The organism is Pseudomonas sp. NFIX28 (assembly GCF_900107395.1).
In the GTDB taxonomy this organism is placed as follows: Bacteria; Pseudomonadota; Gammaproteobacteria; order Pseudomonadales; family Pseudomonadaceae; genus Aquipseudomonas.
Genome location: NZ_FNPW01000002.1, coordinates 514044 through 570114, shown reverse-complemented (window position 1 = coordinate 570114; position 56071 = coordinate 514044). Strand labels below are relative to the sequence as shown.

The 56071-nt window shown below is 64.2% G+C and carries 51 protein-coding genes (1 of these 51 running past the window's edge); 23 read left to right on the top strand and 28 right to left on the bottom strand.

All coding sequences use genetic code 11. The features are described 5' to 3' along the window. From BLV20_RS06085 to BLV20_RS06065, 5 genes are all read left to right on the top strand, one after another. Nucleotides 1-1155 carry the 3' portion of a M16 family metallopeptidase gene (locus BLV20_RS06085; protein WP_092298348.1) on the top strand. The gene continues 201 nt to the left of window position 1, outside the view, so only the last 1155 of its 1356 coding nucleotides appear in the window; the start codon falls outside the window, past its left edge; its stop codon occupies nucleotides 1153-1155. After that, the gene (locus tag BLV20_RS06080) at nucleotides 1148-2638 is read left to right on the top strand and encodes a M16 family metallopeptidase (RefSeq protein ID WP_092298344.1); all 1491 of its coding nucleotides are present in this window, start codon (nucleotides 1148-1150) and stop codon (nucleotides 2636-2638) included. The genes BLV20_RS06085 and BLV20_RS06080 overlap by 8 nt, the downstream gene beginning before the upstream one ends. Beyond that, complete coding sequence (rsmD, locus tag BLV20_RS06075) at nucleotides 2638-3258, top strand: 16S rRNA (guanine(966)-N(2))-methyltransferase RsmD (RefSeq protein WP_092298341.1); 621 nt, start codon at nucleotides 2638-2640, stop codon at nucleotides 3256-3258. The genes BLV20_RS06080 and rsmD overlap by 1 nt, the downstream gene beginning before the upstream one ends. 64 nt (nucleotides 3259-3322) lie before the next feature. Beyond that, nucleotides 3323-4327: a hydrolase gene (locus tag BLV20_RS06070; RefSeq protein ID WP_092298338.1), complete on the top strand. Its 1005-nt coding sequence runs from the start codon at nucleotides 3323-3325 to the stop codon at nucleotides 4325-4327. After that, nucleotides 4324-5157 (top strand): AraC family transcriptional regulator, encoded by an 834-nt coding sequence (locus tag BLV20_RS06065; protein ID WP_092298335.1) that lies wholly within the window; start codon nucleotides 4324-4326, stop codon nucleotides 5155-5157. The genes BLV20_RS06070 and BLV20_RS06065 overlap by 4 nt, the downstream gene beginning before the upstream one ends. Nucleotides 5158-5285: 128 nt before the next feature. On the opposite strand, the gene BLV20_RS06060 is transcribed toward BLV20_RS06065, so the two are convergent. Together BLV20_RS06060 and BLV20_RS06055 are read right to left on the bottom strand one after the other, a co-directional pair. Further along, nucleotides 5286-6140, bottom strand: coding sequence for a sulfurtransferase (locus BLV20_RS06060; RefSeq protein ID WP_092298332.1), 855 nt, complete (start codon nucleotides 6138-6140; stop codon nucleotides 5286-5288). Between the two features lie 72 nt (nucleotides 6141-6212). After that, nucleotides 6213-6884 carry a TetR/AcrR family transcriptional regulator gene (locus BLV20_RS06055; RefSeq protein ID WP_092298329.1) on the bottom strand — a complete coding sequence of 224 codons (672 nt, stop codon included), beginning with the start codon at nucleotides 6882-6884 and terminating at the stop codon, nucleotides 6213-6215. Between the two features lie 145 nt (nucleotides 6885-7029). On the opposite strand from BLV20_RS06055, the gene BLV20_RS06050 reads away from it, so the two are divergent. From BLV20_RS06050 to BLV20_RS06030, 5 genes are all read left to right on the top strand, one after another. After that, entirely contained in the window at nucleotides 7030-8460 is a 1431-nt protein-coding gene (locus tag BLV20_RS06050; protein WP_092298326.1) for a coniferyl aldehyde dehydrogenase, read from the top strand. A 27-nt stretch (nucleotides 8461-8487) separates the two neighbouring features. Continuing rightward, nucleotides 8488-9033, top strand: coding sequence for a twin-arginine translocation pathway signal protein (locus BLV20_RS06045; RefSeq protein ID WP_092298323.1), 546 nt, complete (start codon nucleotides 8488-8490; stop codon nucleotides 9031-9033). Nucleotides 9034-9188: 155 nt separating this feature from the next. Next, entirely contained in the window at nucleotides 9189-10784 is a 1596-nt protein-coding gene (locus BLV20_RS06040) for a GMC family oxidoreductase (protein WP_092298320.1), read from the top strand. Nucleotides 10785-10899: 115 nt separating this feature from the next. Continuing rightward, nucleotides 10900-11379 carry a pantetheine-phosphate adenylyltransferase gene (gene coaD / locus BLV20_RS06035; protein ID WP_003229157.1) on the top strand — a complete coding sequence of 160 codons (480 nt, stop codon included), beginning with the start codon at nucleotides 10900-10902 and terminating at the stop codon, nucleotides 11377-11379. 157 nt (nucleotides 11380-11536) lie between these two features. Further along, nucleotides 11537-11788, top strand: a complete 252-nt coding sequence (locus tag BLV20_RS06030; RefSeq protein ID WP_007921257.1) for a YfhL family 4Fe-4S dicluster ferredoxin — start codon at nucleotides 11537-11539, stop codon at nucleotides 11786-11788. Between the two features lie 88 nt (nucleotides 11789-11876). Here the strand turns inward: BLV20_RS06030 and mutM are convergent, their stop codons facing one another. Beyond that, the gene (gene mutM, locus BLV20_RS06025) at nucleotides 11877-12689 is read right to left on the bottom strand and encodes a bifunctional DNA-formamidopyrimidine glycosylase/DNA-(apurinic or apyrimidinic site) lyase (protein ID WP_009046050.1); all 813 of its coding nucleotides are present in this window, start codon (nucleotides 12687-12689) and stop codon (nucleotides 11877-11879) included. 33 nt (nucleotides 12690-12722) lie between these two features. Beyond that, nucleotides 12723-13535 (bottom strand): HDOD domain-containing protein, encoded by an 813-nt coding sequence (locus tag BLV20_RS06020; RefSeq protein ID WP_175540147.1) that lies wholly within the window; start codon nucleotides 13533-13535, stop codon nucleotides 12723-12725. A gap of 242 nt (nucleotides 13536-13777) precedes the next feature. Between BLV20_RS06020 and BLV20_RS06015 the strand changes: the two genes are divergently transcribed. Next, nucleotides 13778-14974: a class I SAM-dependent rRNA methyltransferase gene (locus BLV20_RS06015; protein ID WP_007921262.1), complete on the top strand. Its 1197-nt coding sequence runs from the start codon at nucleotides 13778-13780 to the stop codon at nucleotides 14972-14974. Between the two features lie 78 nt (nucleotides 14975-15052). Here BLV20_RS06015 and BLV20_RS06010 read toward each other — a convergent pair whose 3' ends face one another. Then, entirely contained in the window at nucleotides 15053-15616 is a 564-nt protein-coding gene (locus BLV20_RS06010) for a hypothetical protein (protein ID WP_092298317.1), read from the bottom strand. 308 nt (nucleotides 15617-15924) lie between these two features. On the opposite strand from BLV20_RS06010, the gene ilvD reads away from it, so the two are divergent. Further along, nucleotides 15925-17766 carry a dihydroxy-acid dehydratase gene (gene ilvD, locus BLV20_RS06005; RefSeq protein WP_092298314.1) on the top strand — a complete coding sequence of 614 codons (1842 nt, stop codon included), beginning with the start codon at nucleotides 15925-15927 and terminating at the stop codon, nucleotides 17764-17766. A gap of 141 nt (nucleotides 17767-17907) precedes the next feature. Here the strand turns inward: ilvD and BLV20_RS06000 are convergent, their stop codons facing one another. Beyond that, on the bottom strand, nucleotides 17908-18963 hold the full coding sequence (locus BLV20_RS06000; protein ID WP_092298311.1) for an HAD family hydrolase: 1056 nt from the start codon (nucleotides 18961-18963) through the stop codon (nucleotides 17908-17910). Nucleotides 18964-19203: 240 nt separating this feature from the next. On the opposite strand from BLV20_RS06000, the gene BLV20_RS05995 reads away from it, so the two are divergent. Further along, nucleotides 19204-20595, top strand: a complete 1392-nt coding sequence (locus BLV20_RS05995; RefSeq protein ID WP_092298308.1) for an L-cystine transporter — start codon at nucleotides 19204-19206, stop codon at nucleotides 20593-20595. Between the two features lie 116 nt (nucleotides 20596-20711). Here BLV20_RS05995 and BLV20_RS05990 read toward each other — a convergent pair whose 3' ends face one another. Next, the gene (locus BLV20_RS05990; RefSeq protein WP_092298305.1) at nucleotides 20712-21224 is read right to left on the bottom strand and encodes a dihydrofolate reductase; all 513 of its coding nucleotides are present in this window, start codon (nucleotides 21222-21224) and stop codon (nucleotides 20712-20714) included. A gap of 96 nt (nucleotides 21225-21320) precedes the next feature. On the opposite strand from BLV20_RS05990, the gene BLV20_RS05985 reads away from it, so the two are divergent. Further along, a complete protein-coding gene (locus BLV20_RS05985) occupies nucleotides 21321-22700 on the top strand; it encodes a DUF2868 domain-containing protein (RefSeq protein ID WP_092298302.1) in 1380 nt (459 codons plus the stop codon). Then, nucleotides 22693-24081, top strand: coding sequence for a GTPase/DUF3482 domain-containing protein (locus BLV20_RS05980; protein WP_092298299.1), 1389 nt, complete (start codon nucleotides 22693-22695; stop codon nucleotides 24079-24081). Before BLV20_RS05985 ends, BLV20_RS05980 begins: the two co-directional genes overlap by 8 nt. Nucleotides 24082-24206: 125 nt before the next feature. Here BLV20_RS05980 and BLV20_RS05975 read toward each other — a convergent pair whose 3' ends face one another. From BLV20_RS05975 to BLV20_RS05945, 7 genes are all read right to left on the bottom strand, one after another. Then, the gene (locus BLV20_RS05975; RefSeq protein ID WP_092298296.1) at nucleotides 24207-24761 is read right to left on the bottom strand and encodes a phosphonate degradation HD-domain oxygenase; all 555 of its coding nucleotides are present in this window, start codon (nucleotides 24759-24761) and stop codon (nucleotides 24207-24209) included. Continuing rightward, nucleotides 24761-25894: a TIGR03364 family FAD-dependent oxidoreductase gene (locus BLV20_RS05970; protein WP_092298293.1), complete on the bottom strand. Its 1134-nt coding sequence runs from the start codon at nucleotides 25892-25894 to the stop codon at nucleotides 24761-24763. The genes BLV20_RS05975 and BLV20_RS05970 overlap by 1 nt, the downstream gene beginning before the upstream one ends. A gap of 120 nt (nucleotides 25895-26014) precedes the next feature. Then, nucleotides 26015-27040: a putative 2-aminoethylphosphonate ABC transporter substrate-binding protein gene (locus BLV20_RS05965; RefSeq protein ID WP_092298290.1), complete on the bottom strand. Its 1026-nt coding sequence runs from the start codon at nucleotides 27038-27040 to the stop codon at nucleotides 26015-26017. 44 nt (nucleotides 27041-27084) lie between these two features. After that, entirely contained in the window at nucleotides 27085-28809 is a 1725-nt protein-coding gene (locus BLV20_RS05960) for a putative 2-aminoethylphosphonate ABC transporter permease subunit (RefSeq protein WP_092298287.1), read from the bottom strand. A gap of 1 nt (nucleotide 28810) precedes the next feature. Then, complete coding sequence (locus BLV20_RS05955) at nucleotides 28811-29887, bottom strand: putative 2-aminoethylphosphonate ABC transporter ATP-binding protein (RefSeq protein ID WP_092298283.1); 1077 nt, start codon at nucleotides 29885-29887, stop codon at nucleotides 28811-28813. A 221-nt stretch (nucleotides 29888-30108) separates the two neighbouring features. Continuing rightward, nucleotides 30109-30972, bottom strand: coding sequence for a LysR family transcriptional regulator (locus BLV20_RS05950; protein WP_092298280.1), 864 nt, complete (start codon nucleotides 30970-30972; stop codon nucleotides 30109-30111). A gap of 16 nt (nucleotides 30973-30988) precedes the next feature. After that, nucleotides 30989-33352, bottom strand: coding sequence for a heavy metal translocating P-type ATPase (locus tag BLV20_RS05945; RefSeq protein WP_092298277.1), 2364 nt, complete (start codon nucleotides 33350-33352; stop codon nucleotides 30989-30991). A gap of 85 nt (nucleotides 33353-33437) precedes the next feature. On the opposite strand from BLV20_RS05945, the gene cadR reads away from it, so the two are divergent. Further along, complete coding sequence (cadR, locus tag BLV20_RS05940; protein ID WP_092298274.1) at nucleotides 33438-33887, top strand: Cd(II)/Pb(II)-responsive transcriptional regulator; 450 nt, start codon at nucleotides 33438-33440, stop codon at nucleotides 33885-33887. Nucleotides 33888-34032: 145 nt separating this feature from the next. Here cadR and BLV20_RS05935 read toward each other — a convergent pair whose 3' ends face one another. The 3 genes from BLV20_RS05935 to BLV20_RS05925 all read right to left on the bottom strand — a co-directional run bounded on the left by BLV20_RS05935 (nucleotide 34033) and on the right by BLV20_RS05925 (nucleotide 36736). Next, on the bottom strand, nucleotides 34033-35004 hold the full coding sequence (locus tag BLV20_RS05935; RefSeq protein WP_092298271.1) for a thymidylate synthase: 972 nt from the start codon (nucleotides 35002-35004) through the stop codon (nucleotides 34033-34035). Between the two features lie 48 nt (nucleotides 35005-35052). Continuing rightward, entirely contained in the window at nucleotides 35053-35874 is an 822-nt protein-coding gene (gene lgt / locus BLV20_RS05930) for a prolipoprotein diacylglyceryl transferase (RefSeq protein ID WP_092298268.1), read from the bottom strand. Between the two features lie 79 nt (nucleotides 35875-35953). After that, nucleotides 35954-36736: a sulfite exporter TauE/SafE family protein gene (locus BLV20_RS05925; RefSeq protein ID WP_092298265.1), complete on the bottom strand. Its 783-nt coding sequence runs from the start codon at nucleotides 36734-36736 to the stop codon at nucleotides 35954-35956. Nucleotides 36737-36858: 122 nt separating this feature from the next. Between BLV20_RS05925 and BLV20_RS05920 the strand changes: the two genes are divergently transcribed. After that, on the top strand, nucleotides 36859-37605 hold the full coding sequence (locus BLV20_RS05920; protein WP_092298262.1) for an NRDE family protein: 747 nt from the start codon (nucleotides 36859-36861) through the stop codon (nucleotides 37603-37605). 97 nt (nucleotides 37606-37702) lie between these two features. On the opposite strand, the gene ptsP is transcribed toward BLV20_RS05920, so the two are convergent. Together ptsP and BLV20_RS05910 are read right to left on the bottom strand one after the other, a co-directional pair. Further along, nucleotides 37703-39982, bottom strand: a complete 2280-nt coding sequence (ptsP, locus tag BLV20_RS05915; RefSeq protein WP_092298259.1) for a phosphoenolpyruvate--protein phosphotransferase — start codon at nucleotides 39980-39982, stop codon at nucleotides 37703-37705. A gap of 22 nt (nucleotides 39983-40004) precedes the next feature. Then, nucleotides 40005-40484, bottom strand: a complete 480-nt coding sequence (locus BLV20_RS05910) for an RNA pyrophosphohydrolase (protein ID WP_007927344.1) — start codon at nucleotides 40482-40484, stop codon at nucleotides 40005-40007. A 143-nt stretch (nucleotides 40485-40627) separates the two neighbouring features. Here BLV20_RS05910 and BLV20_RS05905 point away from each other — a divergent pair, with 143 nt between their 5' ends. Further along, nucleotides 40628-41284: a histidinol-phosphatase gene (locus BLV20_RS05905; RefSeq protein WP_092298256.1), complete on the top strand. Its 657-nt coding sequence runs from the start codon at nucleotides 40628-40630 to the stop codon at nucleotides 41282-41284. Between the two features lie 80 nt (nucleotides 41285-41364). Here the strand turns inward: BLV20_RS05905 and BLV20_RS05900 are convergent, their stop codons facing one another. Next, a complete protein-coding gene (locus BLV20_RS05900; protein WP_092298253.1) occupies nucleotides 41365-41793 on the bottom strand; it encodes a DUF2269 family protein in 429 nt (142 codons plus the stop codon). Nucleotides 41794-41833: 40 nt separating this feature from the next. After that, a complete protein-coding gene (gene ilvA, locus BLV20_RS05895) occupies nucleotides 41834-43348 on the bottom strand; it encodes a threonine ammonia-lyase, biosynthetic (RefSeq protein WP_092298250.1) in 1515 nt (504 codons plus the stop codon). A 279-nt stretch (nucleotides 43349-43627) separates the two neighbouring features. Here ilvA and rpiA point away from each other — a divergent pair, with 279 nt between their 5' ends. Together rpiA and BLV20_RS05885 are read left to right on the top strand one after the other, a co-directional pair. Beyond that, nucleotides 43628-44299: a ribose-5-phosphate isomerase RpiA gene (gene rpiA / locus BLV20_RS05890; protein ID WP_092298247.1), complete on the top strand. Its 672-nt coding sequence runs from the start codon at nucleotides 43628-43630 to the stop codon at nucleotides 44297-44299. Nucleotides 44300-44599: 300 nt separating this feature from the next. After that, entirely contained in the window at nucleotides 44600-46552 is a 1953-nt protein-coding gene (locus BLV20_RS05885; RefSeq protein ID WP_092298244.1) for an autotransporter domain-containing protein, read from the top strand. Nucleotides 46553-46733: 181 nt separating this feature from the next. Here BLV20_RS05885 and BLV20_RS05880 read toward each other — a convergent pair whose 3' ends face one another. The 4 genes from BLV20_RS05880 to BLV20_RS05865 form a co-directional block, all read right to left on the bottom strand. Further along, a complete protein-coding gene (locus BLV20_RS05880) occupies nucleotides 46734-47645 on the bottom strand; it encodes an SdiA-regulated domain-containing protein (RefSeq protein ID WP_092298241.1) in 912 nt (303 codons plus the stop codon). A gap of 118 nt (nucleotides 47646-47763) precedes the next feature. Then, nucleotides 47764-48693: an SdiA-regulated domain-containing protein gene (locus BLV20_RS05875; protein WP_092298238.1), complete on the bottom strand. Its 930-nt coding sequence runs from the start codon at nucleotides 48691-48693 to the stop codon at nucleotides 47764-47766. 175 nt (nucleotides 48694-48868) lie between these two features. After that, nucleotides 48869-49534 carry a fumarylacetoacetate hydrolase family protein gene (locus tag BLV20_RS05870; protein ID WP_092298235.1) on the bottom strand — a complete coding sequence of 222 codons (666 nt, stop codon included), beginning with the start codon at nucleotides 49532-49534 and terminating at the stop codon, nucleotides 48869-48871. Nucleotides 49535-49589: 55 nt separating this feature from the next. After that, nucleotides 49590-50984, bottom strand: coding sequence for an FAD-binding oxidoreductase (locus BLV20_RS05865; RefSeq protein ID WP_092298233.1), 1395 nt, complete (start codon nucleotides 50982-50984; stop codon nucleotides 49590-49592). Nucleotides 50985-51187: 203 nt separating this feature from the next. Here BLV20_RS05865 and serA point away from each other — a divergent pair, with 203 nt between their 5' ends. Beyond that, entirely contained in the window at nucleotides 51188-52417 is a 1230-nt protein-coding gene (gene serA / locus BLV20_RS05860; RefSeq protein WP_092298230.1) for a phosphoglycerate dehydrogenase, read from the top strand. 62 nt (nucleotides 52418-52479) lie between these two features. Here serA and BLV20_RS05855 read toward each other — a convergent pair whose 3' ends face one another. Continuing rightward, complete coding sequence (locus BLV20_RS05855) at nucleotides 52480-52914, bottom strand: DUF4399 domain-containing protein (protein ID WP_092298227.1); 435 nt, start codon at nucleotides 52912-52914, stop codon at nucleotides 52480-52482. Between the two features lie 133 nt (nucleotides 52915-53047). On the opposite strand from BLV20_RS05855, the gene BLV20_RS05850 reads away from it, so the two are divergent. Next, nucleotides 53048-53821: a transporter substrate-binding domain-containing protein gene (locus tag BLV20_RS05850; RefSeq protein ID WP_092298224.1), complete on the top strand. Its 774-nt coding sequence runs from the start codon at nucleotides 53048-53050 to the stop codon at nucleotides 53819-53821. A 109-nt stretch (nucleotides 53822-53930) separates the two neighbouring features. Here BLV20_RS05850 and BLV20_RS05845 read toward each other — a convergent pair whose 3' ends face one another. Together BLV20_RS05845 and BLV20_RS05840 are read right to left on the bottom strand one after the other, a co-directional pair. Then, the gene (locus BLV20_RS05845; protein ID WP_092298221.1) at nucleotides 53931-54413 is read right to left on the bottom strand and encodes a 2-thiouracil desulfurase family protein; all 483 of its coding nucleotides are present in this window, start codon (nucleotides 54411-54413) and stop codon (nucleotides 53931-53933) included. 2 nt (nucleotides 54414-54415) lie between these two features. Then, the gene (locus BLV20_RS05840) at nucleotides 54416-55048 is read right to left on the bottom strand and encodes a 2OG-Fe(II) oxygenase (protein WP_092298218.1); all 633 of its coding nucleotides are present in this window, start codon (nucleotides 55046-55048) and stop codon (nucleotides 54416-54418) included. A gap of 171 nt (nucleotides 55049-55219) precedes the next feature. Between BLV20_RS05840 and BLV20_RS05835 the strand changes: the two genes are divergently transcribed. After that, nucleotides 55220-55972 (top strand): DUF2059 domain-containing protein, encoded by a 753-nt coding sequence (locus BLV20_RS05835; RefSeq protein ID WP_092298215.1) that lies wholly within the window; start codon nucleotides 55220-55222, stop codon nucleotides 55970-55972. The last annotated feature ends 99 nt before the right edge of the window (nucleotides 55973-56071 follow it).

The following is a 56071-nucleotide window of genomic DNA, read 5'->3' as shown; positions in this document are numbered from 1 at the left end:
GGCCAGACCGGTTTGTCCCACGCCCTGGAACACATGATGTTCAAAGGCAGCGAAAAGGTCGGCCCCGGCGAAGCCTCGCTGATCCTGCGCGACCTGGGCGCCGAAGAGAACGCATTCACCAGCGACGATTTCACCGCTTATTACCAAGTGCTGGCCCGTGACCGCCTGGGCGTGGCCTTCGAGCTGGAGGCCGATCGCATGGCCAGCCTGCGCCTGCCGCCCGACGAGTTCAGCCGCGAAATCGAGGTAATCAAGGAAGAGCGCCGCCTGCGCACCGACGACAAGCCGATGTCCAAGGCCTTCGAACGCTTCAAGGCGATGGCCTACCCGGCCAGCGGCTACCACACGCCGACCATCGGCTGGATGGCCGACCTCAACCGAATGAAGGTCGAGGAGCTGCGCCACTGGTATGAATCCTGGTACGCACCGAACAACGCCACCCTGGTGGTGGTCGGCGACGTGACCCCGGACGAGGTCAAGACCCTGGCCCAGCGTTATTTCGGCGCCATTGCCAAGCGCGCCGTGCCCGCGGCGAAGATCCCCCTGGAACTGGCCGAGCCCGGCGAGCGGCAGATCACCCTGCGGGTGAAGACCCAGTTGCCGAGCGTGATGCTGGCCTTCAACGTGCCGAGCATCGCCACCGCCGCAGACAAGCACTCGGTGCATGCCCTGCGCCTGATCGCCGCGCTGCTCGACGGCGGCTACAGCGCCCGCATCCCGACCCGCCTGGAGCGTGGCGAAGAGCTGGTGTCCGGCGGCTCGTCGAGCTTCGACGCCTACACCCGCGGCGACAGCCTGTTCCTGCTTTCGGCCATGCCCAACAGCCAGAAGAAAAAAACCGTCGCCCAGGCCGAAGCCGGCCTGTGGCGTTTGCTCGAAGAGCTGAAGAGCACCCCGCCGACCGCCGAAGAACTGGAGCGCGTGCGCGCCCAGGTCATCGCCGGCCTGGTCTACGAGCGTGACTCCATCACCAGCCAGGCCACCGCCATCGGCCAGCTGGAAACCGTCGGCCTGTCCTGGAAGCTCATGGACACTGAACTTGCCGAACTGCAAAGCGTGACCCCTGAGGACATCCAGAAGGCCGCCCGCACCTATTTCACCCGCGAACGCCTGAGCGTTGCCCACGTATTGCCTGAGGAGTCCGCTCATGAGTAATCGCAAAAGCGCCAGTCCGGTCCTGCTTGGCCTGGCACTTGTGGCCCTGATCGTTGCCGCCGGCCTTTATCTGCTGCGTGGCAACGAATCCCGCGCCAGCCAGGCGCTGGACAAGGCCAAGAGCAGCCAGAAGCTGCAATCTCTGACCGAGCTCGACGGCAAGGCGCCAAGCCATCGCCGCCTCGATATCAAGACCTGGAACACCCCAGAAGGCGCCAAGGTGCTGTTCGTCGAGGCCCATGAGCTGCCGATGTTCGACCTGCGCCTGACCTTCGCCGCCGGCAGTAGCCAGGACGGCGACGCGCCGGGCGTGGCGATGCTGACCAACGCCATGCTCAACGAAGGCGTGGCCGGCAAGGATGTCGGCGCGATCGCCCAGGGCTTCGAAGGCCTGGGCGCCGATTTCGGCAACGGTGCCTACAAGGACATGGCCATCGCGTCCCTGCGCAGCCTCAGCGCGCCGGACAAGCGCACGCCGGCCCTGCAACTGTTTGCCGAGGTAGTGGGCAAGCCGACCTTCCCCGCCGACTCCCTGGCGCGCATCAAGAACCAGATGCTCGCTGGCTTCGAGTACCAGAAGCAGAACCCCGGCAAGCTGGCGAGCCTGGAACTGATGAACCGCCTGTATGGCAGCCATCCGTATGCCCATTCCAGCGACGGCACCGCGCAGAGCGTGCCGCCCATCAGCCTGGCCCAGTTGCGGGCGTTCCATGCCAAGGCCTATGCCGCCGGCAACGTGGTGATCGCGCTGGTGGGCGACCTGTCGCGCAGCGAAGCCGAGGCGATTGCCGCACAGATCTCCAGCGCCCTGCCCCAAGGCCCGGCACTGGCGAAAATCGCGCAACCGACCGAACCACAGGCCAGCATCGGCCATATCGAATACCCGTCCAGCCAGACCAGCCTGCTGCTGGCGCAACTGGGCATCGATCGCGACGACCCGGACTACGCGGCGCTGGCCCTGGGCAACCAGATCCTGGGCGGCGGCGGTTTTGGCACCCGGCTGATGAGTGAAGTGCGCGAAAAACGCGGCCTGACCTACGGCGTCTATTCCGGCTTCAGCCCGATGCAGGCCCGTGGCCCGTTCATGATCAACCTGCAGACCCGTGCCGAAATGAGCCAGGGCACCCTCAAGCTGGTGCAGGACGTGCTCGCCGATTACCTCAAGACCGGCCCGACCCAGAAGGAACTCGACGACGCCAAGCGCGAACTGGCCGGCAGCTTCCCGCTGTCCACCGCCAGCAATGCGGATATCGTCGGCCAACTGGGCGCCATCGGCTTCTATAGCCTGCCGCTGAGCTATCTTGAAGACTTCATGCAGCAGTCCCAGAGCCTGACCGTGGAACAGGTCCGGGACGTCATGAACAAACACCTGAAAGCGGACAAGATGGTCATCGTCACCGCCGGTCCGACCGTCCCGCAAAAGCCGTTGCCGGCCCCTACTGACAAACCCGCCGAGCAGCCGCTCGGGGTTCCGGAGCATTAATGGCCAGCCCATCGCGTCCCAGCAAGAAACCCATCCATAACCAGCACAACGGTGTAGGCCAACTACGCATCATCGGCGGCGAATGGCGCAGCCGCCGCCTGAGCTTCCCCGATGTGCCGGGCTTGCGCCCGACACCGGACCGGGTGCGCGAAACCCTGTTCAACTGGCTGGCGCCGTATGTCGCCGGAGCCAAGGTGCTCGACCTGTTCGCCGGCAGCGGCGCGCTGTTTCTCGAGGCCCTGTCCCGTGGCGCCGCCATGGGCCAGGCGCTGGATGCCAGCAACCTGGCCGTGTCGCGCCTGCGCGAACACCTGGGCACCCTGCGCTGTACCGTTGGTCAGGTGCAGACCGCCGACGCCCTGCGCTACCTGGAAACCCAGCCGGCCAGCCGTTTCGACCTGGTATTCCTCGATCCGCCGTTCCATCAGAACCTGTTGCCGACCGCCTGTGCCCTGTTGGAGGAACGGGACTGGCTGGCTGACGATTCCTGGGTCTATACCGAAAGTGAAACCGCGCCTTCGACCCTCGGCCTTCCGGCGAACTGGCGCCTGCACCGCGAGCAGAAATCCGGGCAGGTGTATTACGCCTTGTGGCAACGCATGGCGAAGATCGCCGGTTAACCCACCGGACTGAAAAAGCTGCGCGGCCCTGCCGGGTCGCGCATCGCTGTTACAGAGAATCGCCGTGCCTACTCCGTCAGATCGCTTCATTCCCGCCTTCGGCCTCGGCAACCCGCACCTGCAAACCTTGTGGGGCCCGCTGTGGCGCAAGACCACTCACCTTGACCGCCAGCGCGAACGCCTATGGCTCGACGACGGCGACTTTCTCGATCTCGACTGGCACGGCCCGCACACCGCCAGCGCGCCCCTGGTATTGGTGCTGCATGGTCTGACCGGCTCTTCCAACTCGCCTTACGTGGCCGGCCTGCAAAAGGCCCTGGCCAGCCAGGGCTGGGCCAGCGTGGCGCTGAACTGGCGCGGCTGCTCGGGCGAACCCAACCTGCTGCCGCGCAGCTACCACTCGGGGGCCAGCGAAGACCTGGCCGCCGCCATCGACCACCTGCGCAGCAAACGCCCGCTGGCCCCGCTGTTCGCGGTGGGCTATTCGCTGGGCGGCAATGTGCTGCTCAAGCACCTGGGGGAAAGCGGCAGCGCCAGCCAGCTGCAAGGCGCCGTCGCGGTATCGGTGCCGTTTCGCCTGGACCAATGCGCCGACCGCATCGGCCAGGGGTTTTCCAAGGTCTACCAGGCGCATTTCATGCGCGAGATGCTGGCCTACATCAAGGACAAGCAGCGCCAGTTCCAGCATGACGGGCGCCATGAGGGCCTGGCGGTGCTGGAGCGGCTCGGCTCGCTGGAAAAGATGCGCACCTTCTGGGATTTCGACGGCCGGGTCACCGCGCCGCTGAATGGCTTTGCCGATGCCGAGGATTACTACCGACGCGCCTCCAGCCGCTATTTCCTTGGGGAAATCCGCACGCAAACCCTGATTATCCAGGCCGCGGACGACCCTTTCGTATTTCCCCACAGCCTGCCGGAAGCCGGCGAGCTGTCCAGCAGCACCCACTTCGAACTGCAGGCCAAGGGCGGGCACGTCGGCTTTGTCGATGGTTCGGTGAAGACCCCGGGTTATTACCTGGAACGACGCATCCCGCAATGGCTGTCCGACCTGGGGCGCGAGCCGCGATGAACAGCGACCAGGGCGAATCGATCCGTTTCTGGCAAACCGCGCCCCTGGCCGGCGTGGAACTGCTGGCTGCGCGCTACATCGAGCATCGCTTCGTGCCCCATGTGCACGACGGCTATGTGATCGGCATGATCATGGACGGCGCCCAGCGCTACCGTTATCGCGGCGCCGAACACCTGGCGGGGCGCGGCACCCTGGTGCTGATCAACCCGGACGAGCTGCACACCGGCCACAAAGGCACCGAGGACGGCTGGCTGTACCGGGCGTTTTATCCGGACAACGCGAAAATCCTCGCCATGCTCGACGAGCTGGAATTGCCCACCGGCAGCCTGCCGGCCTTTGGCGCCACGCTGTATCGCGACCCCGATCTGGTCAGCGGCTTCTGCCAATTGCATCAACTGCTGGAAAGCCCGGCCACCGCCCTGCAACAACAGACCCTGTGGCGGGAAATGATGCTCTTGCTACTGCGGCGTCACGCCGGGGTCAAGGCGCCGGGCGAACCGGGGCGGGAACACCGGGCGATCGTCCGGGCCAAGGAGTTGCTGCAAGCGCAGCTGGCGGCCCCACCGTCGCTGGAAGAACTGGCCGCCGCGGTGAATCTCTCGCCGTTCCATTTCGCCCGGGTATTTCGCCGCGCCACCGGCATGCCACCGCACACCTGGCTGATGCAACAGCGTATCGCCCAGGCCCGGGCACTGCTGCGCGACGGCTGCCTGCCGCTGGAAGTGGCGATGCAACTGGGGTTCGCCGACCAGAGCCATCTGAGCCGGCAGTTCAAGCAGGTCTATGGCGTGGGGCCAGCGGCCTATCGCAGCGCCCGCCAGTCCCCGTGACGGCCCCTCCATCCGTAGGAGCGAAGCTTGCTCGCGAAAAAAACTCTGGACGACGCAATCTGCCCGTAAGAACGCACTGCCTGGAAGGTTGATCGCGAGCAAGCTTCGCTCCTACGGTGGGGCAGGGCTCAGTCGCCCTTGGCCACCGCACGCTGCGGGTCGGTGATCCATTCGCTCCAGGAGCCGGCATACAGACTGGCCAGGGGATACCCGGCCAGGCACAGGGCGAACAGGTTATGACAGGCCGTCACGCCCGAGCCGCAGTACGCCACCAGCTCGGTCGGTGACCGCTCGCCCAACATCTCGGCGAACCGCTGCCGGAGCTGCTCGGCCGGCAGAAAACGGCCATCGCTGCCCAGGTTGTCGGTGAACGCCGCGCATTGCGCGCCAGGGATATGCCCGGCCACCGGGTCGATCGGCTCCACTTCGCCGCGAAAGCGTGGCTGGGCGCGGGCGTCGAGCAGGGTCAGGGTCGGCTGGCCAAGGCGCTTTTGCAGTTGTTCGGCACTGCGCAGCAGGTTTTCATCGGGCTGGCCAGTGAAGTGGCCGAGCACGTTGGCCGGAGGGTCCAGGCTCAACGGCAGGCCCGCGGCGTGCCAGGCTTTCAGGCCGCCGTCGAGGATAAACACGCCGTCACGTTTGCCCAGCCAGGCCAGCAGCCACCAGGCCCGGGCGGCATAGGCGCCGGGGCCGTCGTCGTAGAGCACGACGTCGCTGTCGGCGTCGATGCCCCAGGCCTGCAGGCGGGCAATCAGCGTCGCCGGCTCGGGCAGCGGATGGCGCCCGGTCACGCCCTTGATCACCGGGCCACTGAGGTCGCGTTCCAGATCGGCAAAATGCGCGCCGGCCAGATGCCCCTCGGCATAACTGCGCTGGCCGTAATCCGGGTCTTCCAGGGCAAAACGACAATCGAGAATCACCAGCCCGGGCTGCTCCAGGCGAGCGGCCAATTGCTGTGGGCTGATCAGTTGCGCGATGGGCATGACGGACTCCTGTAATTGAACGATGGCTTGATCCAGGACCTGCGGGTAAACGCAGTCGGCTTGCCTACAAATCTACTGCACTTCTTCCAGGGCCTGGGCCAGGGGCACATAAAACTCGTCGAACAGCGCGTTGACCGCTTCCCGGGCCTGGTCGGTGACAAACCCGGCCTCCAGCACCAGCACCTGATAGACACCGCGCTTGATGGCTTCTTCGCTCAGGTGCGCGGAGTTTTCCCGGGTGGTGCACAAAAAGCGCACCCAGGACGTGAGGATGATCCAGGCGTTGAGGGTCAGGGACTCGATCTGCACCTTGTCCATCTTGAGGATGCCGGCGTCGACGAAGCCGGCGTAGATCGCCGTGCCGTGGATCAGGCAGCGCTGGGAGAAACGCCGGTAGCGGGCAGCCATTTCGGCATCGCTGTCGAGCAGGTGCTCCAGGTCGCGGTGCAGGAAGCGATAGCGCCACATGGCCGCCAATACGGCCTGCAGGTAATAACGCTTGTCTTCCACCGTCACCGCGCGGCCCTGGGGCAGGCGCAGGAAACTGTCGACCAGCGCTTCGTACTCGCAGAACAGCACGGCGATGATCGCCTGCTTATTGGGGAAGTGGTAATACAGGTTGCCCGGCGAAATCTCCATGTGGGCCGCAATGTGGTTGGTGCTGACATTGCGTTCGCCCTGCTGGTTGAACAGCTCCAGGCTGTTCTGGACGATGCGTTCGCGAGTTTTTATGCGTGGGGCCATGAGCGTGGGCTTTAATCGAAGAGGCGTTGCCCGGCATCTTACGACCTATCCCCAACGGGATAAATCAAAGCTGGTACGGGATGGCATTTGACATTTTAGAGTATAAGCTCTAAAAATCGCCCACTTAAAAAAACCGGAGCCGCCCATGCCTGCCGAAATCGCCTACTTGCCTGAAGCTCACCAACAGCTGGACGAGCTTCATCACTTGTTCGCTGCCCAGCGCCAGGCCTTCGCGGCCAACCCCATGCCGCCCGCGGCCCAGCGCCTGCAGTGGCTCAAGAGCCTGCGCGACCTGCTCGACAGCGAACGCCAGGCCCTGATCGAGGCCATCAGCGACGATTTCAGCCATCGCAGCGCCGACGAAACCCTGCTCGCCGAAATCATGCCCAGCCTGCATGGCATCCACTACGCCAGCAAACACCTCAAGGGCTGGATGAAGCCTTCGCGGCGCAAGGTCGGCGCGGCCTTTCAACCGGCCTCGGCCAAGGTCGTCTATCAGCCGCTGGGCGTGATCGGCGTGATCGTGCCGTGGAACTACCCGCTGTACCTGGCCATCGGCCCGCTGGTCGGCGCGCTTGCCGCCGGCAACCGGGTGCTGCTCAAGCTCAGCGAATCGACCCCCGCCACCGGCCTGCTGCTCAAGCGCCTGCTGGCCAAGGTATTCCCCGAGGACCTGGTGGCCGTGGTTCTGGGCGAGGCTGAAGTGGGCGTGGCTTTCTCCCGGCTGCCCTTCGACCACCTGCTGTTCACCGGCGCCACCAGCATCGGCAAGCATGTGATGCGCGCCGCGGCGGAAAACCTGACCCCGGTGACCCTCGAGCTGGGCGGCAAGTCCCCGGCCATCGTGTCCGACGACGTGCCGCTCAAGGACGCCGCCGAACGCATCGCCTTCGGCAAGACCATGAATGCCGGCCAGACCTGCGTCGCCCCGGACTACGTGCTGGTCCCGGAAAACCGCGTCGGCGCCTTCGTCGATGCCTATCGCCAGGTGGTTCGCGATTTCTTCCCGACCCTGGTCGACAACCCCGACTACACGGCGATCATCAACCAGCGGCAACTGGCGCGCCTGAACAGCTACATCAGCGACGCTACCAGCAAGGGCGCGCTGCTGATCCCGCTGTTCGAGGCAAACCAGGAACGGCGCATGGGCCACAGCCTGATGCTCAATGTCAGCGACGACATGACCGTGATGCAGGACGAAATCTTCGGCCCGATCCTGCCGATCGTGCCCTACACCGGGCTGGACCAGGCTTTCGCCTACATCAACCAGCGCCCGCGCCCGCTGGCGCTCTATTACTTCGGCTACAACAAGGCCGAGCAGAACCGGGTGCTCAACGAAACCCACTCGGGCGGGGTCTGCCTCAACGACACCCTGCTGCACGTGGCCCAGGACGACATGCCGTTCGGTGGCATCGGCCACTCGGGCATGGGCCATTACCACGGTCACGAGGGTTTCCTGACCTTCAGCAAGGCCAAGGGCGTACTGAGCAAACAGCGCCTGAACGCCGCGCGGCTGATCTACCCGCCCTACGGCAAGCCGATCCAGAAACTGATCCAGAAGCTGTTCATCCGCTAACCAGACCATTACCGGGTAATCACAATAATGCCCCCCAGCCTGCCTGTAGCCCCCGAACTGTCGCGCCGTGGCCTGTTGAAAATCGGCCTGTGCGCCAGCGCATTCCTGACCACCGCGGGTATCGGCGCCAGCCTCAGCGGCTGCTCGTCCAGCACGCCGGCCAGTGGCTTCGCGGTGCTGCGCAGCAGTGACCTGCCGGTTTTGCGGGCATTACTGCCAGTAATGCTCGACGGCTCGGTGGCCGCCGAAAAACTGCCCGCGGCGCTCGACGCCACGCTGAAAGGCCTGGACTACAGCCTCGACCATCTGTCGCCGGAAATGCTCAAGCTCACCCAGCAGCTGTTCGACGTGCTGGGCATGGGTATCACGCGCGGGCCGCTGACCGGTATCTGGGGCAGTTGGGAAAACGCCAGCGCCGAAGACATCCGCCAGTTCCTCAAGCGCTGGGAAAACAGCTCTCTCAGCCTGTTGCGCATGGGCCACGCGTCCTTGCTGCAACTGGTGATGATGGCCTGGTACAGCCGCCCCGAATCCTGGGCCCACTGCGGTTATCCCGGGCCGCCCAGAATCTGAAGACTGCTCGCTCTGTAGCCGCTGCCGAAGGCTGCGATCGGCTCCGCAGGAGACGCGCTCCTGAAGCCCTCGGAAGGTCCTACGGACCTTGTCGCAGTCTTCGGCAGCGCTACACAAGCACCCAGAAGCCCCAGAACAACTAGAGAGAGCCTGATATGCCTGTACCCGATCCGTTTCGCGAAGGCCTGGCCCGCGGCTGGAAAACCTACAACGGCGCGCAACTGCAACAGGACCTGATCCTCGAAGCGGATGTCGCCATCATCGGCAGCGGCGCGGGCGGCGGCACCACCGCCGAGATCCTCAGCGCCGCCGGCTACAAGGTGCTGCTGATCGAAGAAGGGCCGCTCAAGACCAGCGACGACTTCAAGATGCTCGAAGACCAGGCCTACGCCGAGCTCTACCAGGAAGGCATCGGCCGCATGAGCAAGGACGGCGCCATCACCATCCTGCAAGGCCGCGCGGTCGGCGGCACCACGCTGATCAACTGGACCTCCAGCTTCCGCACCCCCGAGCCGACCCTGGAACACTGGGCCAAGGAGCACAACGTCAAGGGCCACAGCCCGGCCGACATGGCGCCCTGGTTCGCGAAGATGGAGCAACGCCTGGGGATCACCCCGTGGATCATGCCGCCCAACGCCAACAACGACGTGATCAGGCTCGGCTGCGAAAAGCTCGGCTACAGCTGGCATGTGATCCCGCGTAACGTGCGCGGCTGCTGGAACCTCGGCTATTGCGGCATGGGCTGCCCGACCAACGCCAAGCAATCGATGATGGTCACCACCATTCCCGCAACCCTGGAAAAAGGCGGCGAGCTGCTGTACCTGGCCCGCGCCGAGCGCCTGCAGATCAAGGGCGAGCGGGTCGAGAGCCTGCAATGCGTGGCCATGGACGAGCGCTGCGTGGCGCCCACCGGCCGCACCATCCAGGTCAAGGCCCGGCATTACGTGCTGGCGGGCGGCGGCATCAACAGCCCGGCCCTGCTGCTGCGTTCCGACGCGGCCGACCCGCACAAGCGCCTGGGCAAGCGCACTTTCCTGCACTTGGTGAATTTTTCCGCCGGGCAGTTCGACCAGGTCATCAACCCCTTCTACGGTGCGCCGCAGTCGATCTACTCCGATCATTTCCAATGGCTGGACGGCGCCACCGGCAGGATGTCCTACAAACTCGAGGTGCCGCCGCTGCAACCGGCGCTGGCCACTACCCTGCTTGGCGGTTTCGGCCAGCAGAGCGCCTTGAACATGCAGCAACTGCCCCACACCCACGCGATGCTTGCACTGCTGCGCGACGGTTTTCACCCGGACAGCAGCGGCGGCAGCGTGGAGCTGCGCGGCGACGGCTCGCCGGTGCTCGACTATCAGGTTTCGGATTACGCCTGGGACGGCGTGCGCCGGGCCTTCCACAGCATGGCGGAGATCCAGTTCGCCGGCGGCGCCAAGGCGGTCATGCCGGTGCACAGCGACGCCCGCTACGTGAAGACCCTGGCCGAGGCCAAGGCGCTGATCGACAGCCTGCCGCTCGCGCTGTACCGCACTCGCCTGGGCAGCGCCCATGTGATGGGCGGTTGTGCCATGGGCGAAGACCCGAAAAGCGCCGTCACCGACAGCCTGGGGCGGCATCACCAGCTGACGAATCTGTCGATCCACGACGGCTCGCTGTTCCCCACCAGCATTGGCGCCAACCCGCAATTGTCGGTCTACGGCCTGACCGCGCAACTGGCCACGGCCCTGGCCGAACGGCTGAAAAGCGGGTGAAAAAGCCGTTTATTCTTGTCGTCTATAGTGCTTTCTTCCGTTACAGGCGACTTGGCCGACCGGAAAGGCTGCGATACCATCCGACTCCCCAACGGACTCCCGCCAGGACGACGCGATGAACCGAGTGTTGTACCCAGGTACCTTCGACCCTATTACCAAGGGCCATGGCGATCTGGTCGAACGCGCCTCGCGCCTGTTCGATCATGTGATCATCGCCGTCGCCGCCAGCCCGAAGAAAAACCCGCTTTTCCCTCTGGAACAGCGCGTGGAACTGGCTCGTGAGGTCACCAAGCATCTGCCGAACGTTGAAGTCGTCGGTTTTTCCACGCTGCTGGCGCATTTCGCCAAGGAGCAGAACGCCAATGTCTTCCTGCGGGGGCTACGGGCGGTTTCGGACTTCGAATATGAATTCCAGCTGGCCAACATGAACCGCCAACTGGCGCCGGACGTGGAAAGCCTGTTCCTCACACCGTCGGAGCGTTATTCGTTCATTTCCTCGACGTTGGTCCGGGAAATCGCCGCATTGGGCGGCGATATCAGCAAGTTCGTGCACCCGGCGGTGGCCGACGCCCTGACCTTGCGCTTCAAGAAATAACCCCCGCGCGGGAGCTGGCGAAACCTGCGCCAGTTCCCGCGCCGTCTGCCTGCAATGCCCCTCCCATCGCGCCCGCGTGCACTGCGCTCGTCAATGCGGCACAATTGCGCATTGGTTTTTCAAATGCCTGGGCCCGCCGCCCTGGCCGGAGTGCCCCATGTCCCTGATCATCACCGACGATTGCATCAATTGCGACGTCTGCGAACCCGAGTGCCCGAACGCCGCCATTTCTCAAGGCGAAGAGATCTACGTGATCGACCCGAACCTGTGCACCCAATGCGTCGGCCACTATGACGAGCCGCAATGCCAGCAGGTCTGCCCGGTGGATTGCATCCCGCTGGACGAAGCCCATCCGGAAACCGAAGAAGAATTGATGGCCAAGTACCGGAAGATCACCGGCAAGGCATAAATCGGAAGTATGCGGCGCGATTATCGCGGGCAAGCCTCGCTCCTACAGGTTTCGCATTGGTAGGAGCGAGGCTTGCCCGCGAAGCTTTTCAGCTCTGGCATTTAGGGCAATACACGCTCGCACGCTGCCCCAGCTTGATTTCCCGCAGCCCCGTGCCGCAGACCTTGCAGTGCTCCCCACCGCGCCCGTAGACGAACAGTTCCTGCTGGAAATAGCCCGGCTGCCCGTCGCCGCCGATAAAGTCGCGCAGGGTGGTACCGCCGCGCTCGATGGCCGCGGCCAGGATGCGCTTGATCTCGATCGCCAGCTTCAGGTAGCGCGCCCGGGAAATCCCCTTGGCTTCGCGACGCGGGTCGATGCCGGCGGCGAACAGCGCTTCGGTCGCGTAGATGTTGCCCACCCCCACCACCACCGCGTTGTCCATGATGAACGGCTTGACCGCCATCGAACGCCCCCGCGACAGCTGATACAGGCGCTCGCCGTCGAACAGGTCGGTCAGCGGCTCCGGCCCCAGGCGAATCAGCAGTTCGTGGTTGAGCGGGTCCAGGCTCCAGAGCATCGCGCCAAAGCGCCGCGGGTCGGTGTAGCGCAGGGCCAGGCCGGACTCCAGCTCGATGTCGACGTGCTCGTGCTTGGCCGCCGGCAAGCCGACCTCTACCAGGCGCAGGTTGCCGGACATGCCCAGGTGGCTGATCAGCGTGCCGACTTCGGCATTGATCAACAGGTACTTGGCGCGACGCTCGACCTTGACGATCTGCTGGCCGGACAGGCGCACATCGAGGTCTTCCGGAATCGGCCAGCGCAGGCGCCGGTCGCGCACGATCACGCGGCTGACGCGCTGCCCTTCCAGGTGCGGCGCGATACCGCGCCGGGTGGTTTCGACTTCCGGTAATTCAGGCATGTGCGCCTCGTGTGCTCGCTACGTGGTCGGGAATCAGTGCGCGCCCAGCTCGCGCACGGTTTCCTTGAGGTTCTCGAAGTCGTAGTCGGACAGGCCGACGTAATCGAGGATCAGGTGGCCAATGCTGTTCCACTCATGGTCGTCGACCTGATTGCCCAGCACCCGGTAGGACGCGCAGATATGCTCGGCCATCTTCAGGATCGCCAGCAGGTTCTTCAGCTGGCTGTTGCGCGACGACTCGTCGCTGAAAATCGCCAGGGCGTTGTGGTGATTGGCGATGGCATTGGTCACGTGTTCCGGCAGGCGCCAGGACTTGGCCGTGTAATAACCGACCACCGCGTGGTTGGTGTTGAACGCGCGGTTTTCCGTATCCACCACACGGTTTTCCGGGCCGGCGCTGGCATAGGCCTCTTCCAGCACCGTCATGTAATTGGGGAAGCGCTTGAGCATCAGCGGCACGCCGCAATCGTGGAACAGGCCCAGGGCATAGGCTTCATCGACTGCTTGCACGCCGGTGCGCTTGGCCAGGGTCAGGCAGGTCATCGCCACATCCTGGGCGGTGTCCCAGAAACGGTTGAGGGTGACGATGGTTTCGTCGCTCATCTCGCCCTTGATCGACTGCGCGTTGATCAGGTTGATGATCGAACGGCTGCCCAGCAGGTTCACCGCGCGCTGGATCGAGGCAATCTTGTTGCTCAACCCGTAATACGGCGAGTTGACGATTTTCAGCAGCGCGCCGGAAAGGCCCGGGTCCTGGGAGATCAGCTTGGCGATCATTTCCAGGTCAGGGTCGGGCATGTATTGCTCCATCTGCAAATCCACCATGATTTGCGGTTGGGGCGGCACGCTGATGCCTTGCAGGGCCTGTTGGATCTGCTCGGCGGAAAGCTCTTGGGATATCGCTTGGGACATAGATACGCACTCTGGGCTAGGCGGCGATTCTAACCCTTAAAACGGCGCCCATGACCACCCCCGAGGAACTTTACGACAGCAGCGGGCGGGTCCACTGGAGGCGCCACATATCCACTCGCCGGCCTCTCGGCGAGCGCAACACGTTATACTCCCGCTCTTTTTTCCGGAGCGACGTCATGTCCCTGCCAAGCCTGCGCCTCAAAGCCAACGCCGATCGCCGCCTGCGCGCCGGCCACCTGTGGGTCTACAGCAACGAAATCGATGTAGCCGCCACCCCACTCCACGGCTTCAAGGCAGGCGACCAGGCAGTGCTGGAAGCCGCCGGCGGCAAGCCGCTGGGCGTCGTCGCCATGAGCCCGAACAACCTGATCTGCGCCCGCCTGCTGTCGCGCGACGCCAAGCTGGCGCTGGACAAGTCGCTGCTGGTGCACCGCCTGAACGTGGCCCTGTCGCTGCGCGAGCGCCTGTTCGACAAGCCGTTCTACCGCCTGGTCTACGGCGACTCCGACCTGCTGCCAGGCCTGGTGGTCGACCGTTTCGGCGACATCCTCGTCGTGCAGCTGGCTTCGGCGACCATGGAACAGCACAAGGACGACGTGATCGCCGCGCTGGTCCAGGTCCTCAAGCCAAGCGGCATCCTGTTCAAGAACGACTCCGCCGCGCGTGACGCCGAAGGCCTCAACCGCTACGTGGAAACCGTGTTCGGCCTGGTGCCGGAGTGGGTCGCCCTGGAAGAGAACGGCGTGAAGTTCGAAGCCCCGGTGATGGAAGGCCAGAAGACCGGCTGGTTCTACGACCACCGCATGAACCGCGCCCGCCTGGCGCCTTACGCCAAGGGCAAGCGCGTGCTGGACCTGTTCAGCTACATCGGTGGCTGGGGCGTGCAGGCCGGCGCCTTCGGTGCCAGCGAAGTGTTCTGCGTCGACGCCTCGGGCTTCGCCCTTGACGGTGTCGAGCGCAACGCCGCGCTCAACGGCATCGCCGAGAAAGTCACCTGCATCGAAGGCGACGTGTTCGAAGCCCTGAAGGAACTCAAGGCCGCCGAAGAGCGTTTCGACGTGATCGTGGCCGACCCGCCCGCCTTCATCAAACGCAAGAAAGACCTGAAGAACGGCGAAGGCGCCTACCGCCGCCTGAACGAACAGGCCATGCGCCTGCTCAGCAAGGACGGCATCCTGGTCAGCGCATCGTGCTCGATGCACCTGCCCGAAGACGACCTGCAGAACATCCTGCTCACCAGCGCCCGCCATCTGGACCGCAATATCCAGCTGCTGGAACGCGGCGGCCAGGGCCCGGACCATCCGGTGCACCCGGCCATCCCGGAAACCCGCTACATCAAGAGCATCACCTGCCGCCTGCTGCCTAACAGCTGAGCCTGACCGGACGCCCCTTGCCCCACGCGGCAAGGAGCGCCCAAGCCGATTGCCCCCTCCTCCCTCAAGATTCAGCGCTCAAGCGAGCGGTGCCCGACGGCGCGCGCGCCATAAAGAACCGAGAAACAGGGCGCCGGAGAACGCCAGGGTCGGAGCGGCAAAAAACGCCAGGGACAGAAACCCGCTCTTGAACGGGTCGAGGTGTCGGTGCTGAATCCATAACTTGAGCAGCCACTGCACCAGCCACGGCATCGGCAAAGCCAGCAGCACCCAGGCACCGTTAGCCAGCAGGCGTCGCCACAGCTCGGCACGCCCCCGCAGCAGCGTGGCACTGAGCAGGGTCATCAACAGCAGGCCGGCCATCACGCCCAACCCCACACCCGCGGTGGCGGGCAAGCCACGGCAGCCCCACACCAGCCCCGCCGCACCCAGCGCCACCAGCAGTGTGGCGATCCAGACCCGCGGCTGGCGTCGTTGCTCGGCCAGCAGTTGCAGCTGCATGCCACCCACCAGCATGGCAGCCGCCAACGCGGCCATGGCCACACCGGACCCGCCGCTATAAAGGACGGTCCACATCAACAGCAGGCCCTGTAGCAGGCCAACAACAAGGTAGAACTTCAAAGATTGCAGCGTCGCGGACATTCCAGCTCCATTGGAAGATCGAAGGCCGGCGAGTCTAAACCAGTCCCCGATCGCTGGTTGCGCCATTCGGTCTCCAGGCAATCGACGCCGTAGAGCGGCCACGGCATTCCTTCCTGCCGCCAGCGGTGTAGAATCGCGAGATTCATCGCCAGTCATCCCCCGGCGGGTTTATGAGCTCAGGCTGAGGCGCGCGGCGATCCCGCGGCGTCATCAGCAGCTTCAGGACACACGGCCATTTCTGAGTGTTCCAGGGGTCAATAGAAGCTCACTCCCCATTTGTTACCTGATTTAGCCGCCCGGAGTGCTCCATGCCTGATTACCGCTCGAAAACATCCACCCACGGCCGCAACATGGCCGGCGCCCGCGCACTGTGGCGCGCCACGGGGATGAAAGATGACGACTTCAAGAAGCCGATCATCGCCATTGCCAACTCCTTCACCCAGTTCGTACCGGGCCACGTGCACCTCAAGGACCTGGGCCAGCTGGTCGCCCGCGAAATCGAACGCGCCGGTGGCGTAGCCAAGGAATTCAACACCATCGCCGTGGACGACGGCATCGCCATGGGCCACGACGGCATGCTGTATTCGCTGCCGAGCCGCGAGATCATCGCCGACTCCGTGGAGTACATGGTCAACGCCCACTGCGCCGACGCCATCGTCTGCATCTCCAACTGCGACAAGATCACCCCCGGCATGTTGATGGCCGCCCTGCGCCTGAACATCCCGGTGATCTTCGTCTCCGGCGGCCCGATGGAGGCCGGCAAGACCAAACTCGCCGCCCACGGCCTCGACCTGGTCGACGCCATGGTGATCGCCGCCGATTCCAGCGCTTCTGACGAGAAGGTCGCGGAATACGAGCGCAGCGCCTGCCCGACCTGCGGTTCCTGCTCCGGCATGTTCACCGCCAACTCGATGAACTGCCTGACCGAGGCCCTGGGCCTGGCCCTGCCGGGCAACGGTTCGACCCTGGCCACCCACAGCGACCGCGAGCAGCTGTTCCTGCAGGCCGGCCGCACCATCGTCGAGCTGTGCAAGCGTTACTACGGCGAGAACGACGAGTCGGTACTGCCGCGCAACATCGCCAACTTCAAGGCGTTCGAGAACGCCATGATGCTCGACATCGCCATGGGCGGTTCGACCAACACCATCCTGCACCTGCTGGCCGCCGCCCAGGAAGCCGAGATCGATTTCGACCTGCGCGACATCGACCGCCTGTCCCGCAGCGTGCCGCAACTGTGCAAGGTCGCGCCGAACATCCAGAAGTACCACATGGAAGACGTGCACCGCGCCGGCGGCATCTTCAGCATCCTCGGCTCCCTGGCCCGCGGCGGCCTGCTGCACACCGACCTGCCGACCGTGCACAGCCGCAGCATGGAAGAAGCCATCGCCAAGTGGGACATCACCCAGACCAACGACGAAGCGGTGCACCACTTCTTCAAGGCAGGCCCGGCCGGCATCCCGACCCAGACCGCATTCAGCCAGTCGACCCGTTGGGAAACCCTCGACGACGACCGTGAAAACGGCTGCATCCGCAGCGTCGAGCATGCCTACTCGAAAGAAGGCGGCCTGGCCGTGCTGTACGGCAACATCGCCCTGGACGGCTGCGTGGTGAAGACCGCCGGCGTCGACGAGTCGATCCACGTCTTCGAAGGCAACGCGAAGATCTTCGAAAGCCAGGACAGCGCGGTGCGCGGCATCCTCGCCGACGAAGTGAAGGAAGGCGACATCGTCATCATTCGCTACGAAGGCCCGAAAGGCGGCCCGGGCATGCAGGAAATGCTCTACCCGACCTCGTACCTGAAGTCCAAGGGCCTGGGCAAAGCCTGCGCCCTGCTGACCGACGGCCGCTTCTCCGGCGGCACCTCGGGCCTGTCCATCGGCCACGCCTCGCCGGAAGCCGCCGCGGGCGGCGCCATCGGCCTGGTGCAGGACGGCGACAAGGTGCTGATCGACATTCCGAACCGCTCGATCAACCTGTTGGTCAGCGACGAAGAACTGGCTGCCCGCCGGGTCGAGCAGGACAAGAAAGGCTGGAAGCCGGTGGAAAAACGCCCACGCAAGGTGACCACCGCACTGAAAGCCTATGCCCTGCTGGCCACCAGCGCCGACAAGGGCGCGGTACGCAACAAGGCCATGCTCGACGGCCTGTGATTGCCAGCCGCTGAATGAAAATGCCCCGCCAAGTGCGGGGCATTTTTTTGCCTGGAGATCGGCCTCTGCGAGGCCTATCGCGGGCAAGCCGGATCGCCGCCCGTAGGAGCGAGGCTTGCCCGCGATTGATTCAACCCATTCCTACTGAATGTCTTGCGGCTTGACGATCACCCAGTTCTTGTCCGCCGTCACCGGCAACCCTTCCTTGGCCTGGGCCGCTGCATGCTTGGCCATCATGCCGTTGATCTGGTCCATGTATTTGTCCTTGCGGTTGACCCACAAGTGGATGCCGCCCTTGGCCACGTCGACCCCGTGGAACAGCATGTAGCCGTCGCTGGTCGGGGTGTCGCCGCCCACCAGCACCGGTTTTTTCCACTCGTCGATGTAAGTCAGGATCGCCGCGTGCTTGCCAGCCATCCAGGTCGCCGGCGTCCACAGGTAAGGGGTCAGTTCCAGGCCGAGGTTGGCCTTCTCGTCATATTTGCCATCGGTGATCTGCTTGCGCGCGGTGGTCAGCTCGCCGGTCTTGCGGTCCTTGAGCAGGGTGGTCACGCCAATGACGTTCTGCGGCTTGACGTTGTAGCCGTACTTCGGATCGGAGGCGACCATGCGCACCAGCTCTTCGGAGGCGGCGGTCATCACGTAGACCTCGATGCCGTTCTCCATCAGCTTGTTGTACAGCTCTTTCTGGCCGGTGAAGATTTTCGGCGGGTTGATCTCGGTGTTCTTGACCACGTCGCCTTCGAAATAGGTGGCCGGCACCGGCTTGCCCGAAGCCATCAACTCGTCGACATAACCCTTGAGCTCCTTGAGGGTGAAGCCGGAAAACACCTGCGCCACCCAGGGGTAGCAGACCATGTCGTCGATTTCACAGAGGCGGTAGTAATAGCTGAACAGACTTTCCTTATGCTCGGCGGTGTCCTTGAACGGCATCAGCTTCAGGGAGGGGTCGAGGCTCTCGCGGGTGATCAGGCCCTTGTTCTCCATGAATGGCAGCAGCGACTCTTCCAGGTCGTAGCGGTAACTGGTGTTGTCCATGTCGAACACCGCGTAGTTACCCTTGTTGGCATTGGCCGCGATCATCGCGTCCAGTTGCTTGGCCTGGTCCGCGGGCCAGTGCTTCAAGTCGGTGGCGAGAACCTGGCCGGCAAGGCCCAGGCAGAGTGCGGCAACCAGAAATTTCGGAGCGAGTTTCATCGGCGTTTTCTCCCTGATTTAAAGAGTTCGACGCTAACAAATCGCCATGACAATCCTCGCCTGTGCGCGACCGTGCGCGTCCTGATTCCGTCACCGACATGCGCCTGAGCGTCAGCTGCTTATTCCAAAAACGACAGTCGCCATGCGTTTTTGATATTAATTCATTAGATATCAAGCTGTTAGGCTTGCCGGTTCGCAATCGCAGTCATAAGCGATTGGCACAAGTCTTATGGAGCCTTAATGAACCTGCCGCTGATCCTCAATCTGCTGGTGTTCCTCGCCTTGCTGCTGGGCCTGGCACAAACCCGTCACACCACCTGGAGCCTGGCCAAGAAGGTCCTGCTGGCGCTGGTGCTGGGCGTGGCCTTCGGCGTTGCCCTGCACAGCATCTACGGTGCCGGCAACCCCATCCTGAAAACCTCCATCGGCTGGTTCGACCTGGTGGGCAACGGTTATGTGCAGTTGCTGCAGATGATCGTGATCCCGCTGGTGTTCGCCTCGATCCTCAGCGCCGTGGCGCGCCTGCACAACGCCTCGTCCCTGGGCAAGATCAGCTTCCTGACCATCGGCACCCTGCTGTTCACCACCGCGATTGCCGCGCTGATCGGCATCGCTCTGACCAACCTGTTCGGCCTCACCGCCGAAGGGCTGGTGGCCGGGACCCAGGAAATGGCTCGCCTGCAAGTGATCCAGAGCGACTACGCGGGCAAGGTCGCCGACCTGAATATCCCGCAGCTGCTGCTGTCGTTCATTCCGCAGAACCCCTTCGCCGACCTGGCCCGGGCCAAGCCGACCTCGATCATCAGCGTGGTGATCTTCGCCGCCTTCCTCGGCATCGCTGCCCTGCAGCTGCTCAAGGATGACGCCGACAAGGGCCAGAAAGTGGTCAACGCCATCGACACCCTGCAAGCCTGGGTCACCCGCCTGGTGCGCCTGGTGATGAAGCTGACGCCTTACGGCGTGCTGGCGCTGATGACCAAGGTGGTCGCCAGTTCCAACCTGCAGGACATCATCAAGCTCGGTAGTTTCGTGGTGGTGTCGTACATCGGCCTGGGCCTGATGTTCGTGGTCCACGGCCTGCTGGTGTCGCTGGCCGGGATCAACCCGCTGCGCTTCTTCCGCAAGATCTGGCCGGTGCTGACGTTCGCCTTCACCAGCCGCTCCAGCGCCGCGACCATTCCGCTGAGCATCGAGGCGCAGACCAGCCGCCTGGGCATTCCGCAGTCCATCGCCAGCTTCGCCGCCTCGTTCGGCGCGACCATCGGCCAGAACGGCTGCGCCGGCTTGTACCCGGCCATGCTCGCGGTCATGGTCGCCCCAACCGTGGGCATCAACCCGCTGGACCCGTTGTGGATCGCGACCCTGGTGGCGATTGTGACCTTGAGTTCGGCCGGGGTGGCCGGGGTAGGCGGTGGCGCGACGTTCGCCGCGCTGATCGTGCTGCCGGCCATGGGCTTGCCGGTGTCTTTGGTGGCGCTGCTGATTTCGGTGGAGCCGCTGATCGACATGGGCCGCACCGCGCTGAACGTCAGCGGTTCGATGACCGCCGGTGCGATCACCAGCCAGGTCATGCAGCAGACCGATAAGAAAAAGCTTGATGCCGATGCGCATGCGGAGCTGGCGCAGGCTTAAGGGCTGCGACCTTTAGAACGTCATCGCGGGCAAGCCTCGCTCCTACGGATCCCGAGTTGATCACCTCATGTGATTCGACCTCGGCCCCGTAGGAGCGGAGCTTGCCCGCGATGCTTTTAACGCTTCTCCCACACCTCGAAGCTGTAGGCCGGCTTGTCGCCTTCCGCCGGGTTCGGCACGTTCGACACCAGTTTCCACTGCTGCTGATCGAACTCTGGAAACCACGCATCGCCCTCCGGGCTCAGCGCCACGCGCGTCAGGTACAGACGATCGGCCTGCTCCAGGCCCTGGGCATACAGTTGCGCCCCGCCGATCAGCATCAGCTCGGCGACACCCTGCTCCAGCGCCCACTCCTCGGCACGCGCCACCGCGGCTTCCAGCGACGGGTACACCTCGGCGCCTTCGAGCCGCAAGTCGGCCTGGCGACTGACCACGATATTCAGCCGCCCCGGCAATGGCCGCCCCAGCGAATCCCAGGTCTTGCGACCCATGATGATCGGCTTGCCCAGGGTGGTGGCCTTGAAGTATTTGAAATCCCCCGGCAAGTGCCAGGGCATGCTGTTGTCGACGCCGATCACGCGGTTTTCACCGAGCGCCGCGATCAGGCTGAGAGGGAGAGATTTTTTCATGCCGGCGAGGATACCAGAGGCTCGGTGCCCCGCAACGTACCCCGACCAGCGCCACAGCGGTTATGCTCAGCGCTCATTTGAGCAATGGAATGACGTGTGACAGCTTTGACCCCACTGCAAAAACTCTGGCTCACCGAAGCCGTACGCCTGCGTGAAGAACACGCCGGCGCCCTGGAAGACCAGGAAGCCAATCGCCTGGCCCGCACCGCGGGTGGCGACCTGGCGAGCCGCCTCCAATACCGCGCGCTGTGGCTGGCCGAACGCGACGGCCTGGCCGCCGCCCTGCGCCACTGGGTCCAGGGCGCGCGCCTGGCGCTGTTGCTGATGGCCATGTTGGCCATGGTCAGCGGTGCCGGCCTGGCCTTCGCCGCTCTGGGTAACGGGCAAGCGCCGGTCAACGTGTTCTGGGCCCTGGGCAGCCTGCTCGGTCTCAACCTGCTTCTGCTGCTGAGCTGGGCCATCGGCCTGCTGTTCGCCGGTGAACACGGCGCCAGCCTCGGCCGCCTGTGGCTGTGGCTCAGCGCCAAGTTCGCCCGCGATGCCAAGGCCGCGCAGCTGGCGCCCGCCCTGCTGCTGTTGCTGCAACGGCGCAAACTTAATCGCTGGGCCATCGGCAGCCTGGTCAACGGCCTGTGGCTGCTGGCCCTGCTCAGCGCCGTGGCGATCCTGCTGATGCTGCTGATCACCAAGCGCTACGGGTTCTACTGGGAAAGCACCCTGCTCGGCGCGGATGCCTTCGTGGTGATGACCAACGCCCTCGCGGCCATACCCCGTGCCATAGGTTTCGGGGTACCGACCGTAGAGATGATTCACGCCAGCACCCGGGATGTTTACAACACTGAACTGGTGCGCCAGATGTGGGCCGTCTGGCTGGTGGCCTCGCTGATCATTTACGGCGTGCTGCCGCGCCTGCTGTTGATGCTGTTCTGTCGCTGGCGCTGGAAGCACGGCCAGGCGCGCCTGCACCTGGACCTCAACCTCCCCGGCTACAGCCAGCTGCGCGAAGCATTGATGCCCAGCAGCGAACGCCTGGGGATCAACGATGCCGCCCCCGACTTGCTACACCGCGTCGAAGGCGGCGTCAGCGCGCAGGACAGCGATGGCGCCCTGCTGGTGGCCATCGAACTGGACGGCCAGCGCCCCTGGCCACCGCAATTGCCGGTCACGGTGAAAGACGCCGGCATCCTCGACAGCCGCGAATCCCGGCACAAACTGCTGGAACAGATGAGCCGCTTTCCGCCGGCGCGCCTGGCCATCGCCTGCGATCCACGGCGCTCGCCGGACCGTGGCAGCCTGGCGCTGATCGCCGAGCTGGCCCGCAGCGCCACTGCCACCCGGGTCTGGCTGTTGCAGGCGCCGCCCGGCGAAGCGCTGGACGCCGAACGCCTGGGCGACTGGCACGTGGCGCTGCAACAGCTGGAGCTGCCATTCGCCGATTGCGCACCGCTGAACTGGCTGGAGACCGGACATGACTGATCCTCGCAAACCACCGTTGAAGCTGGCGGTGGTCGGCCACACCAACGTCGGCAAGACCTCCCTGCTGCGCACCCTGACCCGGGATGTGGGGTTCGGCGAAGTCTCCCATCGCCCCAGCACCACCCGCCATGTCGAGGGCGCGCGGCTGTCGGTGGATGGCGAACCGCTGCTCGACCTGTACGACACCCCCGGCCTGGAAGACGCCATTGCCCTGCTCGACTACCTGGAACGCCTGGAGCACCCCGGCGAGCGCCTGGACGGCCCGGCCCGCCTGGCGCGGTTTCTCGAAGGCAGCGAGGCGCGCCAGCGTTTCGAACAGGAAGCCAAGGTGCTGCGCCAGCTGCTGGCTTCCGACGCCGGGCTGTATGTGATCGACGCCCGCGAGCCGGTGCTGGCCAAGTACCGCGACGAACTGGAAGTCCTCGCCAGTTGCGGCAAACCGCTGCTGCCGGTGCTGAATTTCGTCAGCAGCGCCAGCCACCGCGAGCCGGACTGGCGCGAAGCCCTGGCCCGCCTGGGCCTGCACGCGCTGGTGCGTTTCGACAGCGTGGCGCCGCCGGAAGACGGCGAGCGGCGCCTGTATGAAAGCCTGGCGCTGTTGCTGGAAAGCTCGCGGTCGCAACTGGAACGCCTGATCGCCGACCAGCAGGCGCAACGCGTGGCCCGCCAGCAAAGCGCCGCGCGGCTGATCGCCGAACTGCTGGTCGATTGCGCCGCCTGCCGGCGCAGCGTGGCCAGCGAGGTCGCGCAGGAACAACAGGCCATCGGCGAACTGCGCCAGGCCGTGCGCCAGCGCGAACAGCGCTGCGTCGAGGCTCTGCTCAAGCTCTACGCCTTCCGCCCGCAGGATGCCGCCACCAGCGATGTGCCGCTGCTCGACGGGCGCTGGGGCGATGATTTGTTCAACCCGGAAACCCTCAAGCAGCTGGGGGTACGGGTCGGCGGCGGGATAGCGGCTGGCGCGGCGGCCGGGGCTGGCGTCGACCTGCTGGTCGGCGGCCTGACCCTGGGCGCGGCCGCCCTGGCCGGGGCGATTGCCGGCGGTGCGCTGCAAACCGCCCGCAGCTATGGCAGCCGCCTGCTGGGCAAAATCAAGGGCCAGCGTGAGCTGACCGTGGACGACAGCGTGCTGCGCCTCTTGGCCCTGCGCCAACGGCAACTGGTGCAAGCCTTGAATGTGCGCGGGCATGCGGCGCTGGGCAGCATCCAGCTGGCCACGCCCCAGGACCAGAGCTGGCGCGACGGCAAGCTGCCGGAGGCGCTGAACAAGGCCCGCGCTCATCCGCAGTGGTCGTCGCTGAACCCGGCGCCACGGCTGAGCCAGGCCGAACGCCAGGAGCAGATCGAGGCGTTGGCGCAGAAGCTGGTGGTCGAGGATTAGGTCGGCGCTGTTCTCGTGGACGCCATCGCGGGCAAGCCTCGCTCCTACAGACACCGGTCTTCTGTAGGAGCGTGCGGGCGGCGATCCGGCTTGCCCGCGATAGCTATCGTCCAGACAGCACAGGATCAGGCAGCCAACAACCGCGCCGCCTTGTCCTTGAGCACCTGCAAATCCATCACCGGCACCCACAATTCCTTGGCCTGTTCGTCCCAATGGCGCAGGCGCAGGCTGACCGCGCATAGCGGGTCCTGCTCGAAGGTCCGGGCCTCTTCGGCGCTCATCACTCCGCCCTGGTATTCCAGGGTGCGCCGGCTGGCTTCGCTGAGCCGCTGGTAATAGCCCGGCTCCTTGAAGGTCAGGTAACGCTTGGCCTGCACGTGGTATTCCACCAGCCGCGCCAGGCGCTCGCTGAAACCGGCGCGACGCAGGTAGTCCGCGCCCAGCCGCTCATGGCTGGCCACGCCGAAACCGCCCATGCTCTCGGCATCCTGGACGCAGATATGCCCGATATCGTGGAAGAACGCCGCCAGCACTACCTCGTCGTCGAAGCCTTCGGCCATGGCCAGTTGCGCGGCCTGGGACATGTGTTCGATCTGCGACACCGGCTCGCCGATGTAGTCGCTATCGCCAAAACGCTCGTACAGGCCGAACACCTCGGCGATTCGCTGCTCAGGCCGCATCAGGCTTCCTCCAGCAAACGCGCGATATTGCCCTCGGCCAGGGCCGGGCCGACGCTCATGCCCACGCCGCTATGCATCAGCGCCACGCTGACGCCGGCGGCCGGCCGCAGGAATGAAAACGGCGCCGGGCCTCGAGCGCCATAGACGCCCTGCCAGCGCTCGACCACCTGCACCTTGCAGCCCAGGGTGTGCTCGGCCAGCTCGAGCATCCAGTTGTCCACCTGCTCGGCATTGAACGGCGACGGATCGCTGCCGTAATGGTGGGAGTCGCCGATGATCAGCTCGCCATAAGGGGTCGGGCTGATCAGCAGGTGGATGCCGTTTTCATGCAGGTGCGGCGCGTCCCGCAGAATCTGCGCCTGCACCGCCGCCGCTTCGGGCAGGTCGGCAAAGGCGCCGTAATGCACGCAGCTCAGGCCGGTGAGCAGCGCATGTTGCAGGTTCAACGGCACCTCGGGCCGGGCGCGAAGCATCTGCAGGCGGCAGACCTGCGGCGCCAGCGCGGCAATCGGCTCGGCCAGCAGGGTCTGGTAGTCGTGGCCGGAGCAAACCAGGATCTGCCCCGCGCGAAAGCTGCCGGCGGTGCTGTGCAACTGGCCGGGCTCGATGTCGCGCACCAGGGTGGAGAAATGAAACTCCACCCCGAGGTCGCGGCGCAGGTAGTCGATCAGCAGCGGGATGGCTTCACGGGAATACAGCTGCTGGTCATCCAGGCCATGCAGCGCCGCGCGATGATGGCGGAAGCGGCCGCCGTACAGATCGTTCAACGCCGCGCCGCGCAGCAGTTCGACCCGGTAGCCGTGTTCCTGCGCACGTCCGGCGCAGAAGGCCTGCAGCAATTGCTCCTCGGCCTCGGTGCGGGCGAACAGGTAAGAGCCGTTGCGCTTGAGCGCCAGGCCGGCCAGCTGCGCCCAGTCGCCCCAGATGCCGCGGCTGGCCCGGGCCAGGTCGAGCATCACGCCCGGCGGCTGGCCGGTCACCAGGGCCTGGCCGAAATTGCGCACCGACGCGCCCAGGGGCGTGGCGCTGCGCTCGAAAACCTTGACCCGCAAACCGCGCTTGGCCGCGGCATAGGCATGGGACAGCCCGAGGATGCCGGCGCCGACGATCAGCAGGTCGTTGTGGTTGCTCATGTGTATGGTCCTTGGACGATGACCTCGGCGAGGTCAAGTCGCGGGCAAGTCGGATCACCGCCCGCTCGCTCCTACAGAAGCGTCCATAGAAGCGAGACGGCCCGCGACAGGGGTTGTCGATTACTTGGCGGCAACTTTCTCGGACTTGCCGTCATAACGCTTGCGCCATTCGGCGAGGATCTCGTCGCGGTTCTTCGAGGCCCAGGCGAAGTCGTTCTTGATCAGGCGCTGCTCGTAGTCGGCCGGCAGTTCGGTTTGCGGCTTGGCGATGCCCGGCTGGGCCAGCACGGCGAAGTTTTCCTTGTACAGCTCCATGGCCGCTGGGCTGGCGGAGAAGTCGGCGAGCTTCTGCGCCGCTTCTGCATGCGGGGTGCCCTTGATCACCGCGGTGGCTTCGATTTCCCAGCCCAGGCCTTCCTTGGGCAGCACGATGTCCAGCGGCGCGCCCTGGCGCTTGAGCTGCACGGCCGGGTATTCGAAGGAGATGCCGATCGGGAATTCACCGGCCGCCGCCAGCTTGCACGGCTTGGAACCGGAGTGAACGTACTGGCCGATGTTCTGGTGCAGGTCGTCCATGTACTGCCAGCCCTGCTTCTCGCCGAAGGTCTGCAACCAGGCGCTGACGTCGAGGAAGCCGGTGCCGGACGAGGCCGGGTTGGGCATGACGATCTTGCCCTTGTATTCGGGTTTGGTCAGGTCTTGCCAGCTCACCGGCTTGGTCAGGCCCTGCTTTTGTGCCTCGACGGTATTGAAGCAGATGGTCGCGGCCCAGACGTCCATGCCGACCCAGGCCGGCGGGTTGGCGGCGTCGCGGTAGTTGCCGCCGATCTTGTCCAGGTCCTTGGGCGCGTAGCTTTGCAGCATGCCCTGCTGATCGAGGATCGCCAGGCTGGAAGCCGCCAGGCCCCACACCGCGTCCGCCTGCGGCCGGGCTTTCTCCGCCAGCAGCTTGGCGGTGATGATCCCGGTGGAATCGCGCACCCATTTGATTTCCACATCCGGGTTGGCGGCCTCGAAGGCCTGCTTGTAGCTTTTCAGCTGTTCGGCTTCGAGGGCGGTATAAACGGTCAGTTCGGTCTTGGCGGCAAAGGCGTTCATGCTGAAAGCAGTGAGGACAGCAGCGGCAACAGCCAGGGGCTTGAACATGGTGCGGTTCCTTTGTGGAGTGGGTCTGGCGGTAAAAATCGGCTTCAGTGGCCGGGCGCGGTCTGCCGCCAGGCCTGGGACCGGCGCAGCAAGCCGCGCGAAGCCCAGGCCAGGAGCAGGGACACGCCCGCCGAGGTAAAGAGGATCAGGGTCGACATGGCGGCCGCGCCGCCGACGTTGCCGGCGTCGTCCATGTTCAGCACCGCCACCGCCGCGAGGATGGTGTCGGGGCTGTAGAGGAAGATCGCCGCCGAGACGGTGGTCATGGCCGAGACAAACAGATAGCGCACGATATCCAGCAGCGCCGGCAGGCAGATCGGCACGGTGACGCGCAGGTAATGCCGGTACAGCGGCGCCTTGAGCGACAGCGCGGCGGCCTCGAACTCGGCGTCGAGCTGGCGCAACGCGGTGGTGGCGGTCATCTGCGCGGTGGTCAGGTAATGGGCGATGGTGCACACCACCAGCAAGGTCATGCTGCCGTAGAACACATGCAGCGGGTTGCCGCTGAGGTTGAAGAAGAAGACGTAACCCAGGCCCAGCACCAGGCCCGGCACCGCCATCGGCACGAAGCTGAGCATGCGCAGCGCCAGGTTGAGGCCCCGCTGGGCGTGGGTCTTCTCCATCAGATAGGCGCCGGTGAAGATCAGCACGCTGCCGATCAGCGCCGTGCACAGGGCCATGGTCAGGCTGTTGCGGTAGGCCAGCCAGCCGCCGCCGGCGGTGTCGTTGAACTGGTAGTGGTTGAGCGACAGCGACAGGTTATAGGGCCAGAACTTCACCAGCGACGAGAACACCGCCATGCCGAACACCAGCAGCAGCGCCGCGCAGATCAGCAGGACAATCGCCAGGTAGCAGCCGTCTCTCACGCGAGAGGGCGCCGGGTTGAAAACCTGGGCCCGGCCGCTCATGGAATCGCCATGCCGGCGGCGCAGCCAGGCGTCGACGCCGAAGCTGAACAGCGCCGGCAGCAACAGCACCATGCCGATCAGGGCGCCACGGCCGAACTGTTGCTGGCCGACCACCGCCTTGTAGGCTTCCAGCGCCAGCACCTGATAGTCGCCACCGACCACCACCGGCACGCCGAAATCGGTGATGGTCAGGGTGAACACCAGGCAGAACGCGGCGAACACCGCCTGCCGGGTGGCCGGCCAGGTGATGCTGCGAAAGGCCTTGGCCGGGCTGGCGCCCATGCTCGACGCAGCGTCGAACAGCCGCGCATCGGCCAGGGACAGCGCCGACAGCAGGATCATCAGGGCGTGGGGAAAGGTGTAGATCACCTCGCCGAGGACGATGCCCCAGAAGCCGTAGATGTTGTCCGCGAACAGGCCACGCAGCAGGCCCTGGTTGCCGAACAGATAGACCAGGGCGATGCCCGGCAGCATCGACGGCGCCATCAGCGGCAGCAGCGACAGGCCGCGCCAGATCGCCTTGCCGGGAATCAGCGTGCGTTGCAGGGCATAGGCGAACAGGTAGGCCAGCGGCACCACGATGGCGGCGACGCTGAGGGAGACTTTCAGGCTGTTGCCCAACAGCCAGTGGAAGTTGGCGCTGGTCACCAGCTCTCGGGCGGCGACCAGGCCGCCGCCCTGCCCGGCTTCGCCGCTGAAACCGCGCCAGAAGATCGCCAGCAATGGCAGCAGCACCGCCAGGCCCAGCAGCACCAGCAACGCCAGTTTGCCGCCGAGCACGAAGATGCGGTCGCCGATTTGCGCACGGGCAGCCTGGCGCGCCCGTTCCGCGGGTAGCGGCAGGCTCAGTTCAACGGCCATCTCAGGCAAACACCTGGAGGCTGCGCGGTGGCAGGGCGACCCAGATGTCCTGGGCGCCCAGGCGCGGCATGGCTTCCGGGGCCAGTTCGGCCAGCAGCGGATGGCCGGGCAACTCATTGAGCTCGAAGCTCATGCGGCAACGGTTGCCGAGGAAGGTGATCTCCCGGACCTTGGCCGGGAACAGGTTTTCCTCGTGCACCGGCGGGTTGACGCTGATCGCTTCCGGGCGGCAGAACAAGCGGCCCGAAGCGGCCTTGCCGGAGTCGGCCGCCAGCCGCACGTTCATCCCACCAACCTGGGCGTGGCTGTCGCTGCTGCGGCGGAACGGCAGCCAGTTGCCCTGGCCGACGAATTCGGCGACGAACGGAGTGGCCGGACGATCGTAGATTTCCTGCGGCGTGGCGTATTGCTCGACCTTGCCGTTGTTCATCACCGCGATGCGGTCGGCCATCAACATGGCCTCGTCCTGGTTGTGGGTAACCATCAAGGTGGTGATGCCCAGGCGCCGCTGCAGCTGGCGCAGCTCGGTGCACAGGTGCTCGCGCACCCGGGCATCCAGCGCCGACATCGGCTCATCGAGCAGCAGCAACGAAGGCGCCGGCGCCAGGGCGCGCGCCAGGGCCACCCGCTGCTGTTGGCCGCCCGACAGCTGGCCGGGGTATTTCTTTTCGCTGCCAGTCAGGCCCACCAGTTCCAGCATCTGCGCCACGCGCTTGCGCACTTCGTCGCGACCGCTGCCGGCCAGGCCGTAGGCGATGTTGGCTTCGACGCTGAGGTTGGGGAACAGCGCATAAGACTGGAACAGAATGCCGTAGTCCCGGGCCTGGGGCGCCAGGTGCGAGACGTCGCGGGCCCCCAGGTGCAACTCGCCCCGGTCCTGGCGCTCGAGGCCGGCGATGCAGCGCAGCAAGGTGGTCTTGCCGCAGCCCGACGGACCGAGCAGGCACACCAGCTCGCCGGCCGCCACGTCCAGGGAGACGTTATCCAGCGCGGTGAAAGCGCCAAAGCGTTTCTGCATGCCGCGCACCTTCATGGGGGCGCCGGGGTTGCTCAGGGCAGTTGCGTTCGGGTTGTTCATGGACGGACCTCATCAAGCAGATGCAGGCCATCCTAGGGCGCGAATGCGTAGTTACTGTGGCAGTGAGGCAAAAGCTGCCGATAGTGGTATTGGCGGATTTGGGTTCAACGGCGGGCGCCTGGACGGACGCTATCGCGGGCAAGCCTCGCTCCTACGGAAACATCGCTCGTCTTCTGTAGGAGCGAGGCTTGCCCGCGATCACCTGCGCAGCAGGTGGCCGTTCAGGCCGGCGCCATTTCCTGGGCCAACCCGAGAAAGGCCGCCGGCAGGCGCGCATTCTTGCGCTCCTTGAGGCAGTACAGGTATTCGACGATCTGCGGTGCGTTCTCGATGGTCAGCACCCGCAGTTGCGGATCGTGGGGCACTTCCTGGCGGGCAATGATGCTGATGCCGATATTGCGCAGCACCGCCTCGCGGATCGATTCGCGGCTGCCGATTTCCAGCAGCGGCCCGAAGCTGACCCGGGCGCCGTCGAGCAATTCCTCGGTCAGGCGCCGGGTGGTGGAGCCCGGCTCGCGCATCAGCAGGGTGTGCCCGGCCAGGGCGTTCAAGGGCACGTGGTCGAGGGCCGCCAACGGATGACTGCGGTGCACCGCCAGCACCAGCGGATCGCTGCCGAGCACCCGGCGGATCAGGCGCGCATCCTCGAGCAGCTGCGACGACGCGGCAATGTCGACCCGGTATTCCTCCAGCGATTCCAACACCTGCTGCGAGTTGCCGATTTCCACCGACACCTCCACCTGGGGCAGGCGCTCGCGGAAGGTCTTCACCAGGTCGAGGATGTAATACGGCGCCGTGGCGGCAATCCGCAGGGTGCCTTGCAGCTGGCCGCTGTTACGCAGGAAAAACTCGATATCGGCTTCCTGCTGCAACAGCGCCTTGACCATCGGCAACAGCCGGGCGCCTTCTTCGCTGACGCTGAGGCGGCGGCCGCCGCGATAGAACAGCTCGACCGCGTATTGGCTTTCCAGATGACGGATCTGGGTGGTCACCGTCGGTTGGCTCAGGCCGAGCTTTTTCGCCGCCAGGGTGATGCTACCCAGGCGGGCCACCATGTAAAACGCCTTCAGCTCGGCACTCAGCACTGCGTCCTCTCGTCGTCTATTTGCGCAGCAGGCGCAAACCGTTGAACACCACCAACAGGCTGACGCCCATGTCGGCGAACACGGCCATCCACATGGTGGCCAATCCGAAGAAGGTTACCCCAAGAAAGATCGCCTTGATGACCAGGGCCAGGGCGATATTTTGTACGAGGATGTTCGAGGTCTGGCGGGACAGGCGAATAAAGGCCGGGATTTTGCGTATATCGTCGTCCATCAGGGCGACATCGGCGGTCTCGATGGCGGTGTCGGTGCCTGCCGCGGCCATGGCGAAACCGATCTCCGCGCGGGCCAGGGCCGGGGCGTCGTTGATACCGTCGCCGACCATGCCGACCCGGTGCCCTTGGGCGTACAGGTCTTCGATGGCCTGCAGCTTGTCGGTGGGCAGCAGGTCGCCACGGGCCTGGTCGATGCCCACTTGGGCCGCGATGGCTTGGGCGGTGTGCAGGTTGTCGCCGGTCAGCATCAGGGTCTTGATGCCCAGCTCATGCAGTTGCCGGATCGCTTCGCGACTGGACTCCTTGACCGTGTCCGCCACGGCGAACAGGGCCAGCGGGCCGGTGCGGTCGAGCAGCAACACCACGGTCTTGCCCTGCTTCTCCAGGGCGAACAGTTGCTCTTCCAGTTCCGGCGAGCAGAGCCCCAGGTCCTCCACCAGGCGGTGGTTGCCCAGGTGGTAGAGCTGGCCGTTGATTTCCCCTCGCACGCCGCGGCCGGCCAGGGCCTCGAAGTTATCCACAAGGTGCAGGCTCAGCTGTTTATCCACAGCCGCATTGGCGATGGCCAGGGACACCGGGTGGTCTGAACGGGACGCCAGGCTGGCGGCGATGGCCGCGGCGCTGCTGTCCGCCAGCGGGTCGAGGGACAGGAAATCGGTCTGCACCGGCTTGCCGTGGGTGATGGTGCCAGTCTTGTCCAGCGCCAGGTAGTCGAGTTTGTAGCCATCCTCCAGGTAGACCCCGCCCTTGATCAGGATGCCCTTGCGCGCCGCCGCGGCCAGGCCGCTGACGATGGTCACCGGAGTGGATATCACCAGCGCGCACGGGCACGCCACCACCAGCAGCACCAGGGCGCGGTAGATCCAGTCGAACCAGGCGGCGCCCATGAACAGCGGCGGAATCACCGCCACGGCCAGGGCAAAGGCAAACACCGCGGGCGTGTAAATTTTCGAGAAGCTGTCGACGAAGCGCTGGGTCGGCGCGCGCGCGCCCTGGGCTTGTTCCACGGCATGGATGATCCGCGCCAGGGTCGAGTTGTTGGCCGCCGCGGTCACCTTGTACTCCAGCGAGCCGGCCTGGTTGATGGTGCCGGCGAAAACCTTGTCGCCCAGGGTCTTCTCCACCGGCAGGCTTTCGCCGGTGATCGGTGCCTGGTCGATGGTCGAGCTGCCGGCCAGCACCTCGCCGTCCAGGCCGATGCGCTCGCCCGGACGCACCCGCACCCGCGCGCCCAGCTCGATGTTTTTCGCCTCCAGCTCAAGCCAGCTGCCGTCCGCCTGCTGCACCGTGACCCGCTCCGGGGTCATCTGCATCAGGCCGCTGATGGCGTTGCGCGCGCGGTCCAGGGACCGGGCCTCGATCAACTCGGCCACGGTGAACAGGAACATCACCATGGCCGCTTCCGGCCACTGGCCGATCAGCACCGCGCCGGTCACGGCGATGCTCATCAGCGCGTTGATGTTGAGGTTGCGGTTCTTCAGGGCGATCCAGCCCTTCTTGTAGGTGCCCAGGCCGCCGCTGAGGATCGAAACCAGGGCGATCAACGCCACCACCCAGGTCGGCGCGGCGCTGGTGAAGTGGATCACTTCCGCGGCCAGCGCGCCGATGCCCGACAGTGCCAGCGGCCACCAGTGTTTTTTCGCCGGCGCGGCGGCCGGCGCATCGGACTCGCCGCCCAGGCCAATGGGCTCGGCCTCCATGCCCAGGGACTTGATGGCGGCAATGATCGGCGCGGTGTCCGCCAGGTCGTGGGTCACGCCCAGCACCCGGTTGATCAGGTTGAACTCCAATTGCTGCACGCCGGCCAGCTTGCCCAGCTTGTTCTCGATCAGCGTCTGCTCGGTCGGGCAGTCCATGGCGTCGATGCGAAAGCTGCTCAAGCGCGCATTGCCGCTCGACGTGGCGCTGAACGTGACCCGCGTCGGTGCGGCGGCCGACGAACAGCAGGAATCGCCGTGGCTGGCGACCTGGGGCTCGCTCAACTGGACCAGCGACGGCGACGAGCAGCAGGAGCCTGCGCCATGGTCATGTTGTTTGACGGGCTGCAGCTTGGTGCCATGGCGGTGCTCGTGATGAGGGGCGTGGTCGTGGCCAGCCTGCCTGGAGTCAGCGTCGGGCTTGCCGTGGGTGTGCTGGGAATCACTCATGAGGTCGCGTCCGAAAAGGTGCCTGTTGCGAAGTGAACACCCTGTAGCCACTATAGGGTCAAGCACCCTTTCGGAGATTGTCGCGATGAAAATTGGCGAGCTGGCGAAACTGACCGACTGTCAGGTCGAAACCATCCGTTATTACGAGCGCGAAGGCCTGCTCCCGGAGCCGGCCCGCAGCGAAGGCAATTACCGCCTGTATACCCAGGCCCACACCGAGCGGCTGACCTTCATCCGCAACTGCCGCAGCCTGGACATGACCCTCGAGGAAATCCGCAGCCTGCTGGACCTGCGCGACAGCCCGCAGGGCCAGTGCCAGAGCGTCAATGCGCTGATCGACGAGCATATCCGCCACGTCAAGGCGCGGATCGACGGCCTGCTGGCCTTGCAGACACAACTGATCGACCTGCGCCAACGCTGCAGCGAAGGGCCGGACCTGGATCAATGCGGGATTTTGCAGCGCCTGGAAGTCAGCGGATCGGTGGCGCCCAGCGAAGCCGAGGATTCGCACGTCGGCCGTAGTCACGGCCATTGAAACATCCCCGCCGGGGCGAGCTTGCTCGCTCCTATCGAGGCAGTAGCGACCACCTGGGGCGTGCTCTTCGGGATGGCTAGAAGGCCCTGCGGGCCTTATCGCAGACTGCGGCAGCGGCTATGGGAGCCGCCGCCGGGTGTATCGATCAGACCGCCATCGGCGCGGTCATTGGCGCGTGGTGCTCGTAGCCTTCGAGCGAGAAGTCGCTCGGCTCGACCTTTTCCAGCCACTCCGGCTGGTACACGCCGGTCTTGGCGAACTCCGGTACGCGGTCGGAAATCACCAGCTTCGGCATCGGGAACGGCTCGCGCTTGAGCTGTTCGTTGAGCATGTCCAGGTGGTTTTCGTAGACGTGGGCGTCGCCGATGAAATAGGTGAACCAACGCGGCGTGTAGCCGGTCAGGCGGCCGATCAGGCTCAGCAGCGCGGCGCCTTCGGTAAGGTTGAACGGCGTGCCCAGGCCCAGGTCGTTGGAGCGGATGTAGAGGGTCAGGGAAATTTCCTTCGTCTCGACATTCGGGTGGAACTGGTACAGCAGATGGCACGGCGGCAGGGCCATTTCATCGAGCTGGGCGCAGTTCCAGCCGTGGAACAGAATGCGCCGGCTGCCCGGGTCCTTGATGATGGTGTCAACGCACTGGCGCACCTGGTCGATGGCCTTGTACAGCACCACATAGGCCTGGCCGTTTTCCTCGCCCTCGGCGATCTGCCGGTAGCCCTGGGCCAGGGTCTGCTCGATGGCGGCCGGGTTGCTCAGGGGGATCTGCTTGTACGCCGGCCACTTGCGCCATTGCACGCCGTAGATCTCGCCCAGGTCGTCTTCGCCCTGGCGGAAGGGGTTGGCCAGCCACTGCGCGTTTTCGTTGGCGTTCTGGTCCCAGACCTTGCAGCCCAGGGCACGGAATTCGGCGGCATTGTTCACGCCACGGAGGAAACCGCACATCTCGCCGATGGCCGACTTGAAAGCCATCTTGCGGGTGGTGATCGCCGGGAAACCTTCTTTCAGGTCATAACGCAGCATCGCGCCGGGAAAGCTGATGGTGTTCACGCCCGTGCGGTTGGCCTGCTTGGTGCCGTTCTTGATGACGTGGGCGACCAGATCGAGATATTGCTTCATGTATTACCTGTGTCCTTGAAGGCAGGGCTTGCGCCCTGCGATCCGAATTTAAAGCGCGGCGTCTTTCGCCACCGGGGCCGCTGGAGCGCGACGGTAGGCCAGCCAGATCAGGAACAGGCCGCCAATGATCATCGGCAGGCACAGCACCTGGCCCATGGTCAGCCAGTTCCACGCCAGATAGCCCAGCTGCGCATCCGGGACCCGGACGAACTCGACGATGAAACGGAAAATACCGTAAAACAGGGCGAACATCCCGGAAACCGCCATGGTCGGGCGAGGTTTGCGCGAGAACAGCCAGAGGATGAGGAACAGCGCCACGCCTTCCAGGGCGAACTGATACAGCTGCGAAGGATGGCGCGGCAGCTGGGCCGGGTCGCTGAACGACGGGAAGATCATCGCCCATGGCAGGTCGGTCGGCTTGCCCCACAGCTCGGCGTTGATAAAGTTGCCGATACGCCCGGCACCCAGGCCGATCGGCACCATTGGCGCGACGAAGTCCATCAGCTGGAAGAACGACTTACCGTTCTTCTTGCCGAACCACAAGGCCGCGAGCATCACCCCGATGAATCCGCCGTGGAACGACATGCCGCCTTTCCAGACCTCGAAGATCAGCATCGGGTTGGCCAGGTAGGCGCTCAGGTCGTAGAACAGCACATAGCCCAGGCGCCCGCCGACAATGACCCCCATCGACATCCAGAACACCATGTCGGAGAGCTTCTCCTTGGTCCAGGTCGGGTCGAAGCGGTTCAACCGGCGCGACGCCAGCAGCCAGGCGCCACCGATGCCGATCAGGTACATCAGGCCGTACCAGTGAATTTTCAGCGGACCGATGGCCAGGGCCACCGGGTCGATCTGCGGGTAAGGCAGCATTGCGACTCCTCGTTAGAGTGAAACTCGATTTGCGCCGGGACCATGTCACGCGCGGATTAAGCCAGGATTGCGAAACCGGTCAGAGCAGGAATGTCAGGCCGACCACAAACAGCAGGGCGGCGAACAAGCGCTTCAACAGGCGCGGCGACAGCCGATGGGCCAGTCGCGCGCCGAACCGGGCAAAGACCATGCTGGTCAGGGCGATGCCCAGCAGTGCCGGCAAATACACAAAACCCAGACTATGAGCCGGCAGCAACGGATCATGCCAGCCCAGAATCATGAAACTTATTGCACTGGCCACGGCAATCGGCAAGCCGCAGGCCGAGGACGTGGCCACCGCCTGCTGCATCGGCACGCTGCGCCAGGTCAAAAATGGCACGGTCAGCGAGCCGCCACCGATGCCGAAAATCGCCGAAGCCCAGCCGATCACACTGCCGGCCAGGGTCAGCCCCAGCTTGCCGGGCACGTCGCGACTGGCCTTGGGCCGCAGGTCGAGGGTCATTTGCAGGGCCACCACCAGGGCGAAGACGCCAATGATTTTCTGCAGGTTCGGCCCGGAGATCGCTTCGGCGGTGAGCGCCCCGAACCCGGCGCCGAGCAGGATGCCCAGGGTCATCCAGGCAAAGATCGGCCAGCGCACCGCGCCTCTGCGCTGGTGTTCGCGAACCGCATTGACCGAGGTGAAAATGATGGTCGCCAGCGACGTGCCGACCGCCAGGTGGGTCAGGATCGACGGATCGAAACCTTGCAGGGTGAAGCTGAACACCAGCACGGGAACGATGATGATGCCGCCACCTACGCCAAACAGGCCGGCCAACACGCCCGCGCAGGCCCCTAGCAGCAGATAGAGCAGAAATTCCATGAAGGCATCCCGAAAAGAGAGCGGCATGGTAACGGAAGCATGCCCTTCGGCTCCACTGGATGGCGATGGATACCCAGCCGATCTGTGCGTAAAGTGAGCAAAAACACAAAAGGGACCACCTGATGTGCTTGATCGTATTCGCCTGGCGGCCGGGCCACGCCGTGCCGCTGATCGTCGCGGCCAACCGTGACGAATTCTACGCCCGCCCCAGCCTGCCGCTGGGGCAATGGCCCGAAGCCCCGGAGATCTACGCCGGCCGCGATCTCGAAGCAGGCGGCACCTGGCTCGGCCTGGGCGCCGACGGACGCTTCGCTGCCCTGACCAATATCCGCAATCCGCAGCAACCCCCGGCACGCCGCTCGCGAGGCGAGCTGGTGGCGCGCTTTCTTAACACAAAGGCGTCGATAGACGACTATTTCTCCGATGTTGTCGGCCGATCGCCGGAATACGCCGGCTTCAACCTGCTGGTCGGCACCCACGAACAGCTCTGGCACTACAACGCCCACGACCCGGCGCCGCAACAACTGGGCGCTGGCGTGTATGGCGTGTCGAATGCCGGGCTCGACACGCCTTGGCCCAAGTTGCTCAAGGCCAAGGCGGCGCTACGGGAAGTACTGGACGATCCACAGCCGCAAGCGCTGCTGGCGTTGCTCAGTGATGCGCAGACCGCACCTTTTGCCGAGCTTCCCGATACCGGGGTCGGCCTGGCCACCGAGAGCCTGCTGTCGAGCGTGTTTATCGCCAGCCCCAGTTATGGCACGCGAGCCAGCACGGCGCTGATCGTCCGGGCCGATGGTTCGCGGCATATCGTCGAGCGCAGCTTCGGCCCTTATGGCGGGCATCTGGGAGAGGTGGAGCTGAAGATCTAGCGGCGCTTGCCGGGACGCTATCGCAAGCAAACCCGCTCCGGCAGAGAGGCGTTGGCCCCGGTGAATCTGCAGGAGCGGGCTGGCTCGCGGGTCGTTCTTAAAGGGTCTTGGCCGACGCCGGGTTGATCATCCGCGCCAGGCCCAAGTTCTTCAGCGCCAATTGCAGCGAGCTGTGGATAACTTGCGGATTGTCGATGGTCATCAGCTCGGCCAGCAGTTCCTTGGCCTTGCTGAGATTGATCTGACGCAGCATCCACTTCACTTTCGGCAGGTTGGTGGCGTTCATCGACAGGCTGTCGAAGCCCATCGCCATCAGCAGCACCGCGGCCGCCGGGTCACCGGCCATCTCGCCGCAGATACTCACCGGCTTGCCCTCGGCATGGGCGTCCGTCACCACGGTCTGCAAGGCTTGCAGCACCGCCGGGTGCAGGTAGTCGTAGAGATCCGCGACCCGTGGGTTGTTGCGGTCCACGGCCAGCAGGTACTGGGTCAGGTCGTTGGAGCCGACCGAAAGGAAATCCACCTGGCGTGCCAGCTCCTTGGTCTGGTACACCGCGGCCGGAATCTCGATCATCACCCCGACCGGCGGCATCGGCACATCGGTGCCTTCGTCACGCACTTCGCCCCAGGCGCGGTGAATCAGGTGCAGTGCTTCTTCCAGTTCATGGGTGCCGGAGATCATCGGCAAAAGAATGCGCAGGTTGTTCAGGCCTTCGCTGGCCTTGAGCATGGCGCGGGTCTGGACCAGGAAAATTTCCGGATGGTCGAGGGTGACGCGAATGCCGCGCCAGCCGAGGAATGGGTTGTCTTCCTTGATCGGGAAATACGACAGTGCCTTGTCGCCGCCGATGTCCAGGCTGCGCATCGTCACCGGTTGCGGATGGAAGGCCGCAAGTTGCTCGCGATAGATCGCCAGTTGCTCCTTTTCGCTGGGGAAGCGCTGGTTGATCATGAACGGTACTTCGGTGCGGTACAGGCCCACGCCTTCGGCGCCGCGCTTCTGCGCCCGCGCCACATCCGCCAGCAGGCCGGTGTTGACCCACAGCGGCATGCGGTGACCGTCCAGGGTGACGCACGGCTGGTCGCGCAGCGCATCCAGGCCCTGGGCCAGTTGCCGCTCTTCCTCGACCACATCGGCGAATTGTTTGCGCAGCACGTCGCTGGGGTTGGTGTAGACCTCACCGTGGTAGCCGTCGACGATCATCTGGATGCCGTCGACCTTCGAATACGGCAGGTCGACCAGGCCCATCACCGTCGGGATCCCCATGGCCCGGGCCAGGATCGCCACGTGGGAGTTGCCCGAACCCAGTACCGAGACCAGGCCGACCAGCTTGCCTTCCGGCACCTCGCCGAGCATCGCCGGCGTCAGTTCTTCACTGACCAGGATGGTGTTGTCGGGATAGACCAGGGTTTGCTGGCGCTCTTCCTGCAGGTAGGCCAGCAGGCGGCGGCCCAGGTCCTTGACGTCGGACGCCCGCTCACGCAGATAGGCATCGTCCATCAGTTCGAAACGGTTGACGTGATCGGTGACCACCTGGCGCAACGCGCCCTGGGCCCATTGGCCGGTCTTGATCACGGTGGTCACTTCGCTGCCCAGGGAGGCATCGTCGAGCATCATCAGGTAGACGTCGAACAACGCCCGCTCTTCGGGGCGCAGCTGGGTGGCGAGCTTTTCCGACAAGGTGCGCATGTCGGCGCGCACGCCTTCGATGGCAGTCTTGAACAGCGCCAGTTCGGCGTTGATGTCGGTAATGCTCTTGTCAGGCACCACGTCCAGGTCGGCCGGCGGCAACATCACCACCGCGGTACCGACCGCGGCGCCCGGCGAGCCGGGTACGCCGACGAACTTGGCTTCCTGGATGCCCTTGCCCTGGCGGCCCAGGCCACGGATCGAACCGGTGGCTTCGGCGTGGGCAATAACGCCCGCCAGCTGGGCACTCATGGTCACCAGGAAGGCTTCTTCGCCCTCGTCGAACTGGCGACGCTCCTTTTGCTGGATGACCAGGACGCCGACGACGCGGCGGTGGTGAATGATTGGCGCGCCGAGGAAGGAGGCATAACGCTCCTCGCCGGTCTCGGCAAAGTAGCGATAGCGCGGGTGGTCAGCGGCGTTTTCGAGGTTCAGCGGTTCTTCGCGCGTGCCCACCAGGCCGACCAGACCCTCGTTGGGTGCCATGCTGACCTTGCCGATCGAGCGCTTGTTCAAGCCCTCGGTGGCCATCAGGACAAAACGATTGGTCTCTGGATCCAGCAGATAGACCGAGCAGACCTGACTGCCCATGGCCTCTTTGACGCGCAACACAATAATCCCCAACGCCGCCTTGAGATCCTTGGCGGAGTTAACTTCCTGGACGATCTTGCGCAGCGTATTGAGCATGGCTCGGGGTCGAACTCCGTCGTCAGTCGCGCGCTAGAAGGCGCGGGGCAAGCTCTTTGAGAGCGCGGCGATAAACCTCGCGCTTGAATGTCACCACCTGGCCCAACGGATACCAATAACTGACCCAGCGCCAGCCATCGAACTCCGGTTTACCGGTCAAATCCATCCGCACCCGCTGCTCGTTGGAGATCAGGCGCAGGAGAAACCATTTCTGTTTCTGGCCGATGCACAGCGGCTGGCTGTGGGTACGGACCAGGCGTTGCGGCAAACGATAGCGCAACCAGCCCCGGGTACAGGCGAGAATTTGCACATCTTCGCGCTCCAGGCCTACTTCTTCGTTCAACTCGCGGTACAGAGCGTCTTCCGGTGTTTCTTCGGGGTTGATCCCCCCTTGCGGAAACTGCCAGGCATCTTGATTGATACGGCGAGCCCATAGCACCTGGCCGGCATCATTCGTCAGAATGATCCCGACATTGGGGCGGAAACCATCGGGGTCGATCACGGCAACAACCTCGCAAACGCATGTCGCCGCATTGTTCCACAAAGGTTGTGAAAGCAGCAACGAGGCTTCCTACCTTATGTGCACTCTTGTGAAAAGACCGTATTCTGATCGCCTTTTTTCAGACTTATCAGCGAGTAACCGTGATGCGCCTGGCTTTATTCGACTTGGACAACACCCTTCTGGGCGGCGACAGTGACCACGCCTGGGGCGACTACCTGTGCGAACGAGGCTTCCTCGACGCCGTCACCTACAAGGCCCGCAACGACGAGTTCTACCAGGACTACCTGGCCGGCAAGCTCGACAATGCGGCGTACCTGAACTTCTGCCTGGAAATTCTCGGCCGCACCGAGATGGACGTGCTCGACCAATGGCACCGCGACTACATGCGCGACTGCATCGAGCCGCTGCTGCTGCCCAAGGCCGCGCAACTGCTGGCCAAGCACAAGGCCGCCGGCGACAAGCTGGTGATCATCACCGCCACCAACCGCTTCGTCACCGCGCCGATCGCCGAACGCCTGGGCGTGGAAACCCTGATCGCCACCGAGTGCGAGATGCAGGACGGCCGCTACACCGGCCGCAGCACCGACGTCCCGTGCTTTCGCGAAGGCAAGGTCACCCGCCTGACTCGCTGGCTCGAGGAAACCGGTCATAGCCTGCAAGACAGCTACTTCTATAGCGACTCGATGAATGACTTGCCGTTGCTGGAGTTGGTAGCGAACCCGATCGCGGTGGATCCGGACCCGAACCTGCGGGCGAAGGCCGAGCAGCTTGGCTGGCCGGTGATCAGCCTGCGCGATTGAGGAAACCATCGCGAGCCAGCGTGCGTCTACAGCAATCTCTGCAGGCACACGCTGGTTCGCGGCAACAGGCTAAATGCCGATCAGGCCGGCTTGGCGCCCATCAACCCGGCAATGGCGAAAAAGCACACGAAGCTGAACACCGCCAGCGCCAGGGTGAACTTCGGATTGCCCACGCCCGCGGCCATCCGCACGCGATTGAGCCGCGCCAGCAGCCAGAAACAGCTCAAGGCTCCGACGGTGTAGATCACGCTGGACGCCAGGATCCAGGTCTGCCCCAGCGACCAGCCCGTCAGGTGCACCAGCCACCAGCCACTGAACGGCAGACTGGCCAGGCAAATCACCAGCAGCAGCCAGACGAACACCAGGGGCCGGCGCAACAACCGGCCATAGATGCTCGTGTCGCCCTTGCCGCGAGCGCGCCAGACCCAGCCTCCCAGCCCCAGCGCGCTGCCCAGCAGCAACACGGTGGCCAGGATATGGACGGTTTTGAGGACGTTCAGCGTTTCCATGTAATCGACTCCTTGAGGCCTTGCCCACCAGCGTAGCCGTTCAGCCGAGGAACAGCTGATACGCCGGGTTATCACTCTCGTCCCAGTACGGGTAACCGATTTCCGCCAGCGCCGCCGGCACCAGGTGGCGCTCGTTCGCCGGCACTTGCAGGCCCGCGACCACCCGGCCATCGGCCGCGCCATGGTTACGGTAATGGAACATCGAGATGTTCCAGCGCCCGCCCAGCTTGTTGAGGAAGTTGAACAGCGCGCCCGGACGCTCCGGGAACTCGAAGCGGAACACCACTTCGTCGCTGACCCGCACCGCATGGCCACCGACCATGTGGCGAATATGCAGCTTGGCCAGTTCGTTGTCGGTCAGGTCGGTCACCGGGAAGCCCTGTTCGGACAGGCTGGCGATCAGTGCGCTGCGCGGATCGTTTTCCGGATGGGTCTGCACGCCCACGAAGATGTGCGCTTCGCTGCCGGTGTGGTAGCGGTAGTTGAATTCGGTGATCTGGCGCTTGCCAATGGCTTCGCAGAACGCCTTGAAGCTGCCCGGCTTCTCCGGAATGGTCACGGCGATGATGGCTTCGCGGCCCTCGCCCAGCTCGGCGCGCTCGGCGACGTGGCGCAGGCGGTCGAAGTTGACGTTGGCGCCGGAGTCGATGGCCACCAGGGTCTGCCCGCTGACACCGCGCTGCTCGACGTACTTCTTGATCCCGGCCACGCCCAGGGCGCCCGCCGGCTCGGTGATGGAGCGGGTGTCGTCGTAGATATCCTTGATCGCCGCGCAGATCTCGTCGGTGGTGACGGTGATCACTTCATCCACATAGTTCTTGCAGATGTCGAAGGTGTGCTGGCCGATCTGCGCCACGGCGACGCCATCGGCAAACAGGCCCACGGTCGGCAGCACCACGCGCTCGCCGGCGGCCATCGCCGCTTGCAGGCAGTTGGAGTCGTCCGGCTCGACGCCGATGATCTTGATTTCCGGCCGCAGGTATTTGACGTAGGCGGCGATCCCGGCGATCAGGCCACCGCCGCCGACCGGCACGAAGATCGCATCCAGCTGCCCGGGGTGCTGGCGCAGGATCTCCATCGCCACGGTGCCCTGCCCGGCAATGGTGTGCGGATCGTCGTACGGATGGATATAGACGTAGCCTTTTTCATCCACCAGCTTCAGCGAATAAGCCAGGGCTTCCGGAAAGGAATCGCCGTGCAGCACCACTTTGCCGCCACGCGAACGCACGCCTTCGACCTTGATTTCCGGGGTGGTCTTGGGCATCACGATGGTCGCCTTCACCCCCAGCACCTTGGCCGCCAGGGCCAGGCCCTGGGCATGGTTGCCAGCCGACGCGGTGACCACGCCACGGGCGCGCTCCGCATCGCTGAGCTGGGTCAGCTTGTTGTAGGCACCGCGGATCTTGAACGAGAACACCGGCTGCAAGTCTTCGCGCTTGAGCCAGACCTGATTGCCCAGCCGCTCGGAGAGCTGGCGGGCAGTCTGCAACGGGGTTTCTACGGCAACGTCATAAACGCGCGAGGTGAGGATCTTTTTGACGTACTGTTCGAGCATCGGAAAGCATCACTGAGCGGGTTGGGCAGGGCCAGCGAGTCTAACCCAGCGTTTGCCCGAGCGACCACACCTGTAGGAGCGCGGCTTGCCCGCGACAGCGATCTTACTGCCAATATTTATGCTGGATGTGACGACCTCTTCGCGGGCAAGCCTCGCTCCTGCAGTTAATCAGCTGCCTGGAGCGTGCATTTGACCCGCCAATCGGGCAATGACCTTCCCCATCGCCAGGCCTATAATGCCGGCCTTTCCGTTCCCTCCTTGCCCGCTTCCGGAGCCCGCATGACCCAGGATCAACTCAAACAGGCCGTGGCCCAGGCTGCCGTCGACCTTATCCTCCCGAAACTCGATGACAAGAGCATCGTCGGGGTCGGCACCGGCTCCACCGCCAACTGCTTCATCGACGCCCTGGCCCAGCACAAGGCCGCCTTCGATGGCGCGGTCGCCAGCTCCGAAGCCACCGCGGCGCGCCTCAAGGGCCACGGGATCCCGGTGTATGAACTGAACACCGTCAGTGACCTGGAGTTCTACATCGACGGCGCCGACGAAAGCGACGAGCACCTGCACCTGATCAAGGGCGGCGGCGCGGCCCTGACCCGCGAGAAGATCGTCGCGGCAGTGGCCAAGACCTTCATCTGCATCGCCGACGCCAGCAAGCTGGTGCCGGTGCTGGGCGCCTTCCCGCTGCCGGTGGAAGTGATCCCGATGGCCCGCAGCCACGTGGCCCGCGAGTTGGTGAAGCTGGGCGGCGACCCGGTCTACCGCGAAGGCGTGATCACCGATAACGGCAACATCATTCTCGATGTGCACAACATGCAGATCACCAATCCCGTGGAGCTGGAAGCGCAGATCAACGCGATTGTCGGCGTGGTCACCAACGGCCTGTTCGCCGCCCGTCCGGCCGACGTGCTGCTGCTGGGCACCCGCGAAGGCGTGAAGACCCTCACCGCCTGATGTTCCAGTTTTCGCCCCTGCCGCAATGGCGGGGGCGAAAAGGCCGTGCGCCATCCCGTCCCGCTCCTCCCTCCCGCACCAACTTCGCCACTACTGCTACTTTTCGCAGCATTTCGCCGCAGAAATATCCGGATTCGCGCACCAGGTCTCAATCCGGCCCACGACTTGCGGTATCAAATCCGTTACAAATTACCGCCAGGCGACGTTCGATTTAAGCAATGCGCCAATACAGGGTCGCCCAAGGAATGAGGCGCGCATTGTGCAACTGCTCCCGTTTTTCATCTCTCAAGGAAGATCCCCGTGCTCAAGCCCCTCACGCTTGCCGTCAGTCTCGCCAGCGTTTTGCTGTCCACCCAGGCCCTCACCTATGAATATGGCGAACACGCGGCCACCACCCTCGACAAACTGATCAACGACTACCCCGGCCGCTATCGTGGCACCGCCAACTTCGCCGGTGCCGCCGACTGGATGCAGAGCCAGATGGGCAGCGCCTACGACATCAGCCGCCAGGACTTTTCCTGGACTGCCGGCGGCAACAGCCGCAGCTCGCAAAACGTGGTGGCCTACGCTGCCGGGACCAAGCCGCAATACGTGGTGGTCGGCGCGCATTTCGATACCTATTTCGGCCGCCCTGCCCTGCAAGGCCTGGACGACAACGGCTCCGGCGCCAGCGTGCTGACCGAGATCGCCCGCAACCTTGGCGGGCTGCAACTGGAAAACGGCCTGCAGGTGGTCGGCTTCGGCGCCGAAGAGGAAGGCTTGCGTGGCTCCAAGGCGTTCGTCGACTCGCTCAGCGCCAGCCAGCGCGCCAACATGCTGGCCATGATCAACCTCGACAGCCTGATCACCGGCGACATGATGTATGCCCACGCCGGACAAAACAGCAGCGCCAACCCGGCCCTGGCCTCCCTGCGCGAACACACCTTGCAGATCGCCCGGGAACTGCGGATCGACCTGTTCACCAACCCCGGCCTGGACCCGGCGTATCCCGCCGGCACCGGCTGCTGCAGCGACGGCGAAGCCTTTGAAGAGCTGAACATCCCGATTCTCTATGTCGAGGCCACCAACTGGGAAATCGGCGACCTGGACGGCTACACCCAGACCACCAACCCGGCCATCCCCGGCGGCTCCACCTGGCACGATCCCGCCGAGGACAATCAAACCGTGCTGACCAACGCCTTTGGCCAGGAGCGTATCGACCAGCGCCTGCGCGATTATTCGCGCCTGCTCAGCCGCCTGGTGCTGGAACTGACCAATGCCGACCTGCTGGCCTCCACCGCTTCCGGCGGCGCCGTGGCGCGCAACCAGCAGGACCATCTGCAACGCCAGCATCAGGCCATGGTGCGGCTGCACGACCGGCGCTGGCTGACCTTGCAGGCGATGGGCCGGGAAGTCGGCAGCTTCGACGGGGAAATCGGCATCGACGGCGAATACAGCCCCGACAGCGGTTTCGACAGCGCGCCCAATCCCGAGGCGCGTCGGCTGGGGGTGCATGCCCTGGGCGACTATCAGCTCAGTTCGAGCCTAAACATCGGCGCCAGCCTCAGTTACCAGAACGGCCGCGACGAACTCGAGCACCGCGGCGAACTCGACAGCGACACCTGGCAGGCCGCGGTTTATGCCTTGCTCAACGACGGCGGCCCGCAATGGCTGGCCGGCGACCTGAGCGTGGGGCGCACACGCTTCGAATCCAAGCGCAACCTGGTGATCCAGGCCAACGGCGGCCCGGTGCTGCTGAACCAGAAACTCACGGGCGACACCGACGCCCTGACCCTGGGTGCTCGTCTGCTCGGCGGTTACGACTTCGACTTCGGCGCGATCAAGAGCGGCCCGTTCGCCGGCCTGGATTACACCCACTACCGTATCGACCAGTTCCACGAGAAGCAGGACCTGCGCACGGCCTTGAGTTATGAGGAGCAGTCGTTCGATTCGCTGGAAGCCAGCCTCGGCTGGCGCGTTCGCGGCGCCGTGGCCTTGCCTTACGGCATGAGCCTGCTGCCGTACGGCGATCTGGCCTGGGTCAAGGAATTGGGCGATGGCCGCCTGGACGACCTGGACCTGACCAGCCACGCCGACGATCAGGTTCGCGTGGCCCGCCTGGGCGGCGTGGACAAGAGCTTCGGTCGTGCCCAGCTCGGCAGCCAACTGGCGATCACGCCGCAGTTGGGGCTGTATGCCGAGGTCAACGGCCGGCTCGGTCATGCCGAAGGCAGCCAGACCGGCTATTCCCTCGGCGTGCAGTGGCAGTTTTAAGCGCTAGCCTGTAACCGATCCTTGTAGCCGCTGCCGAGCTTGCGAGGCTGCGATCGAGGACGCAGTCCTCGCCGATCCGGTGCATGCGGAGTGTCTGGGAGGATGGGGGTTGCCGGGTTTACGGCCGCTGCGCGCCCGGGCGCAGCCTCGCGGGCTCGGCAGCGGCTACAGGGCTACAGGGTTACTGGGCGGGCTTCTTGAAGACGTAGAACAGGTTCGGCTCACTGACCAGGTACAGGGTGCCGTCGTCGTCCATGGCAATGCCTTCGGCTTGCGGCACCGTCGCCTGCAACCCTTGCCGCCCCTTGCGCAGCGACATGGTGCTCAGGGGCCGGCCATCCACATCCAGCTCCAGCACCAGCCAAGACTCATCCGAGAGCGCCAGCAGATGCCCGGTACGCTCGTCGTATTGCAGGCTGGACAGGTCACGCACGAACAGCCCGGCGTCGCGCTTGGGGTTGTTGACCACATGCACCGCGTAGGACTTCTCCGGGTCGTAGTGCGGGAAGCCCTTGACCTCGTAGATCAGCATCGGGTCGCGCTCCTTGGCGACGAACAGGCGCTTGCCCACCGAATCGTAGGCCAGGCCCTCGAACCCCTTGTTGCCGCTCATGTGCACGCCGAGGGTCATTTGCTCCGCGTCCGCGGCGTCGAGGAACACTGTGTCTTCTTCCAGATGAATCTTGATCAGCCGCTGCTGGCGCTCGTCGGTGATCACATAGGTGTCGGCGCTGATGAACTCGACCGCCTCCGGATCGCCGAAACCGGTCAGGGCGATGCGCCGCAGAATGCGCCCGTCGAGCGACAGCTCGATCAGCTCGGAATTCTTGTTGGTCACGGTGAACAGGCTTTTGCGCACCGGGTCGTAGGTCAAGGCAGAGACGTCATCCAGGCCTTCGATCTTTTGCGCTTCGAGGGTCACCCGATAGTCATCAAGGCCAATGGCATCGGTGTTGACCGGTTGTGACATGACCCGCCAGTTGAACCACAGGCGTTCGAAATAGCGGTGGTGCTGCGCGGCAACGCCCAGCAGCACCAGCACGAGAAAACAAAGGAGGAGGAACAGCGGTTTGGGATAAGCGAGTCGGTACATGCTGGCAAGCTCAAAAATACAAATCAGGCGGATGAAATATCACGACTGGATGAATTTAAACTTAATCGCAGCGGGCGTATGTCGGATTTACGGCTTTTTGCCAGCAGACACTTCTGATTCAGTGCTTCTCGAAGCGATAAAACAGGTTGGGCTCGCTGACCATATACAGGTTGCCCTGATCGTCCATGGCCACGCCCTCGGCCCGCGGAATGGTGCCTTTCAGACCGTTGAAACCGCCCAGCAATGTCATGAAGCTCACCTGCTCGCCGGTTTCGTCCAATTCCAGCAGCATGTGCGAGTTGGAGGACAGCACCAGGGTATGGCCGGTGCGCGGATCGATGTTCAGGGCAGACAGGTTGCGCAGGTCCAGCTCATCGCTTTCCAGCTTCTGCTTGTCGCCCTTGAGGGTCTGGCTGCCATCGCTGCTCCAGGTGAACAGCGCCGGTGGACGCTCCTCGCCAAGCAGCAACTGCTGCTTGCGCGGGTCCCAGGCCACGGCTTCGAACGCCTTGTTCTGGTCCGGCGAAGGGCCCAGGTCGTATTGCGGGAAGTCGGAAATATTCAGCTCGCGGGTGTTGGCATCCACCTTGACGATGGTCAGCAGGTGATCGCGCTCATCGACAATCCCCAGCAGGCCGTTTTCCATGACGGTCACCCCTTCCGGATTGCTCCAGCCCACCAGCGGCATCTTGCGCAGCACATCGCCCTGCAGGTTCAGCTCGACCAGGAACGGGTTCTTGCCCATCACCGAAAACAGCGTCTTGGTCTGCGGGTTGTAGGTCAGGTCGGAGGCCTCGTCTTCTTCCATGCCCGGCAGCACCTTGGCATCGATGACCGCGCGGTAATCCGGCAGCCAGACACTTTCCTTGCGCTCGGTCGGCGTTTCGAAGCCTTCCAGCACCCAGAGCAGGCCACGATCATCCCAATGCATGGCGATCGAAATGCCATACATCACCACGCCCGTCAGCAGCAGCCAGGAGTACCAGCGCATGGCGAACAGGCCACGGCGGCGAACAGTTTGAAGCTCGGGGGTGTGAGGCGTGGACATGGGGAGCGTTCCAGAAAACCAGCTATGGGTAATAGCACATCGGGGCAGGCTCAGACGCCTGGAATCCGGAAATTATCCAGACCGGGTGTGAAAAAAACGGCAAAACGTCAGAAATATCTTATTTAGCTAGAGAGACCCGCCCATTGCAGGCGGGCCTCGCGGTAAAACCGGTGGGTCAGCCCACGCGACTTTCGAAGCGGCTGACGCCCGGCAGCTCCAGCACCAGCTCGTCACCCACATTCAAGGGGCCGACGCCCACCGGCGTGCCGGTCAGGATCACGTCGCCCGCCTGCAGGGAAAAGCAGCCGGCCATGTACTGGATCATCGGCACGATCGGGTTGAGCATGTTGCTGCTGTTGCCGTCCTGACGGACTTCGCCGTTGATGGTCAGGCGAATATTGATATCCGCCAGGTCGGGAAAGGTACTGCCGACCACGAACGGCGCCAGCACGCAGGCGCCATCGAAGCACTTGGAGATTTCCCAGGGCAGCCCCTTGGCCTTGAGCTCGGCCTGCTTGTCGCGCAGGGTCAGGTCCAGGGCCGGGGCGAAACCGGAGATGGCATCCAGCACTTCTTCGCGGCTGGGCTTGGTCGACAATGGCTTGCCGATCAATACCGCGATTTCCGCCTCGTAATGCACGGAGCCGCGCTCGGTAGGAATGGCAAAGCCGCCTTCGAGCGGCACCACGCAACTGCCCGGCTTGATAAACAGCAGTGGTTCGGTCGGCACCGGATTGTCCAGTTCCCTGGCGTGCTCGGCATAGTTGCGCCCGATGCACACGATCTTGCCGACCGGAAAATGAATACGGGTACCGTCGACATATTGGTGCTGATAGCTCATTACCGACTCCTGCTCGTTTGGTTCATCAGGTACCGCTGCTGGATCGACCCTTGGGTCACACAGCGAAAATCTTGCCCGGGTTCATGATGCCGTTCGGGTCGAACACCGCCTTGACCGCCTTCATGTAGTCGATTTCCGCCGGCGAACGGCTGTAGACCAGGTAATCGCGCTTGGTCATGCCCACGCCATGCTCGGCGGAAATCGAGCCGTTGTATTTCTCGACCGTTTCGAACACCCACTTGTTCACGGTGGCGCACTTGGCGAAGAACTCGTCCTTGCTCAGGTTGTCCGGCTTGAGGATGTTCAGGTGCAAGTTGCCGTCGCCAATGTGGCCATACCAGACCACTTCGAAGTCCGGATAGTTTTGGGCGACGATCGCGTCAATATCCCGCAGGAACGCCGGAACTTTCGATACCGTGACCGAAATATCGTTCTTGTACGGCGTCCAGTGGGAAATGGTTTCGGAGATGTATTCGCGCAGTTTCCACAGGTTCTGCAGTTGCTGCTCGCTCTGGCTCATCACGCCGTCGAGCACCCAGCCCTGTTCCACGCAATGCTCGAAGGTGGCCAGGGCGTCGTTGGCCACATCCTCGTTGATGGCTTCGAACTCCAGCAGCACATAGAACGGGCACTGGGTCTCGAACGGCGCCGGCACGTCACCGCGCCCGAGGATCTTGGCCAGGGCCTTGTCGGAGAAGAATTCGAAGGCGGTCAGGTCGAGCTTGCCGTGGAAGGCGTGCAACACCGGCATGATCGAGTCGAAATCCGGAGTGCCGAGCACCATCGCCGTGAGGTTCTTCGGCGCACGCTCCAGGCGCATGGTGGCCTCGACCACGAAACCCAGGGTGCCCTCGGCGCCGATGAACAGCTGGCGCAGGTCATAGCCGGTGGCGTTCTTGATCAAGTCCTTGTTCAGCTCCAGCAGGTCGCCCTTGCCGGTAACGACCTTCATGCCGGCCACCCAGTTGCGGGTCATGCCGTAGCGAATCACTTTGATCCCGCCGGCATTGGTGCCGATATTGCCGCCAATCTGACTGGAACCGGCGGAAGCGAAGTCCACCGGGTAATACAGGCCGTTTTCTTCGGCGAGGTCCTGCAACTGCGCGGTCACCACGCCCGGCTGGCAAACGGCGGTGCGGTCGGTCAGGTTCAGGTCGAGAATCTGGTTCATGTAATCGAACGACACCACCACCTCGCCATTGGCCGCCACGGCAGCGGCCGAGAGGCCGGTCCGGCCGCCGGACGGCACCAGCGCGACCTGGTGCCGGTTGGCCCAGCGCACGATGGCCTGGACCTGCTCGATGGTCTTGGGAAAGACGATGGCGCTCGGCGCCGGGGCGAAGTGTTTGGTCCAATCCTTGCCGTATGTATCGAGGGAGTCGGTATCGGTGAGGACTTTGCCGGCCTCGACCAAAGTCTTCAGCTCATCAATCAGCGCAGGATTGGTCATCGACAGAACTCTCGAACAATTCATGGTCATCCTGAGAACGCTTCACGTCGCAGGAACGAGTGTTTCGCGGGGTCCGTATGCTAGCATACGCCCCCCGCAGAATAGTGCCGAAGGGCGTTCTGCGGCGACGGCTTTCCTGCCGTCCGGGTCAGCATCTGTTGACCATTTCCTGCCATTTTTCTCCGGGACACAGGTTTACGCAGATGAGCAAGACTTCTCTCGATAAGAGCAAGATCAAGTTCCTTCTTCTCGAAGGCGTCCACCAATCGGCTGTCGACGTCCTCAAGGCCGCGGGCTACACCAGTATCGAGTACCTCACCGGTTCTCTGCCGGAAGCCGAGCTCAAGGAAAAGATCGCCGATGCGCACTTCATCGGCATTCGCTCCCGCACCCAGCTGACTGAAGAGATCTTCGATCACGCTAAGAAGCTCGTTGCCGTAGGGTGCTTCTGCATCGGCACCAACCAGGTCGACCTCGACGCGGCTCGCGAGCGCGGTATCGCCGTGTTCAACGCGCCGTACTCCAACACCCGTTCCGTAGCCGAACTGGTGCTGGCCGAAGCAATCCTGCTGCTGCGCGGTATCCCAGAGAAGAATGCCTCCTGCCACCGTGGCGGCTGGATCAAGAGCGCGGCCAACTCCTTCGAGATCCGTGGCAAGAAGCTGGGTATCGTCGGCTACGGCTCGATCGGCACCCAACTGTCGGTCCTGGCCGAAGGCTTGGGGATGCAGGTGTTCTTCTACGACACCGTGACCAAGCTGCCGCTGGGTAACGCCACCCAGGTCGGCAACCTGCACGAGCTGCTGGGCATGTCCGACATCGTGACCCTGCACGTTCCGGAAACCGCTGCCACCCAGTGGATGATCGGCGAGAAGGAAATCCGCGCCATCAAGAAAGGCGGCATCCTGATCAACGCCGCTCGCGGCACCGTGGTCGAGCTGGACCACCTGGCTGCAGCGATCAAGGACAAGCACCTGATCGGCGCCGCCATCGACGTATTCCCGGTGGAGCCACGCTCCAACGATGAAGAGTTCGAAAGCCCGCTGCGTGGCCTGGACAACGTGATCCTGACCCCGCACATCGGCGGCTCGACTGCCGAGGCCCAGGCCAACATCGGCCTGGAAGTGGCGGAGAAGCTGGTCAAGTACAGCGACAACGGTACTTCGGTATCGTCCGTGAACTTCCCGGAAGTGGCCCTGCCGGCTCACCCTGGCAAGCACCGCCTGCTGCACATCCACGAGAACATCCCGGGTGTGATGAGCGAGATCAACAAGGTCTTCGCCGAAAACGGCATCAACATCTCCGGTCAGTTCCTGCAGACCAACGAGAAAGTTGGCTACGTGGTGATCGACGTCGACGCCGAATACTCGGAGCTGGCGCAAGAGAAGCTGCAACACGTCAACGGCACCATCCGCAGCCGCGTGCTGTTCTAAGCGCTTGTTGCCAATAAAAAAGGGAGGCCTTCGGGCCTCCCTTTTTTGTTTGCCGCCCGCGATTACTTGACGATGACGGTGATCTTTTCCGAAACGATCGGCGGGTCGAACGGCACGTGGTTCTTGTCGCCCAGCTCCAGCTGCAAGGTGTGCTTGCCCGGGGCCAGGGTCACTTCGGTTTCGGTCTGGGCCTTGCCGAAGTGGATGTGCTGGGCGTCGGCCGGGATCGGCATGTTCTCGGCCGGCAGCTTGTCGACGTCGATCAGCAGGTGGTGGTGCCCGGTATGCGGAGTCTGGTCGCCGGCGGGAGCCAGGGAAATATCACTGACGCCGAACTTGACCTTGAAGGTCTTGGCCACGGTATCGCCATTGACCGGGGTGACGATGAACACGGATGCACCTTCCGGCGCCTTGGTGCGAGGCATATCCGCAGAAGCCAGCATCGAGACCCCCAGCAGCAGGCCGGTCAACGCAGCACGAGATATAAAGGTTTTCATTCTATTCTCCAGTTTTTCCGCAAAATCGGTACGGTTATGACAACTTCGTGGCATATCGTTGTCGAAGGGCAATCAACACCATAGCAAAGCGAGCCTGAACAGCGCATCGCACATATAAATTCAAGGAGTGACCATGCGTTTCCTGCCTGGCCTGATACTTTTGCTACCTCTTGTGAGCACTTACGCTCAAGCCGAATTGATCGACGACGTGAACGATCGCGGGGAACTGCGTATCGCCCTGGAAGCCAACACCCCACCCTTCAACTTCAAGGAAGACGGCAAGCTCACCGGTTTCGAAGTCGAGCTGGGCCAACTGCTCGCCCGGGAACTGGATGTGCGGGCGGACTTCGTGGTCGCCGACGCCGCCGACCTGCTGCCTGGCGTCGAAAGCGGGCGTTACGACATCGCCATCAATCACGTAGCAATGACTCCGGAACTCAAGGATCGTTTCGACTTCAGCGAACCTTACAGTTATTCCAGCGCACAGTTGATCGTGCGCAAGGAAGAAAAGCGCACTCTGGGCAGCCTGCAGGCGCTCCAGGGCCAGGCGCTGGGCGTGGCCCAGGGCAGCCAGTTCGTCGAGCAGGCCCGCACCGTTGAAGGCATCGACCTGCGCAGTTACCCGAACGCCCAGCAACCCATCAAGGACGTGGCCGACAAGCAGCTCGACGCCGCCATCAGCGACCGCCTGCTGATCCCCTACGCCATTCGCGACAGTCAGTTGCCGGTGAAGGAAGGCGCCAAGGTCGGGCCGACGCTGAGCCTGGCGATCCCGTTCCAGAAAGGCAATCCGGCGTTCCAGGCGAGCCTCGACGGCGCGCTGCAGCGCATCAAGGCCGATGGCCGGCTGATGGCGTTGTCGGAAAAATGGTTCGGCATGGATGCGAGCAAGCCGCCCAAGCCTTGATGCTGTAGCCGCTGCCGCAGGCTGCGAAAGGTCCGCAGGACCTCAGCGATATCACGTTCGCCACGGCCGTACCGGCCGATCGCAGCCTGCGGCAGCGGCTACAGGAGTATTAAAGCGCCGCGAGCGCGGCGGCGGCCTCGGCCAGTTCCAGCTCGCTGAACACCTGCACCCCGGCCCGCTTGAGCAAGGCGGCGGTGACGCCCTCGCCGCTGACCTTGACCCCACTGAAACTGCCATCGTAGGTCAGCAGGTTGCCGCAGGACGGGCTGTTGGCCTTGAGCACGGCGATGCAGATCCCGTGTTGGCGCACCAGTTCCAGGGCCTGCCGGGCGCCGCTGAGGAACTCGGCGCTGACATCCTCGCCCTCGCTGGTGATGACCTGCGCCAAGCCATCGAGCACTTCACCGCCCTGCCCGCCGGGGATTTCCGCGGCCGCCCGTGGCGTCGGCAAGCCACCGGCGACTTCCGGGCACAGCGCAACCACCCGGCCTTCGGCCTGCCACCTCGCCAGTTGCTCGAACGGCCCGCTGGCAGCCCCGTCGTAACGCACGCGATGGCCCAGCAGGCAGCGACTGACGAGGATCTTGTGCATGGTCAGAACGGCTCGTTGCCACGGCGACGGAACCAGCCCGTCAGGGACAGGCGTTCCCGGGTCGCGGGCAGGACTTCATGGGGCACCTCGCCGGAGAGGAACACCACCAGCCGGCCGCCGGCGGGGTCCACGTCGTACTCGGCCGCGCCTTCGAAATACATGCGCAACTGCCCGCCCTGCTCGGGCAGCCAGTCCTGGTTGAGGTAGATCACCGCCGACACCATGCGCCGGTCATCGTCGCGGAAACGGTCGACGTGCTTGAGGTAGAACGCTCCCGGCGGGTACAGGGCGAAATGGCTTTCGAAGTCCTCCAGGCCGAGGAACAGCCCGCGGTTCAAGGCTTCGCGCAGGCTGTCCATCAACCCCAGGTAGGTATCGCAGCAGTCGGCTTGGCCGGGCTCGAGCCACTGGATGTGATCGCCGCGAATACCCTCGCGAATCTCCTGCGCCGGGCCACGGCCAACCGCCGCCGGCGCCAGCTCGCCTTCGGCCGCGCGTTTACGGCACTCGGCCGCCAGCTCCAGGGTCAGGGCTTCTGGCAGGAAGATGTTCTGCTGCGACCAGCCACGGGTGGCCAGGTCATCGACAATACGTAACAGCAGCGGGTGATCAGAGGGTATTTGCATGGCGCGCATAGTATCCACACCCAGATGAATCCGACAGATCCGCGAGAGAATTCTGACCAAGCAGCCTGGCGCTGTTTGCGTTCGTCGTCCGATCGGACAGTTTGCGCACGGAAGCTGATACGAATTCTCGACAACCATCGCCGTGCCCCGGAGAATAGTGGGCTGCCGACAGGAGTCCCTATGCGCCGTTTGCTTTTTTCACTGTTGATGTTCTGTGTATTGCCCGCCTGGGCAAACGGCCATGACCAGCTGTACAAGGTCGCCGGCTGGCCGGAACAACGCGCGCATTTTAACGATGCCCTTATCGCCGCCCAGCAGCGTTATCAGAATAGCCTGCCGCCGGCGGTCTATCAGGCGCTGGTCAATAACAGCAACCAGCGCTTCGCACCGCAGGCCATGGACCGCCGTGCCCAGGCGCAGCTGCGGCAGAAACTCGCCGATCCGCAACCGGCCCTGGCGTTTTTCCAGTCGCCGCTGGGGCGCAAGATCGTCGCCGCCGAACTGCTGGCAACCCGCCGCGACCAGCTGGCGAAAAATGCCCAGGGCTTGCCGAAGATGCAGGCCAGCGATACCCGTCAATTGATCATCGGCCACCTCGCCCAGGCACTGCCGGCCCGTGAAGCCGGCGCCGAGGTCAGCCTGGCGATCGCTGGCGTGGCCGCCGACAGCCTGAGCCAGATGATCCCCGGCCTGCTGGGCGCCGGCCAGGCCCAGAACATGCTCAACGGCCAGCGCCAGCGGCTGATGGCGCAAATCGGCAACGACCTGAACAACACCTTGCTGTACGTCTATCGCGACCTGTCCGATCCGGAGCTGGAAGAGTTCGCCAACTTCGCCGAGTCCGCCGAAGGCAAGGCCTATTACCAAGCCGCCCTGGCCGCGATCCGCGCCGGGCTGGCTGTCGGCCAGAGCACCTCGAGCCTCGCCCCCTGACCCCGTAGCCGCTGGCGAAGCCTGCGATCGAGCGCAAAGCGGTCGTGCTCTTGAGATCCTTGAAGGCCCTGCGGGCCTTATCGCAGCCTGCGGCAGCGG

What these genes read in the sequence shown, in the direction of transcription:
- BLV20_RS06080 (WP_092298344.1), top strand. Translation starts at nt 1,148, where the DNA reads ATGAGTAATCGCAAAAGCGCCAGTCCGGTCCTGCTTGGCCTGGCACTT.
- rsmD (WP_092298341.1), top strand. Translation starts at nt 2,638, where the DNA reads ATGGCCAGCCCATCGCGTCCCAGCAAGAAACCCATCCATAACCAGCAC.
- BLV20_RS06065 (WP_092298335.1), top strand. Translation starts at nt 4,324, where the DNA reads ATGAACAGCGACCAGGGCGAATCGATCCGTTTCTGGCAAACCGCGCCC.
- BLV20_RS06060 (WP_092298332.1), bottom strand. Translation starts at nt 6,140, where the DNA reads ATGCCCATCGCGCAACTGATCAGCCCACAGCAATTGGCCGCTCGCCTG.
- BLV20_RS06055 (WP_092298329.1), bottom strand. Translation starts at nt 6,884, where the DNA reads ATGGCCCCACGCATAAAAACTCGCGAACGCATCGTCCAGAACAGCCTG.
- BLV20_RS06050 (WP_092298326.1), top strand. Translation starts at nt 7,030, where the DNA reads ATGCCTGCCGAAATCGCCTACTTGCCTGAAGCTCACCAACAGCTGGAC.
- BLV20_RS06045 (WP_092298323.1), top strand. Translation starts at nt 8,488, where the DNA reads ATGCCCCCCAGCCTGCCTGTAGCCCCCGAACTGTCGCGCCGTGGCCTG.
- BLV20_RS06040 (WP_092298320.1), top strand. Translation starts at nt 9,189, where the DNA reads ATGCCTGTACCCGATCCGTTTCGCGAAGGCCTGGCCCGCGGCTGGAAA.
- coaD (WP_003229157.1), top strand. Translation starts at nt 10,900, where the DNA reads ATGAACCGAGTGTTGTACCCAGGTACCTTCGACCCTATTACCAAGGGC.
- BLV20_RS06030 (WP_007921257.1), top strand. Translation starts at nt 11,537, where the DNA reads ATGTCCCTGATCATCACCGACGATTGCATCAATTGCGACGTCTGCGAA.
- mutM (WP_009046050.1), bottom strand. Translation starts at nt 12,689, where the DNA reads ATGCCTGAATTACCGGAAGTCGAAACCACCCGGCGCGGTATCGCGCCG.
- BLV20_RS06015 (WP_007921262.1), top strand. Translation starts at nt 13,778, where the DNA reads ATGTCCCTGCCAAGCCTGCGCCTCAAAGCCAACGCCGATCGCCGCCTG.
- BLV20_RS06010 (WP_092298317.1), bottom strand. Translation starts at nt 15,616, where the DNA reads ATGTCCGCGACGCTGCAATCTTTGAAGTTCTACCTTGTTGTTGGCCTG.
- ilvD (WP_092298314.1), top strand. Translation starts at nt 15,925, where the DNA reads ATGCCTGATTACCGCTCGAAAACATCCACCCACGGCCGCAACATGGCC.
- BLV20_RS06000 (WP_092298311.1), bottom strand. Translation starts at nt 18,963, where the DNA reads ATGAAACTCGCTCCGAAATTTCTGGTTGCCGCACTCTGCCTGGGCCTT.
- BLV20_RS05995 (WP_092298308.1), top strand. Translation starts at nt 19,204, where the DNA reads ATGAACCTGCCGCTGATCCTCAATCTGCTGGTGTTCCTCGCCTTGCTG.
- BLV20_RS05990 (WP_092298305.1), bottom strand. Translation starts at nt 21,224, where the DNA reads ATGAAAAAATCTCTCCCTCTCAGCCTGATCGCGGCGCTCGGTGAAAAC.
- BLV20_RS05980 (WP_092298299.1), top strand. Translation starts at nt 22,693, where the DNA reads ATGACTGATCCTCGCAAACCACCGTTGAAGCTGGCGGTGGTCGGCCAC.
- BLV20_RS05975 (WP_092298296.1), bottom strand. Translation starts at nt 24,761, where the DNA reads ATGCGGCCTGAGCAGCGAATCGCCGAGGTGTTCGGCCTGTACGAGCGT.
- BLV20_RS05970 (WP_092298293.1), bottom strand. Translation starts at nt 25,894, where the DNA reads ATGAGCAACCACAACGACCTGCTGATCGTCGGCGCCGGCATCCTCGGG.
- BLV20_RS05965 (WP_092298290.1), bottom strand. Translation starts at nt 27,040, where the DNA reads ATGTTCAAGCCCCTGGCTGTTGCCGCTGCTGTCCTCACTGCTTTCAGC.
- BLV20_RS05960 (WP_092298287.1), bottom strand. Translation starts at nt 28,809, where the DNA reads ATGGCCGTTGAACTGAGCCTGCCGCTACCCGCGGAACGGGCGCGCCAG.
- BLV20_RS05955 (WP_092298283.1), bottom strand. Translation starts at nt 29,887, where the DNA reads ATGAACAACCCGAACGCAACTGCCCTGAGCAACCCCGGCGCCCCCATG.
- BLV20_RS05945 (WP_092298277.1), bottom strand. Translation starts at nt 33,352, where the DNA reads ATGAGTGATTCCCAGCACACCCACGGCAAGCCCGACGCTGACTCCAGG.
- cadR (WP_092298274.1), top strand. Translation starts at nt 33,438, where the DNA reads ATGAAAATTGGCGAGCTGGCGAAACTGACCGACTGTCAGGTCGAAACC.
- BLV20_RS05935 (WP_092298271.1), bottom strand. Translation starts at nt 35,004, where the DNA reads ATGAAGCAATATCTCGATCTGGTCGCCCACGTCATCAAGAACGGCACC.
- lgt (WP_092298268.1), bottom strand. Translation starts at nt 35,874, where the DNA reads ATGCTGCCTTACCCGCAGATCGACCCGGTGGCCCTGGCCATCGGTCCG.
- BLV20_RS05925 (WP_092298265.1), bottom strand. Translation starts at nt 36,736, where the DNA reads ATGGAATTTCTGCTCTATCTGCTGCTAGGGGCCTGCGCGGGCGTGTTG.
- BLV20_RS05920 (WP_092298262.1), top strand. Translation starts at nt 36,859, where the DNA reads ATGTGCTTGATCGTATTCGCCTGGCGGCCGGGCCACGCCGTGCCGCTG.
- ptsP (WP_092298259.1), bottom strand. Translation starts at nt 39,982, where the DNA reads ATGCTCAATACGCTGCGCAAGATCGTCCAGGAAGTTAACTCCGCCAAG.
- BLV20_RS05905 (WP_092298256.1), top strand. Translation starts at nt 40,628, where the DNA reads ATGCGCCTGGCTTTATTCGACTTGGACAACACCCTTCTGGGCGGCGAC.
- BLV20_RS05900 (WP_092298253.1), bottom strand. Translation starts at nt 41,793, where the DNA reads ATGGAAACGCTGAACGTCCTCAAAACCGTCCATATCCTGGCCACCGTG.
- ilvA (WP_092298250.1), bottom strand. Translation starts at nt 43,348, where the DNA reads ATGCTCGAACAGTACGTCAAAAAGATCCTCACCTCGCGCGTTTATGAC.
- rpiA (WP_092298247.1), top strand. Translation starts at nt 43,628, where the DNA reads ATGACCCAGGATCAACTCAAACAGGCCGTGGCCCAGGCTGCCGTCGAC.
- BLV20_RS05880 (WP_092298241.1), bottom strand. Translation starts at nt 47,645, where the DNA reads ATGTACCGACTCGCTTATCCCAAACCGCTGTTCCTCCTCCTTTGTTTT.
- BLV20_RS05875 (WP_092298238.1), bottom strand. Translation starts at nt 48,693, where the DNA reads ATGTCCACGCCTCACACCCCCGAGCTTCAAACTGTTCGCCGCCGTGGC.
- BLV20_RS05870 (WP_092298235.1), bottom strand. Translation starts at nt 49,534, where the DNA reads ATGAGCTATCAGCACCAATATGTCGACGGTACCCGTATTCATTTTCCG.
- BLV20_RS05865 (WP_092298233.1), bottom strand. Translation starts at nt 50,984, where the DNA reads ATGACCAATCCTGCGCTGATTGATGAGCTGAAGACTTTGGTCGAGGCC.
- serA (WP_092298230.1), top strand. Translation starts at nt 51,188, where the DNA reads ATGAGCAAGACTTCTCTCGATAAGAGCAAGATCAAGTTCCTTCTTCTC.
- BLV20_RS05855 (WP_092298227.1), bottom strand. Translation starts at nt 52,914, where the DNA reads ATGAAAACCTTTATATCTCGTGCTGCGTTGACCGGCCTGCTGCTGGGG.
- BLV20_RS05850 (WP_092298224.1), top strand. Translation starts at nt 53,048, where the DNA reads ATGCGTTTCCTGCCTGGCCTGATACTTTTGCTACCTCTTGTGAGCACT.
- BLV20_RS05845 (WP_092298221.1), bottom strand. Translation starts at nt 54,413, where the DNA reads ATGCACAAGATCCTCGTCAGTCGCTGCCTGCTGGGCCATCGCGTGCGT.
- BLV20_RS05840 (WP_092298218.1), bottom strand. Translation starts at nt 55,048, where the DNA reads ATGCGCGCCATGCAAATACCCTCTGATCACCCGCTGCTGTTACGTATT.
- BLV20_RS05835 (WP_092298215.1), top strand. Translation starts at nt 55,220, where the DNA reads ATGCGCCGTTTGCTTTTTTCACTGTTGATGTTCTGTGTATTGCCCGCC.